Annotated in this window: 59 protein-coding genes and 1 pseudogene (2 of these 60 cut by a window edge); 32 read left to right on the plus strand and 28 right to left on the minus strand. The window is 68.2% G+C overall.

Annotated elements, in window-relative coordinates:
• Positions 1 to 91 carry the 3' end of a hypothetical protein gene (locus ABQE44_RS05180; RefSeq protein WP_448392975.1) on the plus strand. The gene continues 191 nt to the left of window position 1, outside the view, so only the last 91 of its 282 coding nucleotides appear in the window; the start codon falls outside the window, past its left edge; it ends in the stop codon at positions 89 to 91.
• A gap of 45 nt (positions 92 to 136) precedes the next feature.
• On the opposite strand, the gene ABQE44_RS05185 is transcribed toward ABQE44_RS05180, so the two are convergent.
• Complete coding sequence (locus tag ABQE44_RS05185) at positions 137 to 1516, minus strand: aspartate aminotransferase family protein (RefSeq protein WP_448428605.1); 1380 nt, start codon at positions 1514 to 1516, stop codon at positions 137 to 139.
• Entirely contained in the window at positions 1513 to 2001 is a 489-nt protein-coding gene (locus tag ABQE44_RS05190; RefSeq protein ID WP_448428607.1) for an Lrp/AsnC family transcriptional regulator, read from the minus strand. Before ABQE44_RS05190 ends, ABQE44_RS05185 begins: the two co-directional genes overlap by 4 nt.
• 134 nt (positions 2002 to 2135) lie before the next feature.
• Here ABQE44_RS05190 and ABQE44_RS05195 point away from each other — a divergent pair, with 134 nt between their 5' ends.
• Positions 2136 to 3068, plus strand: coding sequence for a sigma-70 family RNA polymerase sigma factor (locus ABQE44_RS05195; RefSeq protein ID WP_448428608.1), 933 nt, complete (start codon positions 2136 to 2138; stop codon positions 3066 to 3068).
• On the opposite strand, the pseudogene ABQE44_RS05200 reads toward ABQE44_RS05195, so the two are convergent.
• The 5 genes and pseudogenes from ABQE44_RS05200 to sdhC all read right to left on the minus strand — a co-directional run.
• A pseudogene (locus ABQE44_RS05200) lies at positions 3010 to 3606 on the minus strand (carboxymuconolactone decarboxylase family protein); the annotation flags it as partial. The gene ABQE44_RS05195 and the pseudogene ABQE44_RS05200 sit on opposite strands and share 59 nt — an antisense overlap.
• A gap of 117 nt (positions 3607 to 3723) precedes the next feature.
• Positions 3724 to 4503, minus strand: coding sequence for a succinate dehydrogenase iron-sulfur subunit (locus ABQE44_RS05205; RefSeq protein ID WP_448392979.1), 780 nt, complete (start codon positions 4501 to 4503; stop codon positions 3724 to 3726).
• Positions 4503 to 6257, minus strand: coding sequence for a succinate dehydrogenase flavoprotein subunit (gene sdhA / locus ABQE44_RS05210; RefSeq protein ID WP_448392980.1), 1755 nt, complete (start codon positions 6255 to 6257; stop codon positions 4503 to 4505). The genes ABQE44_RS05205 and sdhA overlap by 1 nt, the downstream gene beginning before the upstream one ends.
• A 3-nt stretch (positions 6258 to 6260) precedes the next feature.
• Positions 6261 to 6683 (minus strand): succinate dehydrogenase hydrophobic membrane anchor subunit, encoded by a 423-nt coding sequence (locus ABQE44_RS05215; RefSeq protein WP_448393141.1) that lies wholly within the window; start codon positions 6681 to 6683, stop codon positions 6261 to 6263.
• 59 nt (positions 6684 to 6742) lie between these two features.
• Positions 6743 to 7183, minus strand: a complete 441-nt coding sequence (gene sdhC / locus ABQE44_RS05220; protein ID WP_448392981.1) for a succinate dehydrogenase, cytochrome b556 subunit — start codon at positions 7181 to 7183, stop codon at positions 6743 to 6745.
• Between the two features lie 227 nt (positions 7184 to 7410).
• Here sdhC and ABQE44_RS05225 point away from each other — a divergent pair, with 227 nt between their 5' ends.
• From ABQE44_RS05225 to ABQE44_RS05235, 3 genes are all read left to right on the plus strand, one after another.
• Positions 7411 to 7821, plus strand: a complete 411-nt coding sequence (locus ABQE44_RS05225; RefSeq protein WP_448392982.1) for a cytidine deaminase — start codon at positions 7411 to 7413, stop codon at positions 7819 to 7821.
• Between the two features lie 78 nt (positions 7822 to 7899).
• Positions 7900 to 9198 carry a thymidine phosphorylase gene (locus ABQE44_RS05230; RefSeq protein WP_448392983.1) on the plus strand — a complete coding sequence of 433 codons (1299 nt, stop codon included), beginning with the start codon at positions 7900 to 7902 and terminating at the stop codon, positions 9196 to 9198.
• A complete protein-coding gene (locus tag ABQE44_RS05235; RefSeq protein WP_448428610.1) occupies positions 9195 to 10283 on the plus strand; it encodes an adenosine deaminase in 1089 nt (362 codons plus the stop codon). The genes ABQE44_RS05230 and ABQE44_RS05235 overlap by 4 nt, the downstream gene beginning before the upstream one ends.
• Here the strand turns inward: ABQE44_RS05235 and ABQE44_RS05240 are convergent.
• From ABQE44_RS05240 to ABQE44_RS05255, 4 genes are read right to left on the minus strand one after another with little or no spacing between them, the layout of a single operon-like run.
• On the minus strand, positions 10280 to 11236 hold the full coding sequence (locus ABQE44_RS05240) for an NAD(P)H-dependent flavin oxidoreductase (protein ID WP_448428612.1): 957 nt from the start codon (positions 11234 to 11236) through the stop codon (positions 10280 to 10282). The genes ABQE44_RS05235 and ABQE44_RS05240 overlap by 4 nt on opposite strands.
• On the minus strand, positions 11236 to 12525 hold the full coding sequence (gene satS, locus ABQE44_RS05245) for a protein export chaperone SatS (RefSeq protein WP_448428614.1): 1290 nt from the start codon (positions 12523 to 12525) through the stop codon (positions 11236 to 11238). The genes ABQE44_RS05240 and satS overlap by 1 nt, the downstream gene beginning before the upstream one ends.
• A 34-nt stretch (positions 12526 to 12559) precedes the next feature.
• The gene (locus ABQE44_RS05250; RefSeq protein ID WP_448428616.1) at positions 12560 to 13624 is read right to left on the minus strand and encodes a C40 family peptidase; all 1065 of its coding nucleotides are present in this window, start codon (positions 13622 to 13624) and stop codon (positions 12560 to 12562) included.
• 2 nt (positions 13625 to 13626) lie between these two features.
• Positions 13627 to 13911 (minus strand): hypothetical protein, encoded by a 285-nt coding sequence (locus ABQE44_RS05255; RefSeq protein ID WP_448428618.1) that lies wholly within the window; start codon positions 13909 to 13911, stop codon positions 13627 to 13629.
• 49 nt (positions 13912 to 13960) lie between these two features.
• Between ABQE44_RS05255 and upp the strand changes: the two genes are divergently transcribed.
• Positions 13961 to 14584, plus strand: a complete 624-nt coding sequence (upp, locus tag ABQE44_RS05260) for a uracil phosphoribosyltransferase (RefSeq protein WP_448428620.1) — start codon at positions 13961 to 13963, stop codon at positions 14582 to 14584.
• 20 nt (positions 14585 to 14604) lie between these two features.
• Here the strand turns inward: upp and ABQE44_RS05265 are convergent, their stop codons facing one another.
• Positions 14605 to 16242, minus strand: a complete 1638-nt coding sequence (locus ABQE44_RS05265) for a phospho-sugar mutase (RefSeq protein ID WP_448428622.1) — start codon at positions 16240 to 16242, stop codon at positions 14605 to 14607.
• A gap of 45 nt (positions 16243 to 16287) precedes the next feature.
• A complete protein-coding gene (locus ABQE44_RS05270) occupies positions 16288 to 17082 on the minus strand; it encodes a purine-nucleoside phosphorylase (protein ID WP_448428624.1) in 795 nt (264 codons plus the stop codon).
• A gap of 145 nt (positions 17083 to 17227) precedes the next feature.
• Between ABQE44_RS05270 and ABQE44_RS05275 the strand changes: the two genes are divergently transcribed.
• Together ABQE44_RS05275 and ABQE44_RS05280 are read left to right on the plus strand one after the other, a co-directional pair.
• Positions 17228 to 18400, plus strand: a complete 1173-nt coding sequence (locus tag ABQE44_RS05275; protein ID WP_448428626.1) for an amidohydrolase — start codon at positions 17228 to 17230, stop codon at positions 18398 to 18400.
• A gap of 153 nt (positions 18401 to 18553) precedes the next feature.
• On the plus strand, positions 18554 to 19432 hold the full coding sequence (locus ABQE44_RS05280) for a type IV toxin-antitoxin system AbiEi family antitoxin (RefSeq protein WP_448428628.1): 879 nt from the start codon (positions 18554 to 18556) through the stop codon (positions 19430 to 19432).
• Here ABQE44_RS05280 and ABQE44_RS05285 read toward each other — a convergent pair.
• The gene (locus ABQE44_RS05285) at positions 19429 to 19911 is read right to left on the minus strand and encodes a gamma-glutamylcyclotransferase family protein (protein ID WP_448392993.1); all 483 of its coding nucleotides are present in this window, start codon (positions 19909 to 19911) and stop codon (positions 19429 to 19431) included. The genes ABQE44_RS05280 and ABQE44_RS05285 overlap by 4 nt on opposite strands.
• 65 nt (positions 19912 to 19976) lie before the next feature.
• Here ABQE44_RS05285 and ABQE44_RS05290 point away from each other — a divergent pair, with 65 nt between their 5' ends.
• The 3 genes from ABQE44_RS05290 to ABQE44_RS05300 are packed head-to-tail and all read left to right on the plus strand — an operon-like array spanning position 19977 to position 24015.
• Entirely contained in the window at positions 19977 to 21380 is a 1404-nt protein-coding gene (locus tag ABQE44_RS05290) for an NAD(P)H-quinone dehydrogenase (protein WP_448428630.1), read from the plus strand.
• Between the two features lie 20 nt (positions 21381 to 21400).
• The gene (locus ABQE44_RS05295; protein WP_448392995.1) at positions 21401 to 23152 is read left to right on the plus strand and encodes a glycerol-3-phosphate dehydrogenase/oxidase; all 1752 of its coding nucleotides are present in this window, start codon (positions 21401 to 21403) and stop codon (positions 23150 to 23152) included.
• A complete protein-coding gene (locus ABQE44_RS05300; RefSeq protein ID WP_448392996.1) occupies positions 23149 to 24015 on the plus strand; it encodes a pseudouridine synthase in 867 nt (288 codons plus the stop codon). The genes ABQE44_RS05295 and ABQE44_RS05300 overlap by 4 nt, the downstream gene beginning before the upstream one ends.
• 10 nt (positions 24016 to 24025) lie before the next feature.
• On the opposite strand, the gene ABQE44_RS05305 is transcribed toward ABQE44_RS05300, so the two are convergent.
• On the minus strand, positions 24026 to 25993 hold the full coding sequence (locus ABQE44_RS05305) for a glycoside hydrolase family 2 protein (protein ID WP_448428632.1): 1968 nt from the start codon (positions 25991 to 25993) through the stop codon (positions 24026 to 24028).
• A gap of 487 nt (positions 25994 to 26480) precedes the next feature.
• Here ABQE44_RS05305 and ABQE44_RS05310 point away from each other — a divergent pair, with 487 nt between their 5' ends.
• The 3 genes from ABQE44_RS05310 to ABQE44_RS05320 are packed head-to-tail and all read left to right on the plus strand — an operon-like array spanning position 26481 to position 28007.
• Positions 26481 to 26819 (plus strand): RNA-binding protein, encoded by a 339-nt coding sequence (locus ABQE44_RS05310; RefSeq protein ID WP_448392998.1) that lies wholly within the window; start codon positions 26481 to 26483, stop codon positions 26817 to 26819.
• Position 26820: 1 nt separating this feature from the next.
• A complete protein-coding gene (locus ABQE44_RS05315) occupies positions 26821 to 27201 on the plus strand; it encodes a DUF1330 domain-containing protein (protein WP_448392999.1) in 381 nt (126 codons plus the stop codon).
• Positions 27202 to 27236: 35 nt separating this feature from the next.
• Positions 27237 to 28007, plus strand: a complete 771-nt coding sequence (locus ABQE44_RS05320; RefSeq protein ID WP_448393000.1) for an SDR family NAD(P)-dependent oxidoreductase — start codon at positions 27237 to 27239, stop codon at positions 28005 to 28007.
• Here ABQE44_RS05320 and ABQE44_RS05325 read toward each other — a convergent pair.
• Both ABQE44_RS05325 and ABQE44_RS05330 read right to left on the minus strand, forming a co-directional pair.
• Positions 27976 to 28761 carry an enoyl-CoA hydratase/isomerase family protein gene (locus ABQE44_RS05325; RefSeq protein WP_448393001.1) on the minus strand — a complete coding sequence of 262 codons (786 nt, stop codon included), beginning with the start codon at positions 28759 to 28761 and terminating at the stop codon, positions 27976 to 27978. The two genes, ABQE44_RS05320 and ABQE44_RS05325, sit on opposite strands and share 32 nt — an antisense overlap.
• Positions 28762 to 28771: 10 nt before the next feature.
• Positions 28772 to 29452: a TetR family transcriptional regulator gene (locus ABQE44_RS05330; protein WP_448393002.1), complete on the minus strand. Its 681-nt coding sequence runs from the start codon at positions 29450 to 29452 to the stop codon at positions 28772 to 28774.
• A gap of 69 nt (positions 29453 to 29521) precedes the next feature.
• On the opposite strand from ABQE44_RS05330, the gene ABQE44_RS05335 reads away from it, so the two are divergent.
• Together ABQE44_RS05335 and ABQE44_RS05340 are read left to right on the plus strand one after the other, a co-directional pair.
• Complete coding sequence (locus tag ABQE44_RS05335) at positions 29522 to 30610, plus strand: ferredoxin reductase (protein WP_448393004.1); 1089 nt, start codon at positions 29522 to 29524, stop codon at positions 30608 to 30610.
• A gap of 16 nt (positions 30611 to 30626) precedes the next feature.
• Complete coding sequence (locus tag ABQE44_RS05340; protein WP_448428634.1) at positions 30627 to 31733, plus strand: fatty acid desaturase family protein; 1107 nt, start codon at positions 30627 to 30629, stop codon at positions 31731 to 31733.
• On the opposite strand, the gene nei2 is transcribed toward ABQE44_RS05340, so the two are convergent.
• From nei2 to ABQE44_RS05355, 3 genes are all read right to left on the minus strand, one after another.
• Positions 31730 to 32491 (minus strand): endonuclease VIII Nei2, encoded by a 762-nt coding sequence (nei2, locus tag ABQE44_RS05345; protein ID WP_448428635.1) that lies wholly within the window; start codon positions 32489 to 32491, stop codon positions 31730 to 31732. The two genes, ABQE44_RS05340 and nei2, sit on opposite strands and share 4 nt — an antisense overlap.
• Positions 32492 to 32493: 2 nt before the next feature.
• Positions 32494 to 37023: an ATP-dependent helicase gene (locus ABQE44_RS05350; RefSeq protein ID WP_448393007.1), complete on the minus strand. Its 4530-nt coding sequence runs from the start codon at positions 37021 to 37023 to the stop codon at positions 32494 to 32496.
• A gap of 82 nt (positions 37024 to 37105) precedes the next feature.
• Entirely contained in the window at positions 37106 to 37741 is a 636-nt protein-coding gene (locus ABQE44_RS05355; RefSeq protein WP_448393008.1) for a TetR/AcrR family transcriptional regulator, read from the minus strand.
• Between the two features lie 108 nt (positions 37742 to 37849).
• On the opposite strand from ABQE44_RS05355, the gene ABQE44_RS05360 reads away from it, so the two are divergent.
• Complete coding sequence (locus ABQE44_RS05360) at positions 37850 to 38689, plus strand: SDR family oxidoreductase (protein WP_448393009.1); 840 nt, start codon at positions 37850 to 37852, stop codon at positions 38687 to 38689.
• A gap of 46 nt (positions 38690 to 38735) precedes the next feature.
• On the opposite strand, the gene ABQE44_RS05365 is transcribed toward ABQE44_RS05360, so the two are convergent.
• Entirely contained in the window at positions 38736 to 39290 is a 555-nt protein-coding gene (locus ABQE44_RS05365) for a restriction endonuclease (RefSeq protein ID WP_448428637.1), read from the minus strand.
• Positions 39291 to 39404: 114 nt separating this feature from the next.
• Between ABQE44_RS05365 and ABQE44_RS05370 the strand changes: the two genes are divergently transcribed.
• The 4 genes from ABQE44_RS05370 (at position 39405) to usfY (ending at position 41535) form a co-directional block, all read left to right on the plus strand.
• A complete protein-coding gene (locus ABQE44_RS05370) occupies positions 39405 to 40085 on the plus strand; it encodes a PAS and ANTAR domain-containing protein (RefSeq protein ID WP_448428639.1) in 681 nt (226 codons plus the stop codon).
• 84 nt (positions 40086 to 40169) lie between these two features.
• Positions 40170 to 40541 carry a hypothetical protein gene (locus tag ABQE44_RS05375; protein ID WP_448393012.1) on the plus strand — a complete coding sequence of 124 codons (372 nt, stop codon included), beginning with the start codon at positions 40170 to 40172 and terminating at the stop codon, positions 40539 to 40541.
• Positions 40538 to 41170 carry a flavodoxin family protein gene (locus tag ABQE44_RS05380; protein ID WP_448393014.1) on the plus strand — a complete coding sequence of 211 codons (633 nt, stop codon included), beginning with the start codon at positions 40538 to 40540 and terminating at the stop codon, positions 41168 to 41170. The genes ABQE44_RS05375 and ABQE44_RS05380 overlap by 4 nt, the downstream gene beginning before the upstream one ends.
• A gap of 56 nt (positions 41171 to 41226) precedes the next feature.
• Positions 41227 to 41535 carry a protein UsfY gene (gene usfY / locus ABQE44_RS05385; RefSeq protein WP_448393015.1) on the plus strand — a complete coding sequence of 103 codons (309 nt, stop codon included), beginning with the start codon at positions 41227 to 41229 and terminating at the stop codon, positions 41533 to 41535.
• Positions 41536 to 41592: 57 nt separating this feature from the next.
• Here the strand turns inward: usfY and mbp1 are convergent, their stop codons facing one another.
• Entirely contained in the window at positions 41593 to 41835 is a 243-nt protein-coding gene (gene mbp1, locus ABQE44_RS05390; RefSeq protein WP_448393016.1) for a microaggregate-binding protein 1, read from the minus strand.
• Positions 41836 to 42031: 196 nt separating this feature from the next.
• Between mbp1 and ABQE44_RS05395 the strand changes: the two genes are divergently transcribed.
• From ABQE44_RS05395 to ABQE44_RS05435, 9 genes are all read left to right on the plus strand, one after another.
• Positions 42032 to 42520 carry a TspO/MBR family protein gene (locus ABQE44_RS05395; RefSeq protein ID WP_448393017.1) on the plus strand — a complete coding sequence of 163 codons (489 nt, stop codon included), beginning with the start codon at positions 42032 to 42034 and terminating at the stop codon, positions 42518 to 42520.
• Between the two features lie 176 nt (positions 42521 to 42696).
• Complete coding sequence (locus tag ABQE44_RS05400; protein WP_448428641.1) at positions 42697 to 43800, plus strand: polyprenyl synthetase family protein; 1104 nt, start codon at positions 42697 to 42699, stop codon at positions 43798 to 43800.
• Positions 43801 to 43814: 14 nt separating this feature from the next.
• Positions 43815 to 45332, plus strand: coding sequence for a phytoene desaturase family protein (crtI, locus tag ABQE44_RS05405; protein WP_448393143.1), 1518 nt, complete (start codon positions 43815 to 43817; stop codon positions 45330 to 45332).
• Entirely contained in the window at positions 45329 to 46285 is a 957-nt protein-coding gene (locus ABQE44_RS05410) for a phytoene/squalene synthase family protein (RefSeq protein ID WP_448393019.1), read from the plus strand. Before crtI ends, ABQE44_RS05410 begins: the two co-directional genes overlap by 4 nt.
• 2 nt (positions 46286 to 46287) lie before the next feature.
• Positions 46288 to 46623 carry a lycopene cyclase domain-containing protein gene (locus ABQE44_RS05415; protein ID WP_448393020.1) on the plus strand — a complete coding sequence of 112 codons (336 nt, stop codon included), beginning with the start codon at positions 46288 to 46290 and terminating at the stop codon, positions 46621 to 46623.
• A complete protein-coding gene (locus ABQE44_RS05420; RefSeq protein ID WP_448393021.1) occupies positions 46620 to 46949 on the plus strand; it encodes a lycopene cyclase domain-containing protein in 330 nt (109 codons plus the stop codon). Before ABQE44_RS05415 ends, ABQE44_RS05420 begins: the two co-directional genes overlap by 4 nt.
• The gene (locus ABQE44_RS05425; protein ID WP_448393022.1) at positions 46946 to 47653 is read left to right on the plus strand and encodes a class I SAM-dependent methyltransferase; all 708 of its coding nucleotides are present in this window, start codon (positions 46946 to 46948) and stop codon (positions 47651 to 47653) included. Before ABQE44_RS05420 ends, ABQE44_RS05425 begins: the two co-directional genes overlap by 4 nt.
• Positions 47650 to 49182 carry an FAD-dependent oxidoreductase gene (locus tag ABQE44_RS05430; protein ID WP_448393023.1) on the plus strand — a complete coding sequence of 511 codons (1533 nt, stop codon included), beginning with the start codon at positions 47650 to 47652 and terminating at the stop codon, positions 49180 to 49182. The genes ABQE44_RS05425 and ABQE44_RS05430 overlap by 4 nt, the downstream gene beginning before the upstream one ends.
• Positions 49166 to 50200: a DUF5914 domain-containing protein gene (locus ABQE44_RS05435; RefSeq protein ID WP_448393024.1), complete on the plus strand. Its 1035-nt coding sequence runs from the start codon at positions 49166 to 49168 to the stop codon at positions 50198 to 50200. The genes ABQE44_RS05430 and ABQE44_RS05435 overlap by 17 nt, the downstream gene beginning before the upstream one ends.
• On the opposite strand, the gene idi is transcribed toward ABQE44_RS05435, so the two are convergent.
• Positions 50172 to 50723, minus strand: a complete 552-nt coding sequence (idi, locus tag ABQE44_RS05440; protein WP_448393025.1) for an isopentenyl-diphosphate Delta-isomerase — start codon at positions 50721 to 50723, stop codon at positions 50172 to 50174. The two genes, ABQE44_RS05435 and idi, sit on opposite strands and share 29 nt — an antisense overlap.
• 89 nt (positions 50724 to 50812) lie before the next feature.
• Here idi and ABQE44_RS05445 point away from each other — a divergent pair, with 89 nt between their 5' ends.
• Positions 50813 to 51241 carry a hypothetical protein gene (locus ABQE44_RS05445; protein ID WP_448393026.1) on the plus strand — a complete coding sequence of 143 codons (429 nt, stop codon included), beginning with the start codon at positions 50813 to 50815 and terminating at the stop codon, positions 51239 to 51241.
• 17 nt (positions 51242 to 51258) lie between these two features.
• Here the strand turns inward: ABQE44_RS05445 and ABQE44_RS05450 are convergent, their stop codons facing one another.
• From ABQE44_RS05450 to ABQE44_RS05470, 5 genes are read right to left on the minus strand one after another with little or no spacing between them, the layout of a single operon-like run.
• Positions 51259 to 51603 carry a PRC-barrel domain-containing protein gene (locus tag ABQE44_RS05450; RefSeq protein ID WP_448393027.1) on the minus strand — a complete coding sequence of 115 codons (345 nt, stop codon included), beginning with the start codon at positions 51601 to 51603 and terminating at the stop codon, positions 51259 to 51261.
• Positions 51590 to 51994: a PRC-barrel domain-containing protein gene (locus ABQE44_RS05455; protein ID WP_448393028.1), complete on the minus strand. Its 405-nt coding sequence runs from the start codon at positions 51992 to 51994 to the stop codon at positions 51590 to 51592. The genes ABQE44_RS05450 and ABQE44_RS05455 overlap by 14 nt, the downstream gene beginning before the upstream one ends.
• Positions 51991 to 53220: an Nramp family divalent metal transporter gene (locus ABQE44_RS05460; RefSeq protein ID WP_448393029.1), complete on the minus strand. Its 1230-nt coding sequence runs from the start codon at positions 53218 to 53220 to the stop codon at positions 51991 to 51993. The genes ABQE44_RS05455 and ABQE44_RS05460 overlap by 4 nt, the downstream gene beginning before the upstream one ends.
• Positions 53220 to 53684 (minus strand): hypothetical protein, encoded by a 465-nt coding sequence (locus ABQE44_RS05465; RefSeq protein WP_448428643.1) that lies wholly within the window; start codon positions 53682 to 53684, stop codon positions 53220 to 53222. The genes ABQE44_RS05460 and ABQE44_RS05465 overlap by 1 nt, the downstream gene beginning before the upstream one ends.
• Before the next feature lie 36 nt (positions 53685 to 53720).
• Positions 53721 to 53915, minus strand: coding sequence for a hypothetical protein (locus tag ABQE44_RS05470; protein WP_448393031.1), 195 nt, complete (start codon positions 53913 to 53915; stop codon positions 53721 to 53723).
• 140 nt (positions 53916 to 54055) lie between these two features.
• On the opposite strand from ABQE44_RS05470, the gene ABQE44_RS05475 reads away from it, so the two are divergent.
• Positions 54056 to 54971 carry the 5' portion of a glycosyltransferase gene (locus ABQE44_RS05475; RefSeq protein WP_448428645.1) on the plus strand. The gene runs 65 nt beyond the window's last position, so 916 of the gene's 981 nt are visible here — the first part of the coding sequence; it begins with the start codon at positions 54056 to 54058; its stop codon lies off the right edge, out of view.

Genomic DNA, 54971 nt, shown 5'->3' on the forward strand with positions numbered 1-54971 from the left:
CGGTGAGCTGACTGTAATGGCGGCCCTGATGATCGCGATTGCCGGTGCCGTTTCACTGGCGCTGCTCGAATATGTCATCGGGCCATGGTGAGACAGCACCCACGCGTCGGCCAACGCATTCGAATCGGTTGTCGCCCTAAAGCTGTCGACTGGCCTCGCTCAGTACGCCGTGCAGGATGTCGTAGATCGCGTCGAACTCCTTCTGGCCGCTGATCAGCGGCGGTGCGAGTTGCACGACCGGATCGCCGCGGTCATCGGCGCGGCAGTACAGCCCGGCCTCGAACAGCGCGGGCGTCAGAAATCCCCGCAGCAGGCGCTCGGACTCCTCGTCGGAAAGGGTGGCCTTACTTGCTTTATCTTTGACCAACTCGATGCCGTAGAAGAAGCCTTCGCCGCGGACATCGCCGACGATCGGCAGGTCGTAGAGCTTCTCGAGCGTGGCGCGCAAGGCGGGCGCGTGTTGCTTGACGTGGTCGTTGATGTTCTCGCGTTCGAAGATGTCGAGGTTGGCCAGCGCCACCGCCGATGAAACAGGATGTCCGCCGAAGGTGTAGCCGTGCGCGAACACCGTCTTGCCGTCGTCGAACGGTTCGAACAACCGGTCGCTGGCGATCATCGCGCCGATCGGTGAGTAGCCCGATGTCAAACCCTTTGCGCAGGTGATGATGTCGGGCACATAGCCGAAGTCGTCACAGGCGAACATCGAGCCGATCCGGCCGTAAGCACAGATCACTTCGTCGGACACCAGCAGCACGTCGTAGCTGTCGCAGATCTCGCGGACCCGCTCGAAGTAGCCGGGCGGCGGCGGGAAACAGCCGCCGGCGTTCTGCACCGGTTCCAGGAAAACGGCCGCGACGGTGTCGGGCCCTTCGAACTCGATGGCCTCGGCGATGCGGTCGGCGCAGTACTGTCCGAAAGCTTTTTCGTCGTCTTGATACGGCGCGGGCGCGCGGTAGAAGTTGGTGTTCGGGACGCGGAAGCCGCCGGGGGTCAGCGGCTCGAACGGCGCCTTGAACTCGGGCAGGCCGGTGATGGCCAGTGCGCCCTGTGGTGTGCCGTGATAGGCGATCGCGCGCGAAACCACCTTGTGCTTACCGGGTTTGCCGGTCAGCTTGAAGTAGTTCTTGGCCAGTTTCCACGCCGACTCGACCGCCTCGCCGCCGCCGGTGGTGAAAAACACCCGGTTCAGGTCGCCGGGTGCATAGTTGGCGACTCGTTCGGCCAGCTCGATCGCGGTCGGTGTGGCATAGGACCACAGCGGGAAGAACGCCAGCTGCTCGGCCTGCTTGGCCGCGGCCTCGGCCAATTCGGCGCGTCCGTACCCCACCTGCACGACGAAAAGCCCCGACAGGCCGTCGATGTAGCTCTTCCCGTTGCTGTCCCAGATCGTGACGCCTTCACCACGGGTGATGATCGGCGGCGTGATGCCCGCGCCGTGGCGGGCGAAGTGACCCCACAGGTGCCTGTCGGCCTTGGTGGCCAGGTCGGACGCGATCTGGCGGTCGGCGATTGTCATCTGGCGCCCCAATTGTATTGCTGCTTGATGAGTTTGAGGTAGACGAGCGTCTCGGTGGAGGTGACTTCGGGTAGCGCGCGGATCTGTGTGTTGAGGAGGTCGAGCAGGCCGTCGTCATCGGCGCACACCACCTCGACGATCACGTCGAACGAACCCGCCGTCAGCACCACGTAGTCGACCGAATCGATGCCGGCCAGTTTCTCGGCCACCTTGGTGCTGTCGCCTCTGCAGCGGATGCCGATCATCGCCTGGCGCGCGAACCCCAACTGCATCGGATCGGTGACCGCGACGATCTGCATGACGCCCGCATCCACCATGCGCTGCACGCGTTGGCGTACCGCGGCCTCCGAAAGCCCGACCGCCTTGCCGATGCCCGCATACGACCGCCGTCCGTCCTCCTGCAGCTTCTCGATGATCTGCTTGGACAGTTCGTCGAGCTGGAACGACACCGGCCCGACACCGTGCATCGGACCCGGGCCAGCCATGCCCAAGATTGTGCACGGAATCCGTCGTAGCAGGCAACCGTGGCTATGAAATCACGCGTGCGGAGCGGCTTCCGCATATGGAATGCGTCGGTTGGCGTTGTACCTTGCAAATCGCCGGCAGCTAGACTCGGCTCATGACCGCCAGCACGCGGGTCGACGAGTTCGAAGAGCTACGGCCGCACCTGCTGGCCGTGGCGTACCGGCTCACCGGAACCGTCGCCGACGCCGAGGATGTCGTCCAAGACGCGTGGCTGCGCTGGAACCGGGCCGGCGACGACGTCGACGATCTGCGGGCCTGGCTGACCACGGTGGTCAGCCGCCTCAGCCTGGACCGGCTGCGCTCAGCCGCGCATCGGCGCGAGACGTACTTCGGTGAGTGGCTGCCCGAGCCGGTCGTGACGCCGTTGGACGGATCGGATCCGCTGTCGGCCGTCGTCGCGGGCGAAGAGGCCCGGTTCGCAGCGATGGTGGTGCTGGAGCGTCTCACCCCCGACCAGCGCGTGGCGTTCGTGCTGCACGACGGCTTCGACGTGCCGTTCGCCGAGATCGCCGACGTGCTCGGCGTCAGCGCGGCGTCAGCCCGCCAACTGGCGTCTCGGGCCCGGCGCGCCGTCGCGGCCGCGCCGCCGCCCGTGTCCGACGACACCCACAACGAGGCGGCCGCGGCGCTGATGGCAGCGCTGACCAGCGGCGACATGGAAGCCGTTGTGCGACTTCTCCATCCAGACGTCACCTTCACCGGCGACTCCAACCGCAGGGCGCCGACGGCTCCGCGCGTCATCCACGGCCCCGACAAGGTGGCGCGGTTCCTGTTCGGGCTGGCCCGCCGCTACGGGCCGGGCTGGCTGTCGTCCAACGAGCTGGCGTTGGTCAACGGTCAGCTGGGCAGCTACACGCCAGGCCTGCCCGCCGCCGAGGGCTATCCCGAGTTGACGCCGCGCGTGACCGCGATGACCGTGCGCGACGGAAAGGTCTGCGCCATATGGGATATCGCCAACCCCGACAAGTTCACGGGTTCACCGTTGCGTCGGTCGCCCACGGCACCCGGCACGCATCACCGGAGTTGAAGCCCTGCTCGGTGATGCCCAGCGCGGAGTACATCCGCGCACGCATGTTCTCCACGCCGATTTGATACGTCAGCTCGATCACGCCGGCGTCGCCGAACCGGCGCTTGAGGTCGTCGACCTGGTCGTCGGTGATGGTGTGCGGGTCGGTCGTCATGGCATCGGCGTAGCCGATCGCGGCCCGCTCGTCCTCGCTGAACAGCGGTGAGGTGGCGTAGTCGTCGATGTGCCTGAGCCGGTCGACGTCGAGGCCGTCGAGGCGTTGCAGCATTGAGCCGAAATCTACGCACCACGAGCAGCCGACGGTACGCGCGGTCCAGAACACCGCGAGCTCTCGCACGCTGGCGGGCAGCTTCTTGGAGCCCGACTGCAGCATGCCTTCGTGGACGACGTTGGCCAGCATCAGTCGCGGATGATGCGCGGCGACGGCGAACGGCTCGGGCACCTCGCCGAACCGCCGCTTGGCGACCCGGTAGAGGATTCTGGTCAGCAGCGAGGCCTGCTGCGGGGTGACGGGTGCGATACGGGTCTTCGGTGTTTTCTCGGTCATACCCATAGGACGAGACGGCCGGCTGATATGTGACGCGTTTTCGTTCGCCGAAGCGGTTTCGGTGCGCAAACATGCGATGTGCGCTGGTTTGCACACCGAAATCACCACTTAGCGGGCGAACATCAACGCGCGCTTGACCTCCTGGATGGCCTGGGTGACCTGGATGCCGCGCGGGCAGGACTCAGTGCAGTTGAACGTGGTGCGGCACCGCCACACCCCGTCGACCTCGTTGAGGATGTCGAGACGTTCGGCGGCGCCCTCGTCGCGGCTGTCGAAGATGAACCGGTGCGCGTTGACGATGGCGGCCGGGCCGAAGTAGGAGCCCTCGACCCAGTACACCGGGCAGCTCGTCGTGCAGCACGCGCACAGGATGCACTTGGTGGTGTCGTCGTAGCGGGCGCGGTCGGTCTGGCTCTGAATGCGTTCGCGCGTCGGGGGATTGCCGCTGGTCATCAGGTAGGGCTTGATGGCGCGGTAGGCGTCGAAGAACGGCTCCATGTCCACCACGAGGTCCTTCTCCACGGGCAGGCCGCGGATCGGCTCGATCGTGATGGTCAGCTGCTTCTTCGGGTTCTTGGGCAGCATGTCGCGCATCAGCACCTTGCAGGCCAGCCGGTTGACGCCGTTGATACGCATGGCATCCGAACCGCACACCCCGTGCGCGCACGACCGCCGGAACGTCAGCGTGCCGTCGAGGTACCACTTGACGTAGTGCAGCAGGTTCAGCAGTCGGTCGGTGGGCAGACACGGCACCCGGAAACTCTGCCAGCCGGCCGCGTCGGGGTCCTCCGGGTTGAACCGGGCGATCTTCAGCGTCACCATCACCGCGCCCTCCGGGACGGGCGGCAGTGGCGCGTCGGTCTTGTCGACGTCGGATGTGACGGTCATCAGTACTTCCGTTCCATCGGCTCGTATCGCGTCTGCACCACCGGCTTGTAGTCCAGTCGAATGTCGCTGAGCAGATCCGTGCCCTGTTTGTAGGCCATCGTGTGGCGCATGTAGTTGGTGTCGTCGCGGTTGGGGTAGTCCTCGCGCGCATGGCCGCCCCGCGACTCCTTGCGGTTGAGCGCACCGACGACGGTGACCTCGGCCAGCTCCAGCAGGAAGCCCAGCTCGATCGCCTCGAGCAGGTCGCTGTTATAGCGTTTTCCTTTGTCGTGCACTGTGATTCGGCTGTAGCGCTCCTTGAGCGCGTGGATGTCGGTCAGCGCCTGCTTGAGGGTTTCCTCGGTGCGGAACACCGCGGCGTTGTTGTCCATCGACTGCTGCAGCGCCCCGCGGATGTCGGCGACGCGTTCGTTGCCGTGTTCGGAGAGCACGTGCCCGACCCAGCCGACGACCATGCCGGCCGGGTCCGGCGGCAGGTCGACGTGGTCGTGGCCCAGCGCGTAGTTGGCCGCGGCGATGCCCGCGCGGCGGCCGAACACGTTGATGTCCAGCAGCGAGTTGGTGCCCAGCCGGTTGGCGCCGTGCACCGACACGCACGCGCATTCCCCCGCGGCGTAGAGGCCGGGCACGACGGTGGTGTTGTCGGCGAGCACCTGCCCGTTGACGGTGGTCGGGATGCCGCCCATCACGTAGTGACAGGTCGGATAGACCGGCACCAGTTCGTTGACCGGGTCCACACCCAAGTAGGTGCGGGCGAACTCGGTGATGTCGGGCAGCTTGGCCTCGAGCACGTCGGCGCCCAGATGGCGCACGTCGATATAGACATAGTCCTTGTTCGGCCCGGCGCCGCGGCCCTCGAGCACCTCGAGCACCATCGAGCGCGCGACGATGTCGCGCGGTGCCAGGTCGACGATCGTCGGCGCGTAGCGCTCCATGAACCGCTCACCGTCACCGTTGAGCAGCCGCCCGCCCTCACCGCGCACGGCCTCGGAGATCAGGATGCCCAACCCGGCAAGGCCGGTCGGGTGGAACTGGTGAAATTCCATGTCCTCCAACGGAAGTCCCTTACGGAACACGATGCCCAGCCCGTCGCCGGTCAGGGTGTGCGCGTTGGAGGTGGTCTTGTACATCCGGCCCGAGCCGCCGGTGGCGAACACGACCGCCTTGGCGTGGAAGATGTGGATGTCGCCGGTGGCCAGCTCGTAGGCGATGACGCCGGTGGCCACCGGACCCGACGGTGTCTCGGTGATCGCGATGTCGAGCGCGTAGAACTCGTTGAAGAACTCGACGTCGTGCTTGACGCAGTTTTGGTACAGGGTCTGCAGGATCATGTGGCCGGTGCGATCAGCGGCGTAGCAGGCGCGGCGCACCGGCGCCTTGCCGTGATCACGGGTGTGCCCGCCGAAGCGGCGCTGGTCGATCCGGCCCTCAGGGGTGCGGTTGAACGGCATCCCCATCTTCTCCAGATCGAGCACCGCGTCGATGGCTTCCTTGGCCATGATCTCGACGGCGTCCTGGTCGGCGAGGTAGTCGCCGCCCTTGACGGTGTCGAAGGTGTGCCACTCCCAGTTGTCCTCTTCGACGTTGGCCAGCGCGGCGCACATCCCGCCCTGCGCCGCGCCGGTGTGGCTGCGGGTCGGGTACAGCTTGGTCAGCACCGCGGTGCGGGCGCGTGGCCCGGCCTCCACCGCGGCGCGCATACCCGCTCCGCCTGCGCCGACGATGACGACGTCGTAGCGATGTTCAAGAATCATTCATCAAACTCCGATGTTGGCGTCGAAGGTGACCAGGACGTATGTTCCCAGCACCAACGTGAAACCCGTGGCCAGCAACAACAGCGAATTCAGATAGAACTTGGTGACGTTCTTGCGCGAATAGTCGCCGATGATCGTGCGCATGCCGTTGGCGCCGTGCAGCATCGCCAGCCACAGCAGCGCCATGTCCCAGATCTGCCAGAACGGCGACGCCCAACGTTCGGCGACGTAGTTGAAGTCGATGCGGTACACACCGTCCTGCCACATCAGCATCACGAACAGGTGGCCGAGCGCCAGAAACACCAACGCCACACCGGAAAAGCGCATGAACAGCCAGGCGTACTTTTCGAAGTAGGGGATCCCCCTGGCGCGCCGCGGCGAGCGGGGATGGTCCAGCCCGGCCGGCCGGTCGTATTCCTTCTGCATCACCGGCGCGGCGCGGCCCTCACGGTGATGCGGCGTCCACTTCTGTCCGGTCGGCGCGCTCACAGGAACCGCTCCGCCATGTGCATGCCGATCACGCCGACCGCCGGGATGAAGACGGCGAGGAACACGCCGACGACGATCCACAGCAGCTGGCGCTGATAGCGCGGCCCGTGTTGCCAGAAGTCGATGAGGATGACCCGGACCCCGTTGAGCGCGTGGTAGAGCACCGCCACCACGAGCCCGATCTCCATCAGGCCGACGATCGGTGTCTTGTAGGTGTCGATGACCGCGTTGTAGGCCTGCGGGCTGACCCGCACCAGCGCGGTGTCGAGGACGTGCACGAACAGGAAGAAGAAGATCGTCGCGCCGGTGATGCGGTGCAGTACCCACGACCACATGCCGGGATCGCCCCGGTACAGGGTGCGTCTGGGCGACGGTTTCGGTCGCGCAACCGCCTCCGAAGTGCCGCCGGACGTCACCCCGGAAGTCTGAGTACTCATCTGGCCTCCAACGTCTTCGGTGAACGCGTGGGCGTGGGTGATCGTTCGGCCGGTTTGCACTGCACACCCAACCCTCGGGGCGACTCTAAACCCAGTCGCACTACTAAACGAACTACGGTTTAGGTGTCCGTGCACCAAAAACGCCAAATTAGGGTTATCAATTTCACAGTCGCTACGGCGACGTCAAACAGTGGAACGCATCGGAGAATCGGGCCAGCGGAGGTGGCATGCCAGCCGATATCGACTGGAAAACATTGCGGTACAAGGCAACCGAGGTCAGCGCCCACGCCTATGCGCCGTATTCCGGGTTCGCGGTGGGTGCGGCGGCCCTGGTTGACGACGGCCGGATCGTGGTCGGCGCCAATGTGGAGAATGTCTCATATGGTCTTGGCCTCTGCGCCGAGTGCGCAGTGGTCTGTGACCTGCATTCCAGCGGCGGTGGACGCCTGATTGCGCTGTCGTGCGTGAACGCAGCGGGTGAGCTGTTGATGCCGTGCGGGCGGTGCAGGCAGGTGCTGCTCGAGCACGGCGGCCCCGAAATGCTGATCGACCATCCGCGCGGGCCTCGAGCGCTCGGTGAACTGCTGCCCGATGCGTTCGGCCCGCAGGATCTGGCCGGGCGCAAGGAAACCCGGTGACCACGGCCGCGAACGTGGGTTACCCGCACGCGTCGGGCGAAAAAGCGTGTCACGACCCCACACTCGGCGGCAAAGACAATGTCGCGGTCCTTTGACGCTCCGACGGTCATCCGGACCAAGCGCGACGGCGGCGTGCTCTCCAATGCGGCCATCGACTGGGTGATTGACGCCTACACGCACGGCACCGTGCCCGACGAACAGATGTCGGCGCTGTTGATGGCCATCTTCCTGCGCGGGATGACCGGCGCCGAGATCGCGCGCTGGACGTCGGCCATGGTGGCCTCGGGGGACCGGCTGGACTTCTCCGACCTGCGCCGCGGCGGTAAACCGCTGGCGCTGGTCGACAAACACTCCACCGGCGGGGTGGGCGACAAGATCACCATCGCGCTGGTGCCGGTGGTGATGGCCTGCGGCGGTGCGGTACCGCAGGCCGCCGGGCGGGGGCTCGGCCACACCGGCGGCACCCTCGACAAGCTGGAGTCCATCGAAGGGTTTTCCGCCGAGATGCCCACAGCCCAGATCCGCCAACAACTTTGCGATCTGGGTGCGGCGATCTTCGCCGCCGGCGAGCTGGCTCCCGCCGACCGCAAGATCTACGCCCTGCGCGACGTGACCGCCACCACCGAATCGCTGCCGCTGATCGCCAGCTCGGTGATGAGCAAGAAGATCGCCGAGGGCACCCGGGCGCTGGTGCTGGACACCAAGGTGGGCTCCGGTGCGTTCCTGAAGACCGAAAGCGAGTCCCGGCAGCTGGCCCAAACCATGGTCGAACTCGGCGCCGCCGCGGGGTTGGTGACCCGCGCGCTGCTGACCGACATGTCGACCCCGCTGGGCCGCACCGTCGGCAACGCGGTCGAGGTGTCCGAATCGCTGGAGGTGCTGGCCGGCGGCGGTCCGGCCGACGTCGTGGAGCTGACGCTGACGCTGGCCGCCGAGATGCTCGACGCCGCCGGGATCGACGGGGTCGATCCTGCCGAGACGCTGCGCGACGGTTCGGCGATGGACCGGTTTCGCGCCCTGGTCGCTGCCCAGGGCGGGGATGCGACGCAGAAACTGCCGGTCGGCGCGCACACCGAGACCGTGACCGCACCCCGAAATGGCACGATGGGAAGCATCGACGCGATGGCAGTGGGACTGGCGGTGTGGCGGCTCGGTGCGGGCCGCGTGGTCCCGGGCGAGCGGGTTCAGCCCGGCGCCGGGTTGCGCATCCACCGACGTCCCGGCGAGCCCGTCGCCGCCGGTGAGACACTGTTCACGCTCTACACCGAAACGCCGGAGCGGTTCGTCGGCGCGGTCGCCGAACTCGACGGCGGCTGGTCCGTCGCCGACGCCGCGCCCCCGTCGCGTCCGTTGATCATCGACCGGATCACGCCATGACCACACCGCTGACCTTGGAGAACATCCGCCGCGCCCCCAAGGCGCTGCTGCACGACCACCTCGACGGCGGGCTGCGCGCGGCCACCATCGTCGAGTTGGCCGATGCCACCGGCTACACCGGGCTGCCCGCCACCGACGCCGACGAGCTGGCGACCATCGTGCGCACTGCCGCGCACAGCGGGTCGCTGGAGCGCTACCTCGAACCGTTCGCCTACACCGTCGGCGTGATGCAGACCCCGGAAGCGCTGCACCGGGTGGCCTACGAGTGCGTCGAGGACCTCGCCGCCGACAACGTGGTCTACGCCGAGATCCGGTTCGCCCCCGAACTGCACATCGACGGCGGGCTGTCGATGGACGCGGTCGTCGACGCGGTACTGGCCGGCTTCGTCGACGGGGAAAAGGCCGCCGCCGCCGAGGGCCGCCCCATCACGGTGCGCTGCCTGGTCACCGCGATGCGCCATGCCGCGCGGTCGCTGGAGATCGCCAAACTCGCGATCCGCTTCCGCGACAAGGGCGTCGTCGGCTTCGACATCGCCGGCGCCGAAGCCGGACATCCACCGACCCGGCACCTCGACGCCTTCGAGTACATGCGAAGCAACAACGCGCGCTTCACCATTCACGCCGGCGAGGCATTCGGCCTGCCGTCAATCCACGAGGCGATCGCCTATTGCGGCGCCGACCGGTTGGGCCACGGGGTGCGCATCGTCGACGACATCTTCGAGGAGCCCGGCCGCCCGGTCCGATTGGGCAGGCTGGCATCGCTGCTGCGCGACAAGCGGATTCCGTTCGAGATGTGTCCGAGCAGCAATGTGCAGACCGGTGCGGTAGCCAGCATCGCCGAGCATCCGTTCGATCTGCTGGCCCGGCAACGCTTCCGCGTCACCGTCAACACCGACAACCGGCTGATGAGCGACACCTCGATGAGCCAGGAGATGCTGCGGTTGGTCGAGGCGTTCGGCTACGGCTGGACGGATCTGCAGCGGTTCACCATCAACGCGATGAAATCGGCGTTCATCTCTTTCGACGAACGGCTCGCGCTCATCGACGACGTGATCAAGCCGCGCTACGCCGTGCTGATCGGCTAGCGCTTCTCGGCCCACCGCCCGAGCAGCCGGGCCGCGTCGGTGCACAGCCGCTCGATGACATCCGCGGCGGATTCGACGGTGTCCAACACCCCGACACCCTGCCCGGCGTTGATCGGCGCCGACCGGAGGTCTTCGGCGGCGACGGCCGCGGCCAGCGCGTCGCGCTCGGCGTCGCCGAGTTCGGCTTCCCTGCCGATCCACTTGTCGGCGAATGCGTTGCGCAGCACCCGTTCTGGAAGTGTGTCGGGCCACGGGTAGCCCTGTGCGACGTCGAACACCCGGGTGGTCACCGTGTCGGTGTCGCGGGCATCGAGCAGCGCCTGGCGCACGGCGGGGGAGACCGACGCTTCCAGGCAGGCGCTGAACGCGGTGCCCACCCACGCCGCCGATGCGCCCGCCGCCAGCACGGCGGCCACCCCGCGGCCCGACGAGATCCCGCCGGCGGCCAGCACCGGTAGCCGGTGGCGGTCGAGCACCGAGGTGAGCAGCGGCAGGGTGCCCACCCGCGGCGCGCCGTGTCCGCCGCCTTCGGCGCCGCGCGCGATCAGCACGTCGACGCCGGCGTCGACCGCGCGCTGCGCCGCCGCGAGGTCACCGACCTGCGTCGCGGTGATGACGCCTGCGTCGCGGGCGGGCGCCACCCAGAAGAAGTCGTCACCGAAACCGACCGACAGCAACGCGGGACGCGCGGCCAGCGCCGCGTCGAGCAGCCCCGGTTCGGCGGCGGCGACCCAGTCCACCAGCCCGATGCCGAACGGTGCCGCCAGCTCGGCCAGGTCAGGTAACTCGACAGTCAGCTTCGTCGCCGACGCGGAGCTGCCCATCCCGAGCATGCCCAGGCCTCCGGCCCGCGACACCGCGGCGGCGAGCGCGGCCCCTGCCACTCCGCCCATCGGCGCGTTGACGATCGGGACGCGAAGACCCATCCGGGCCGACCAGTCGGTCGCCAGCATCAGCCGTAGGCTTGCTCCGGGCGCAGCCGCGACTCCACGAACGCCTCGAGTTCCTCCCACTGCGAAACGGCCTTAGCGTACGGCGGTTCGGGGCGGTTCACGCTCTTGGGATCCAGCACGTGGGCGATCAGCCGACCCAGCGGCTGGTTCACGTTCAGGGTCTGCTGCACCGTGGGGTCTTCGGCGTAATCGCCGACGTCCCTGAGCAGTTCGACCGCGAGCTCGAGCTGGTCGCGGTCCAGCGCGTCGGGCCCCTCGGCGACGTCGTCGACCAGACCGGTCAGCACGTAGACGTTCTCGTCGATGATCTCGATCTGCAGCGACCCGTCGGTGGCCGCGGTGCGGATGTCGTCGTAGGTGGCCAGGTCCGACAGGTCGTGGTCGTGTTCGTCGGCCAGGTAGCGCGCGAGCGCGCGTTCGGAGCCGAACACGCTGACCCGCCCGTTGCGGCCCAGAAAGACCGGCCGGTCGTCGAGGTAGCAGCGCAGCGTGTAGTAGGTGCCTGCGCTGGCCATGATCTGGACCGGGTCGATGCCCACCTTGGCCCAGAAGTCCTCGTCGCTGCCCAGCACCAGGTTGGTGGCCTGGCCGGCGAACGCTTCGGATTCCGCGTCTTCCTCGGTGTCACCGGACGCGGCTTCGGCGATGATCTCGTCGACGGGTTGCTCGTCGAAGTCGGGTTCGGGGGCGGGTTCGGCCAGCTCGGCCGCGGCCTTCTCGGAGGCCGCCGCGTCGACGTCGGGGATGGTGATCACCTCGTCGAGCGCATCGATGACGCTGTCCCAGCCGCGGTGGATCACCGTCGATATCTCGCCCCAGCGCTTACGGCCGGCGCGTCCGCTGAACGCCTCGATGCCGCCGCCGATGGTGCCCAGCACCGGGTTGCCGTTGAAGAACTTGGTGATCGGCGGAAGCTCGCACACCGAGCCGATGGCCGAGACCACCGCCAGCGTGCGGTGCACCTTGGTGACCGCCTCCTCGCTCGGCTTTTTCTCGGCGAGCAGTTCGGCCACGCCGATGACGTCGAACTGGCGGTCTTCGGGGGGATCGAGCCGGTGCGCGTTGGCCTCGGTCAGCTTCTCCCACGCCGGATGGTCGTCGAGGTCGTTGTCGTTGTTGCCCCGCACGAACGCAACCATGTCGGCCACGGATTCGAACGCGTACAGGTCCTCGTCCTTGCCGAGGAAGGCCTCCCACTCGTCGCCGGCATCGCGCCAGCGTGGAGCCCACAACGTGTACAGGTCACCCTTGGTCAGCCCGAGCCGGATCGGCACGATGTCAGCAGCCATGGCGCACAGCCTAACCACCTGGGCTGGGCACGCCTCACGCCGTCGGGCGCCAGAAGCCCTGGAACCCCTGTCCCGCGTTGTCGGTGCGGATCGCGGACAGCTTGACCGGATCGCCCGCCTCGATCATCGTCCCGTTGCCCACGATCATCGCGACGTGCCCGTCCCACACCGCGAGGTCGCCGGGCCGCAGTGAACCCGCGTCGACGGCGGCGCCGACGTCCTGTTCCTGCGCCAGCCGCGGAATGCCCAGCCCCGCTTCGCCGTAGGCCCACTGAGTCAGGCCGCTGCAGTCCAGGCCGACGCCCGGGGTGGTGCCGCCCCATTCGTAGGGCACGCCCAGCTGCGTCAACGCGTGGCGCACCGCGCTGGCGGCCACCGCGTTGGGCGCCAACGCGACGCTGCCGTCGGGTAGCCGGATGGCCACGCCGTCGCCGAACGTCGCCGCGTCGGGGGTGGTTGACAACGACTCGGGTTTGACCCACTCGCCGAGGTCGGCCAGCCCCGAACCCGCCGGGCCCATCGGCGCGCCGCCCAACCCGGACGGTACGGACGGCATGGCCATTCCGGCGGGCGTTGTGGTGGCCGACGGGGCCGGGCCCGCCTGGGGTGCTGGGGCCGGCAGCGCCGCGGCATGGCCGTCCAGTTCGGCTTCCAACTGCGCGACGGCGGCGACCGCCTCGTCCAGCGCGCGTCGCGCCGCGGCCAGCAGCTTCTCCGTCGCGCCGGGGGAGTCGAGATAGGGCTCCAGCGCGGCGGCGCGGGCCTCGAAGTCGTCGACGATCTCCGCCAACCGGCGGTGCGCCTGGGCGACGGCCTCTGCCGCGGTGCGTGCCGCCGCGCCCAACCGGTCGACGTGGTCGGCGAGGTCGTCGATGGCCGCCGCCGTCGAGGCGAGGTAGACGTCGGCCCCGTCGGCGCCCGCACCGGACCACGACGCGTGTGCGTCGCGCCACGCCACCCGAACCGACGCCGCCACGTCGCCGAGCGCGTCGCGCACGGTGCCGAGCACGACGGCCGAGTCTTCGGCCCAGCCGGGCCCGACCAGGTGCTGTAACTCGCGTATCGGCGCCGACAGCGCCGCCACCAACGCAGTGGGCACCGTCAGACGCCGGCGATGCGGGCGCGCGCACCGTCGTCGGCGGCGTCGTACGCGGCGGCGGCGGAATAGGCGGTCTGCCCTGACGACGCGAGCCGTTCGCTCAGCGCCGCGAGCGCCTGCGCCCCGACGGTGGCCGCCTGCTCGAGCGCGGTCGAAAAGCGGGCCCCGACGGGCCCGAGGTTCGGGGGCGGCAACGACGCCAACACGGCGGCGACGTCGGCGAGTTCGGCGGCATGGGTGGCGGTGGCAGACCCCAGGTGGCGGATCGCATCGGTATCGGCGCGCATGTGGTTATGACGCACGGGAGCGGCGCTCGGTTCCATTAGTGTTCGGCGCATGGATGTGCGCGTCGTCGATCACCCATTGGCCGCCGCGCGGCTGAGCACCCTGCGCGACGAGTCGACGGGCAACGCGGGCTTCCGCGCGGCGCTGCGCGATCTGACGCTGATGCTGGTGTACGAGGCCACCCGTGACCTGCCCGTCGAGCCGGTAACGGTACGCACCCCGATCGCGGAGACCACCGGGTGCCGACTGGCCAACCCGCCGCTTCTGGTGCCCGTGCTGCGCGCGGGGCTGGGCATGGTCGACCAGGCCCACGCGCTGATCCCCGAAGCGTTGGTCGGCTTCGTCGGTGTGGCCCGCAACGAGGAAACCCTGCTGCCCACACCGTATTTGGAGTCGCTACCCGACGACTTGAGCAGCACGCCCGTGATGGTGCTTGATCCGATGCTCGCGACGGGCGGGTCGATGTGCCACACCATCGAGCTGTTGGTCTCGCGCCACGCCGCCGACATCACCGCGATCTGCGTGGTGGCCGCGCCGGAAGGCCTTGCGGCGGTGGAGAAGGTGGCCCCGGATCTGCGGCTGTTCACCGCGACCGTCGACGAGGGCCTCAACGACATCGCCTACATCGTGCCGGGCCTCGGCGACGCCGGCGACCGCCAGTTCGGCCCGCGCTGACCGCGGGGCAAAGGGGGCAATCAGAAGCGCTGGGCGACCGCGGTGAGCTCGTCCTGCAGGGCTTGCGCGCGGCTGCGCGCCGCTCCGAGGTCGCCGCTGTCGCTGCACCGGACTTCGATGTAGGACTTGACCTTTGGCTCGGTGCCCGACGGCCGCACCACCAGGCGCAGCGAGATGTGCTCGTCGCCGCCGGTCAGGATCAACGCGTCGGTGCGCAGCGGGCCGTCGTCGTCGCGCAGGTCGGTGACGGTGACGTCGTAGCCGGCCAGCTCCTCGGGCGGGGTGCGGCGCAGCCGGTCCATCACGGCCGCTGCCTCGTGCGCGTCGTCCACCTGCCGCGACACCGCGGTGGTGGTGTGCACACCGTGGCGGCGGGCCAGGTCGTCGAGCGCGTCGAGCAGCGTGTGCCCGCGGTGCTTCATCGCGGTGACCAGATCGCACGCCAGCACGGCCGCGCTGATGCCGTCCTTGTCGCGAACCGCGGCCGGGTCGACGCAATGGCCGATGGCCTCCTCGTAGGCGTACACCAGCGTGCAGCCGGGCAGGTCGTTGTCGGCGCGGGAGAGCCACTTGAACCCGGTGAGCGTTTCGACGTGACGCGCGCCGTGCTCGGCGGCCAGCGCGGCCAGCATCCGCGACGACACCACCGTGCTGGCCACCACCGTGGACTCGGTGACCGGACCCGGCTCGATCTGCGACAGAATGTAATCGCCCAGCAGCCAACCTGTTTCGTCGCCGGTCAGCATCCGCCAGCCGTCGGGTGTGGGCACGCCGATCGCGCACCGGTCGGCGTCGGGGTCCAGCGCCACGGCGATGTCGGCGTCGACATCGGCGGCCAGCTCCAGCAGTGCCTCGGTTGCGGCGGGATCTTCGGGATTCGGCGACGACACGGTGGGGAAGTCCGGGTCGGGCGCGAACTGCTCCTCAACCACATGCACATCGGAGAACCCCGCACGCACCAGCGCATCCATCACGAATTCCCCGCCGACGCCGTGCAAAGGCGTCAGCGCCACCCGCACCGAACCGTGAGTGTGCCGCACCTGCGCCGCACGCTCCACGAACGCCTGCACCTCGTCGACACCGGCCGGTTCCACAGCGGCGCGCTCGATTTCGTCGGCGTGGGGAGCATCGGCCATCGCCTGCTCGATCTCGCGGTCGGTGGGCGCCACGATCGGGCAGCCGTCCTCGAAGTACACCTTGTACCCGTTGTCGGTCGGCGGGTTGTGCGATGCAGTGATCATGATCCCGGCGACTGCCGACTGGCGGCGCACCGCGAACGGAACTACCGGCGTCGGCACCGCCGTGAACATCAGCGTGACGGTAAAACCCTGGGCGGCAAGCACTTCAGCGGCAGCCAACGCGAAATCGTCCGAGCTGTGCCGCGCGTCGCGCCCGACGACGACATTTTGGCCCGACAGCCCGCGGTCATGCAGCACCTTGGCCACCGCCCACGTCGCGCGCAGCACGACGGCCAGGTTCATTCCGTTGGGTCCGGCGCGCAGCGGCCCGCGCAACCCCGCCGTCCCGAACGTCAGCGGGTTGGCGAACCGCTCGGCTAGCTCTTCCTCGCTGCACTCCTTGAGCTCGGCGGCGGTTCGGTGATCGGGGTCGTGGGCAATCCACTCCTGCGCGGTGGTCGATGTCCGCGACAAAGTCATGCGGCTAGTGTGCCCACTTTCTTGTCGGCATAAGCCGGGTTGTCGTCAGATCCGCGCGATGACGTCTGCGAGCAGTGCGCCCATCCGCGTCGCGGACTGCCGGCCCGCCGCCAGCACCTCCTCGTGGTTCAGCGGTGCGCCGGTCATCCCGGCCGCCAGGTTCGTCACCAGCGACACGGCCAGCACCTCGGCCCCGGCGGCGCGGGCCGCGATCGTCTCGTGCACGGTCGACATGCCGACGAGGTCGGCGCCCAGCGTGCGCAACATGCGGATCTCGGCGGGCGTCTCGTAGTGCGGCCCGACGAGCCCCGCGTAGACACCTTCTGTGAGCGCGGGCTCGATCTCGCGCGCGACGCCACGCAACCGCGGCGAGTAGGCGTCGACCAGGTCGACGAACTGTGCGCCGACCAACGGTGAGCGCCCGGTCAGGTTGAGGTGATCGCTGATCAGCACCGGCTGGCCCACCACGAAGTCGTCGCGCAACCCTCCGGCGGCGTTGGTCAGCACCACGGTGTGCACCCCGCTGGCGCACGCGGCCCGCACGGGATGCACCACATGGCGCAGCTCGTGGCCCTCGTAGGCGTGGATCCTGCCGACGAACACCAACACCTGCCGCTCGCCGATGCGCGTCGACAGCAGCCGGCCGCCGTGCCCTTGTGCGGTCGGCGGGGTGAACCCGGGCAGTTCGGCCACCGCGACGTCGGCCGCGGCCGCGCCGAGTTGGTCGACGGCCGGAGCCCAGCCCGAGCCGAGGATGACGGCCACGTCGTGGCGGTCGACGCCGGTGCGGTCGCCGATGACGCTCGCTGCTTCGCGGGCCACCGCGTCCGGGGTCGTCACGCTGGGCAGCTTAACCGTGAAATCGGCCGCTATCGAAGCAGTGAGATACTGCCAGAATGTCCGCTTCCACCGCGTCGGGTCGCGTCGAAGACGCCGTCACCCGACGCCGTGGCGATCTGGTCGAGCTGCAGGCAAGGCGGGCGGCATGACCGTCCTGAGGCACGCCGCCGCGCGTTGGCTGTCGTCGCACTCTGCCGACCTGGTGAGTTGGCGCAGGCACATCCACGCCCATCCGGAGTTAGGTCGTCAGGAGTTCGGCACCACCCAGTTCGTCGCCTCGCATCTGGCCGACGCCGGCCTCAACCCCAAGGTGCTGCCCGGGGGTACCGGACTGACATGTGACTTCGGACCCGAACACGGCCCGCGGATCGCGTTGCGCGCCGACATGGACGCGCTGCCGATGGCCGACCGCACCGGCACGCCGTTCGCGTCGGTGGTGCCCAACATCGCGCACGCCTGTGGTCACGACGCCCACACCGCGATGTTGTTGGGGGCGGCGCTGGCGCTGGCGTCGGTGCCCGAGCTGCCGGTGGGGGTACGGCTGATCTTTCAGGCCGCCGAGGAGTTGATGCCGGGCGGTGCGATCGACGCGATCGCCGCCGGTGCGTTGACCGGGGTGTCGCGGATCTTCGCGCTGCACTGCGACCCGCGGCTGGCGGTCGGGCGGGTCGCGGTGCGGGCCGGCCCGATCACCTCGGCGGCCGACCAGCTGGAGGTCACGCTGGACTCGGCCGGCGGGCACACGTCGCGACCGCACCTGACCGGCGACCTGGTGTACGGGCTGGGCACATTGATTACCGGGGTGCCCGGGGTGCTGTCGCGCCGCATCGACCCACGCAACAGCACCGTGATGGTGTGGGGTGCGGTCAACGCGGGCGTCGCGGCCAACGCGATCCCGCAGACCGGCACGTTGGCCGGCACCATCCGCACCGCCAGCCGCGACACCTGGGAGGCGCTGGAAGCGATTGTGCGCGAAGCGGTTTCGTCGCTGTTGGCGCCGCTGGGTCTCGAGCACAGCCTGCAGTACCGGCGGGGGGTACCGCCGGTGGTGAACGAGGAGATCTCCACGCGCATCCTGACCCATGCGATCGAGGTGATCGGCCCCGACGTGCTGGCCGACACCCGCCAGTCCGGCGGCGGCGAGGACTTCTCCTGGTATCTCGAGGAGGTACCCGGCGCGATGGCGCGGCTGGGCGTGTGGTCGGGACGCGGTCCGCAGCTGGACCTGCACCAGCCGACGTTCGACATCGACGAGCGGGCGCTGGCGGTGGGGGTGCGGGTGCTGGTCAACATCGTGGAGCAGGCGGCGCGGTACTAGGACTCGGCGCGCGCCGGTACCACCTGTCGAAATCAGTGCTAGCGGCGAGATTGCAGTCAGGGCTGTGGTGCCGGGTGCAGCTTGTTCGGTATTGCGAATCGCAGGCTATGGGCGAGATTGCGGCCAGGGTCGTGATCGGGTGTCCACAGCCGTGTGCGCAGTCTCGGTCGTAGCGCGAAATTTGTCAGTGGGTCCGGTCAGCATCGCGGCATGGACGACGTCTTCATCGGCAGCGAAGCTCTGGCTGACGGCGTGCTCACCCGCGGGCAGCTGCGGTGGAATTACCGGGCCCTCTACCCCGACGTCTACATCCCTGCAGGGCCCACCCCGTCGCTGTTGCAGCGCGCCGTTGGCGCCTGGTTGTGGTCGGGGCGTCGAGCAGTGGTCGCGGGCCTGGCCGCTGCTGCCCTGCACGGCGCGCGATGGATCGACGAGTCCATCGATGTCGAGCTGATCTGGCGTAACGCCCGCCCACCTGACGGAATCGTCGTGCGAAACAGCCAAATTCAAACCGACGAAATCGTGCAGATCGCCGGGTTGCCCATCACCACAGCGGAGCGCACGGCCTTCGACCTAGCCCGCCACTGCCCACGCAACGCCGCGGTCCCCCGCTTGGATGCGCTTGCCTCGAAAACGGGCATCAACGCGCTCGACGTGCAGCCGCTCGTAGACCGCTATCGGGGAACGCGACACTGGTGGCGGGCCGTGGATGCGCTGGGTCTGATGGACGGCGGGTCGCAGTCGCCAGTGGAATCCGTGGTTCGTCTCGCTCTGATCGGCGCCGGCTTTCCCGCGCCGAGGACGCATTTCACCGTGACGGACGGCCAGCGCACCGCGGTCATCGCGATGGGATACGAAGCGCCTATGGTGGCCGTCGAATTCGGTGCCGTAACACCGGACTTTGTTGTGAGAAGGGGGTGGAGGATGATCCGGGCGGCCGATTCGGGAAATCTGAAGACCATCGTGGGCCTGGTGCGGATGGCAGTGATCGAGCGCGGCTACCCGCTGTGGAAGCTGCGCCGCGTCGGCTAGGACCCCGGCGACCCCGGCCCGATGTTCCGCGCCGGCCGGGTCCGCAGATCGTGCACGTACTCCGATGGCGCGCCCGCGATCTCGGCCGCATCGGCCATGACGCCGAGATAGCGCGCCGACGGTAGGCCGCCCTCCCAGGCGTCGACGACATAGAGCCAGGCCAGCACCGGATCCGTGGTGGTGTCTGAGGACAACCGGTCCACCCGGCACCGGATCTTCTTGTGAAAGCCCAGCTCAGAGCCTTCCCAGCGGTCCAGGTTGGCCTCGTCGTCCTTGGTCATGTCGTAGAGCACGACGAACACCTTCGAGGACGGATCCTCGACCAGGGTGGCCAGCGCGCCTTCCCAGCCGATGTCCTCGCCGGCGAACGTCAGCCGCCACCCATGCAGCCACCCCGTACCTGCCATCGGCGAATGAGGGGCCCGCTGCAACATCTGCTCCGGATGCATGTTGGATCCGTACGCGGCATAGAGCGGCACGGACAAAGACTAAGCGTTGGTGCGTCGGCAGGGCGATCAACCTCCCGCTTCGTTAGGTTGGGGGCGTGCCAACCCGCATCGTGATCATCGGCGGAGGGCCCGCCGGCTATGAAGCCGCACTGGTGGCCGCCGCCCGCGCGGAGGTCACCGTCGTCGACGCCGACGGCATCGGCGGCGCGTGCGTGCTGTTCGACTGTGTGCCGTCCAAGACGTTCATCGCCTCGACGGGTGTGCGCACCGAACTACGCCGAGCCCCCGACCTCGGATACGACTTCGAGTTCAGCGACGCCAGTATCTCGCTGCCGCAGATCAACAAGCGGGTCAAGGCGCTGGCCGCCGCGCAGTCCGCCGACATCGCCGCACGGCTGCGCAACGAGGGCGTCACGCTGATCGCGGGCCGCGGCGAGCTGATCGACGCCGTCCCCGGCATGGCCACGCACACCGTCAAGGTCACCGGTCACGACGGCTCCGTGGACACGCTGACCGCCGACGTCGTGCTGATCGCCACCGGCGCCAGCCCCCGCGTGCTGCCCGGCGCGCAACCCGACGGTGAGCGCATCCTGAACTGGCGCCAGCTCTACGACCTCGACACGCTGCCCGAACATCTCGTCGTCGTCGGATCCGGCGTCACCGGCGCCGAGTTCGTCAACGCCTACACCGAGCTCGGCGTGAAGGTCACCGTGGTGGCCAGCCGCGACCAGATCCTGCCGCACGAGGACTCCGACGCTGCCGCGGTGCTGGAGGAAGTGCTGGCGTCCCGCGGTGCGACGCTGGTCAAGAACGCCCGCGCCGACTCGGTCAGCCGCGCCGGGGCCGGGGTGCTGGTGACCATGACTGACGGCCGCGCCGTCGAGGCCAGCCACGCGCTGATGACCGTCGGCTCGGTGCCCAACACCAGCGGCCTCGGGCTCGAACGCGTCGGCATCGAAGTCGACGACGGCGACTACCTCAAGGTCGACCGGGTGTCGCGCACCTCGGTGCCGGGGATCTACGCCGCGGGGGATTGCACGGGGCTGATGCTGCTGGCCTCGGTGGCCGCCATGCAGGGCCGCATCGCGATGTACCACGCGCTGGGCGAGGCGCTCGAACCGATTCGGCTGCGTACCGTGGCTGCTGCGGTGTTCACCCGCCCGGAGATCGCGGCGGTCGGGGTGCCGCAGTCACGCATCGACGACGGTTCGGTGCCGGCCCGCACGGTCATGCTGCCGTTGAACACCAACGCCAGGGCCAAGATGAGCAGCCTGCGCCGCGGCTTCGTCAAGATCTTCTGCCGGCCCGCCACCGGGGTGGTGATCGGCGGCGTGGTGGTGGCCCCGATCGCCTCCGAGCTGATCCTGCCCATCGCGTTGGCGGTGCAGAACGGCAACGACGTCAAGGATCTGGCGCACACGTTCTCGGTGTATCCGTCGCTGTCGGGGTCGGTCACCGAGGCCGGCCGACAGCTGATGGCGCACGACGATCTGGATTGACCGCACGTAACGTGGAACAAGTGAGTGACCCCACCCCGGCCAACCCGCAGACCCTTCTGGGACCCGAGCAGCGGGCCTCGGCTTGGCAACGTCTGGGCAGCGAGCAGTTCGATGTCGTGGTGATCGGCGGGGGAGTCGTGGGCGCGGGAGCGGCGTTGGACGCGGCGACGCGCGGGCTCAAGGTCGCGCTCGTCGAGGCGCGCGATTACGCGTCGGGCACCTCGAGCCGGTCCTCGAAGATGTTCCACGGCGGGCTGCGCTACCTCGAACAACTCGAGTTCGGGTTGGTCCGCGAGGCGCTGTACGAGCGGGAGCTGGCGTTGACGACGCTGGCCCCGCACCTCGTCAAACCGCTGCCGTTCCTGTTCCCGCTGACCAAGCGGTGGTGGGAACGGCCCTACGTCGCGGCGGGCATCTTCCTCTACGACCAACTCGGCGGTGCCAAATCGGTGCCCGCCCAGAAACATCTGACCCGCGCCGGTGCGCTTCGGCTGTCGCCGGGGCTCAAGCGGACGTCGTTGATCGGCGGAATCCGCTACTACGACACCGTCGTCGACGACGCCCGGCACACCTTGACGGTGGCCCGCACGGCCGCCCACTACGGCGCCGTGGTGCGGTCCTCGACGCAGGTGGTGGCGTTGCTGCGGGAGGGTGACCGGGTCATCGGCGTGCAGGTGCGCGATTCGGAGGACGGCGCGGTCACCGATGTGCGCGGGCACGTCGTCGTCAACGCCACCGGGGTGTGGACCGACGAAATCCAGGCGTTGTCCAAACAGCGCGGCCGGTTCCGGGTCCGGGCGTCCAAAGGTGTGCACGTGGTGGTCCCGCGCGACCGGATCGTCAGCGAGGTGGCCATCATCCTGCGCACCGAGAAGTCGGTGCTGTTCGTGATCCCCTGGGGCACGCACTGGATCATCGGCACCACCGACACCGACTGGAACCTGGACCTGGCCCACCCCGCCGCCACCAAGGCCGACATCGACTACATCCTCGGCGAGGTGAACAAGGCCCTGGCCACACCGCTGACCCACGACGACATCGACGGCGTCTACGCGGGCCTGCGTCCGCTGCTGGCGGGGGAGAGCGAAGAGACCTCCAAGCTGTCGCGTGAGCACGCCGTCGCGGTGCCCGCACCCGGGCTGGTGGCCATCGCCGGCGGCAAGTACACCACCTACCGGGTGATGGGCCAAGACGCGATCGACGCGGCCGCGGAGTTCATCCCGGCCCGGGTCGCGACGTCGATCACCGAGAAGGTGCCGCTGATGGGCGCCGACGGCTACTTCGCGTTGATTAACCAGACCCAGAGCGTCGGCGCGCACTACGACCTGCACCCCTACCGAGTTCGGCATCTGCTGGACCGGTACGGCTCGACCATCGGCGAAGTGCTGCAGATGGCCAGCCAAGAAGGGGCAGCGCGGCCCGACCTCCTGGATCCGATCACCGAGGCGCCCGTGTATCTGAAGGTGGAGGCGTACTACGCCGCGGCCGCCGAGGGGGCGCTGCACCTGGAAGACATCCTGGCGCGGCGCATGCGGATCTCGATCGAATACCCGCACCGCGGGGTGGACTGCGCCCGGGAGGTGGCCGAAATCGTCGCGCCCGTACTGGGCTGGACGCCCCAGGACGTGGACCGCGAGGTGGCCACCTACTGTGCGCGCGTCGACGCCGAGGTGCGCTCCCAGCAGCAGCCCGACGACGAATCCGCTGATGCGCTGCGGGCGGCCGCTCCGGAGGCGCGTGCCGAGATCCTCGAACCCGTTCCGTTGAGTTGAGCCGCGCCGCGCCGCTTCCGGTGCCGCCGGGTTTCGAGGGGATCGGGCCCGCGCGCGTGCGGCTGTTCGGCGGACCGGTGCTGGCCGAGTTGGAGTCGCGGTTCGGAACCGGCGCCCGCGCCAAGGTGCTCGCCGGTGAGGTGGTCGACGCCGACGGCGCCGTCGTCACCGATTCCACGGTGCTGCCGCCCGGTGCGCACGTGTACCTGTACCGCGAGCTGCGCGACGAGGTGCCGGTGCCGTTCGACGTGGGACTGCTGCACCGCGACGACGACATCGTCGTGGTGGACAAACCGCACTTCCTGGCGACGATGCCGCGCGGGCGCCACGTCGCGCAGACCGCGCTGGTGCGGCTGCGCCGCGAACTCGACCTGCCGGAGCTGGCCCCGGCGCACCGGCTGGACCGGCTGACCGCCGGAGTCCTGCTGTTCACGGCACGCCGCGAGGTTCGCGGCGCGTATCAGTCGCTGTTCGCCGCCGGGGCGGTGCGCAAGACGTACCGGGCCCGCGCGAAGGTAGCCACGAACCTTGAGTTTCCGCTCGTGGTCCGCAGCCGGATCGTCAAGCGTCGCGGGCAACTGCAGGCGGTCGAGGAGCCCGGCGCACCGAACGCCGTCACGCGGATCGAGCACCTCGGCGGCGGGCTGTACCGGCTGACCCCGACAACCGGGCGCACCCACCAGCTGCGGGTACACATGGCCGCGCTCGGGCTGCCGATCATCGGGGACCCGCTGTATCCGCACCCGCTTCACGTCGCGCCCGACGACTTCACGCAGCCCCTGCGATTGCTGGCGCAACGCCTGGCGTTCGACGACCCGATCACCGGGCAGCCTCGCGAATTCGCCAGCACCCGCGCGCTATGACCGTCGGACCTCAGCGCGTCACGTCGGGCGGATCCCCCGGGTTCGAGCCGGCGGCGATGACCGCGCGGTTGCGTTCGGCGACCGTTCGCAACACCATCTTGACCAGCCACCGGTCGTAGCTGAGGTAACCGTTGACCTCGTTCTCCACATCGGTGGTCTGGGTGTAGATTGCCCCCGACAGCCCGCCCCGTCGCACGATCTGCTCGAGGTCGCGGCTCACCTCGACGTAGCGCTCGGTCAGCCGGGCCTGGCTGTCGGTCATCTCGTAGGCCTCGGGCCGGCCCGGCCACCGGTTCCTGGCCAGCACCAGCCCCAGGCCGCCGTACTCACCGTCGACCACGACCCGGTGCTCGGGCGCGGGTGGCGGATCGTCGAGTCTGCGGGCGCGTTCGTCGCGCCGGTCGGGCCAGACGGGCCTGCCGGGCCCGACGTAGGTGTGGTCGTCGTAGATGTCGCCGGCACGGCTGTCGGGCCGGGACTTACAACAGTTCACGCCGCTGTTGGCGTTGACCATGCGCGTCGGGTCCTGCGCCTTGACCTGCTCGGCGATCCTGGCGGTGTCGAACTCGCCCCAACCCTCGTTGAACGGCACCCAGCCGATGATCGACGTGACGCTACGCAGCTGATCGACCATCTCGGCGAGCTCACGTTCGAAGTGCGCCTTGGCCTGCGGGCTGGGGTCGGGCGCCGGCCCCGTCGGCGGGTCGAGCGAGACGTCCAGCGACGGCATGTCCTGCCACACCAGCAAGCCCAGCTTGTCGGCCCAGTAGTACCACCGCGCCGGCTCCACCTTGGCGTGCTTGCGCACGAAGTTCAGGCCCAACGCCTTGGTGCGTTCGAGGTCGAACTTCAACGCGTCGTCGGTGGGTGCCGTGTAGATCCCGTCGGGCCAGTAGCCCTGGTCGAGCGGTCCGTGCAGGAACGTGATCTTGTCGTTCAACGCGATCCGCGGCCGGCCCCGCGCGTCGGGCACGACGCCGACGGTGCGTAGGCCGGCGTAGCTGCGCACGTCGTCAGCCACCTTCCCGGACGCGGCGACGAGCCGCACCCGAAGGTCATACAGGTATGGGTCCTGCGGGCTCCACAGCCGCGGTTCTGGCACCCGGACGCGCAGCGGCTCGCCGACCTCCCCGGACACGCGCGCCACCTCCGCGCCGTCGGGTTCGGAGACGACGACCTCGGCGATGCCGTCGGTGCCGTCGGAAACATGGGGCGTGACGGTCAAACCGGTCAGGTCGGAGGTGATGTCGAGCTTCTCGATGTGCGCGGCGCGCACCGGCTCCATCCACACCGTCTGCCAGATGCCCGACGCCCCCGTGTAGAACAGCCCGCCGGGCCGGCTGCGCTGCTTGCCCACCGGAAACGGGTTGTCCTCGTTGCGGTCCTCGACGCGCACCGTCAACTCCTGGCTGCCCGACCACCGCAGCGCTTTGGTGATGTCGGCGCTGAACGCGGTGTATCCGCCTTCGTGGTGGGCGACCTGCTGGTCGTTGACCCAGACGGTGGCGATCTGGTCGGCGGCGCCGAAATGCAGCAGCACGCGTTGGCCGCGCCAGGTGCCCGGCACCTCGAAGGTCCTGCGATACCACATCTGATCGTCGTGGCGTTCGATACCGGACAGCGCCGACTCGGTGGGGTAGGGCACCAGGATCTTCTCGTCGTACGCGGCGGCCGACGGCGGGCTGGAGAACGCCTCGGCGGCCGAGCGGCCGGTGTAACCCCACAGCCCGTTGAGGTTGTGCCACCGTTTCCGGACCATCTGCGGGCGTGGATATTCCGGAAGCGCGTTGTTCGGTCCGACCAGGTGCGTCCACGGCGTCGACAGCGGCGGCCTCTTGCGTTGCCACGCTTCGGCGGCGTGCGCGGGGGTAGCGACCGTGGCGGCGACGGTCAGCAGCGCCGAACCGACGACCAGGAAACGCAGCAGGCGCAGGCGGACGGGTTGCGCCCAGCGTTGCGAGGGCAGGTTGGCAGACATCAAACTTCCCCACGTTGGGATCCGGCGAAGAACCGACGTGGCGGCGCCAACCCCGAAGGTCCCCCGACCGCCGCGGACGTCGCAGCAAACATACCGGTAAGTCGGGGACAAAGCTACCGGCTTCGCACGCCAAGGTTTTCGCTAAATGGCTAGACAACGGCGCAGTGCGGGCGAACGAACTGACACCGCAACGATCAAGTTTGTGCCCATAACGGAAGTTGTTTTTTCCCAACGGTTGCTGGCCGATTTCAGCGATGACGCGTTCACCTGCGACCATGCGCGACGCCGTGCGCATATCCGGACCGTCGAGGGGCGCCGACCCGGTTGCCAGCATGTGCATTGTCGGCGAAGTGGCGTACAGACGTAGCGCGAGCAAATATCATCCAGACGTCAATTTTGGGGGTGTCGTTCGACCACGTTCCGGCGTGGCGGCTGCCACAATTGACGCGAAGTGGGTCTCGGTGAGGCCAACTGGTGAGGAGGAAGTGTGCGCAAGGTGTTCCTTTTGGCGGCAGCCGCGCTGTTCGCCGGCGGCCTGACGGTGCCGGTCGTGCCCTCCGCTGACGCGACGGTGTGCGGATCCGTCGGCGGTCGGGTCGTCGACATCACCGGCTGTGCCGACCCGCTGTCGTATCTCAACGAAGCGCTGCCGCCGCCCCCGCCGCCACCACCACCGCCGCCGCCACCGCCTCCGCCGGGTGAAGAGGCGCCGCCCCCACCGCCGCCGCCACCGCCGCCGCCGGTGTACGTGCCGCCGCCGCCGTCGCCGAACGTGAGCGTGTGCGCGAGCGTGGGCCGGCGCGTCAGCGTCACCGGATGCACCTGAGGTGGGCTCGCCGTCAGAGCCCACCGCACAGCAGATCGAAGCGTTGGCGGCCAGGCCGGCCGACGAGCCGGTCGTGATGGTCAACCTGCTGCAGTTCAACGACGGCGGCAGGGACAGCTACCGGCGCTACGCGCATGAGGTCGTCCCGCATCTGCAGCGCGTCGGCGGCACGGTCCGCTACGCAGGCACCGCGCCCGCGCAGGTCATCGGCGACGCCGCCGAACCGTGGTGGGACGCGATCCTCGTCGTCGAATACCCCTCGCCCGCAGCGTTTCTCGACATGGTGACCAACGAGGACTACCGCCGGATTCACGAGTACCGGGCCGCCGCGCTGCAACGCGGGGACTTGATCGCCACGTCGACCTGGGCGATGACCGACTGACTGCCTCGATAACGGGGTCTGCTTGACTGAACGCCGTGGACCGCCCTTCGTTTGACCGTCTGTTCGACATGACCGACCGCACCGTGATCGTCACCGGTGGCACCCGGGGCATCGGCCTCGCGCTGGCCGAGGGCTTCGTGCTCGCAGGCGCGCGCGTCGCGGTGGCCAGCCGCAAGGCCGACGCCTGCGAGTCGGCCGCGCAGCGCCTGCGCGACCTCGGCGGCCAGGCCATCGGGGTACCCACGCACCTCGGCGAGCTCGACGACCTCGAAGCACTGGTGCAGCGCACCGCCGACGAGTTCGGCGGCGTCGACGTCGTGGTCAACAACGCCGCCAACGCGCTGGCCCAACCCCTCGGCGAGATCACGGCCGATGCGCTGGCCAAATCCCACGAGGTCAACCTGCGCGGGCCGGTGTTCCTCGTGCAGGCGGCGCTGCCGCATCTGAAGGCCAGCGCGCACGCCGCGGTGATCAACATGGTGTCGGTCGGCGCGTTCAACTTCGCACCCGCGCTGTCTATCTACGCCGCGGCCAAGGCCGCGCTGATGTCGTTCACCCGGTCGATGGCCGCGGAGTTCGTGGCCTCCGGCATTCGGGTCAACGCGATCGCGCCGGGGCCGGTGGACACCGACATGATGCGCAAGAACCCGCAGCAGGCCATCGACTACATGGTCGGCGGCACCTTGATGAAGCGGCTAGCCACCCCGGATGAAATGGTCGGGGCCGCACTGCTGTTGGCCTCCGACGCCGGCAGCTACATCACCGGTCAGGTGATCATTGTCGACGGCGGCGGAACTCCGCGGTAGCTTCGCGCAGGTCGCCGCTGGTCGACGACAGGATCTGACTGCGGTTCTCCAGGTGCAGCGCCGCCTCCAGGCTGGTGGCTTCGAGGTTGGCCCACAGCACCTGCTTGGTGGATTCCACGCCGAACTTGCCGTAGCCGCATAGCGTCTCGGCGATGGACATCGAGGTGTCGAGCACCTCGCCGTCGGGCACGACCCGCGAGACCATGCCCATGCGCAGCGCCTCGTCGGCCTCGACGGCCCGTGCCGTGAGGATCAGGTCGAACGCGGGACCCGCCCCGACGATCCGCGGCAGCGTGTAGCTCACCCCGATGTCGCAACCGCCGAGCCCCAGCTTGATGAACTGGGTGCAGAACCGCGCGGACTGTGCGGCGATCCGGATGTCGCAGGCCAGCGCGATACCCATACCGCCGCCGTAGGCGACGCCGTTGACCGCGGCGATCACCGGTTGCCGCAGCCGATGCACGCGGGCGGTCAGGTCGGCGATGCGTTCCTGCCAGCGCATGCCCGAGCGGGGGAACTCGGTGCCGCCGCCCGCCTCCTCGGGGCTCGGATCGGTCAGGTCCAGCCCGGAGCAGAAGCCGCGTCCGGCACCGGTGAGCACGACGACGCGACATTCGTTGTTGGCGTTGATCTCGGCGAGCGTGGCGTGCAGGTCCTCGACGAGCGCGTAGTTCAAGGCGTTGAGCTTGTCCGGCCGGTTCAGCGTCAGCACCGCGACGTCAGGACGCGGATAGGTCAGTTCCAGATGCGGCATGCGCCACACGCTAACCCGCGCTGCGCCACCCGGTGACGCCGACCACGATCAGCCGCAACTGCTTGACCGCGATGCGCCGGATCTCGTCCTGCGCGCGCGGGTCGGGCGCGTCCTCGATGGCCTCGGCGATCGAGATCATCGAGTTGACGAACAATGTCGCGAGGATGTTGAGGTCCTCGGAGCTCCAGGTGTTGAGCCCGGGAAACCGGGCCAGGTCGATCGCCAGCTCGGAGGTGATCAACCGGATCTCGGTGCGGATCGCGTAGCGCAGCACGGTGAGCCCGCTGGAGCGCTCACGTCCGATGAAGCGCCAGTGTTCGCGTCGTTCGTTCACACCGTCGATGAGGATGTCGACGGAGGACTCGATGACCCGGTTGGGATCGAGCTTGCCCGAGCGCGCGCCGCGCAGCATCTCGCGCAGCGCGCGGAACGACTCGTCGATGAGGACCAGGCCCAGCGCCTCCATCGACTCGAAGTGCCGGTAGAACGCCGCGGGCACGATGCCGGCTTCACGGGTGACCTCGCGCAGGCTGAGCGCGGCGAAGCTGCGTTCTTCGAGCAGCCGCAGCGCGGCCGTGACGATCGCCCGGCGGGTGGCTTCTTTGCGCTCTTCCCGGGACAGGGTGTCCCGCGACCGCGACCTGCTCTTACCCGAACGGCTTGTTCGTGAACTAGGCGTACGACTGTTCACTCTGTGAAACGTACCACAAGCAGCGACATTCTCTTGACCTCCGCCCGTCCAGCCACGCACGGTATACATATGTTCACTCAAACTTTGACGCGGGGGCTGCGCGATCGGGTGCTGGGTTCACCGCTGGTGGACCTGCTCACCGGACCGCACGGTGTGGACCGATACACCGAGCTTGTCGCCCCGACCTGGACGTCGGGGGAGGCTCGGGCGAAGGTGATCGGCGTGCGGCGACAGACCGCGCGCAGCGTCACCCTCACGCTCGAGCCGAATCAGGCGTTCACCGGATTTCGCGCCGGCCAGCACATCAACCTGACGGTCGAGATCGACGGCCGTCGGCGCACCCGGCCGTATTCACCGGCCAGCGCCGCCGGAGCGCGCTACATCGAGCTGACGATCGGCCGCCACGACGGCGGCCTGGTGTCGACGTACCTCAACGAGCACGCACACCCGGGCATGGTGGTGGGCCTCGACAGCGTCGGCGGCGACTTCACCCTGCCGAGCGGTCCGCCCGCCACCTGGCCGCAGCGCATCCTGCTGGTGTCGGGCGGCAGCGGCATCACGCCGGTGATGTCGATGCTGCGCACGCTGCGGGCGCAGGGCTATTGCGGCGAGGTCGCCTTCGTGCACTACGCGCGCGGCGCCGACGACGTCTGCTACCGCGCCGAGCTCGACGCCCTGGCGGACACGGCCGGCGTCAAGGTGCGCTACGGCTACACCCGCTCGACGGCGGGTGCGGACCTGCAGGGCCGGTTCGGCCCGGAGCACTTGGCCGCCGCGATGCCCGACGCCGACGCGGTTTACGTCTGTGGCCCGCCGGGGCTGGCCGATGCGGTGCGCGAGCTGCGTCCCGACGCGCACTGCGAAAGCTTCGTGCCGCCGGTCTTCGACGCCTTGACCGAAACCTCCGGTGGCACAGTCAGTTTCGCCGACAGCGGGTTGAGCGTCACCGACGACGGCCGGCCGCTGCTCGAACAGGCCGAGGCCGCCGGGTTGACCCCCGAAAGCGGATGCCGGATGGGTATCTGCCACAGCTGCACCCGCCGCAAGACCCGCGGCGCGGTGAAAAACCTGATCACCGGCGCGACGTCGGGCGTCGACGAGGAGGACGTGCAGATCTGCGTGTCCGTCCCCGTCGGTGACGTCGACCTTGCGCTCTAGATCCGAAGGAGTCGAAATGACCGTCACCACCACAGCACCCAAGACCATGGAGAAGGTTGTCGCCGGCAAGACGATCAGCCTGACCCCCGAGCAGACCGAAGCGTTCGGCCGTGAACTCGACGCGATCAGGGAACGCGTGATCGCCGACCTCGGCGAGCGCGACGCCGACTACATCCGCCGGGTCATCAAGGCGCAGCGCACATTGGAGGTCACCGGGCGCACGCTGTTGTTCGGCGGAATCCTGCCGCCGCTGTGGCTGGCCGGCACGGCGATGCTGAGCTTGTCGAAGATCCTCGACAACATGGAGATCGGCCACAACGTCATGCACGGCCAGTACGACTGGATGGGCGATCCGGCGATCTCCAGCCGCGGATTCGAGTGGGACACCGCATGTCCGGCCGACCAGTGGCGGCACTCGCACAACTACATGCACCACACCTACACCAACATCGTCGGCATGGACCGCGACGTCGGCTACGGCATCCTGCGGATGAGCTCCGAGCAGAAGTGGCGGCCCTACTTCCTGGGCAACCCGGTGTATGCATTTCTGCTGATGGTGCTGTTTCAGTACGGCGTCGCGCTGCACGAACTGGAGACCGAACGCATCCGCGCCGGCGAGATCTCACTGTCCGACAAACGCGAGATCCTGCAGGGTATCTGGCACAAGACCAAGCGCCAGACGCTGAAGGACTACGTCGCGTTCCCGCTGTTGGCCGGCCCGTTCGCGCCGTGGGTGTTCGCCGGCAACATGACGGCCAACCTGGTGCGCAACGTGTGGGCGTACATGATCATCTTCTGCGGCCACTTCCCCGACGACGTCCAGGAGTTCTCCATCGAGGAGACCAAGGCCGAGACCCGCGGGCAGTGGTACTTCCGCCAGGTCCTCGGCTCGGCGAACCTGACCGGCGGCAAGCTGTTTCACCTGCTGTCGGGCAACCTGTCGTTTCAGATCGAGCACCATCTGTTCCCCGACATTCCGGCGCACCGGCACGCCGAGATCTCCGCGCAGGTTCGCGACATCTGCCAGCGTTACGGCATCCCGTACAACGCGGGTTCGCTGCCGCGCCAGTTCGCCACGGTCGTGCGCAAGATCGCCAAGCTTGCGCTGCCGTCGGGGGGCTAGGTCTGACAGACCGGACACCAGTACGTGACCCGCTCGCCACCCTGATCGAACTCGATCGGGGTGGCGCAGCGCCGGCACGGCTCGCCTGCGCGGCCGTACACCCACAACTGGTTGCCGCGCCGGGTGTCTCCGGTGGTGGTGCGGTTCCACCGAGACCGGTTCAGCCACAACATGTCTCGGGCCCGCTGCACCATCCGCAGCGGATCGCGCACGCTTTTGACCGGTGTGGTCGGTAGATAGCCGGTGACGTAACACAACTCGTTGCAGTACACGTTGCCGACACCGGCCATCACCCGCTGATCCAGCAGCGCCTCCGAGAGCCGACGGTCCGGATCGGCGGTCAGGTTCTGCATGGCCAGCCGCGGATCCCAGTCGTCACCCAGCAGATCCGGGCCGAGATGGGCGACCAGGTCGGTGTCGTGCTCACGGTCGCACACCTCCAGCACACCGAGGTCGATGCCGACCGCCTGCACATCGCGGGTCTCCAGGATGATTCGGATCCGATGGCCGACCCTGCTGGGTTTGTTTCGCGGGTGCACCTTCCAGCTGCCCTCCATCTTCAGGTGCGAGTGAATGCTCGCATCGCCGGCCCGGATGAACAGGTGCTTGCCGCGGCTGACGACCTCGTCGACGACCCGGCCGGTGAGGTCGACGGTGGCGTAGCGGGGCACCCGCACATCACAGCGCGTCAGCGTCTGACCCTCGAGGGCGTCGCGCAGGATGACGGCGGTGTGCCAGACGGTGTCACCTTCGGGCATCGCTACCGCAGCCTCAAACCGCGCGGGGTGCGGGAGAACCCGGCGCCCGTCAACGCCTCGTGCACCGCTGCGCGCTGGCCCTCGGCGCCCGGTTCCAGCACGGAACTGCCGTTGACCTTCTCCACGAGCAGCGACGAGACGCGGCCGCTGCCGACCATGTCGGCCAGGGCCGCGGCGGCCGCGGCGTGGGCTTCGGGATCGTCACTGAAGCTCAGCAGCGTGCGGCCACCCCGCTCGAGGAACCACACCAGCTCCCCGTCGACGATCGTGACCAGCGCACCGGCTTTGCGGCCCGGCCCCTGTCCGGGCCACGGCAGCGCCGCGCCGTAGGGGTTGGCCGGGTCGGCGGCGGCCAGCACGACCGCCGAATACTCGCGGCGATCGGGATCCACCCCGTCGAGGTAAGTGCGCAGCCGGTCCACCGTCGAAGCCACCGCGAACTGGGCCCCGCCCAACGATTCCACGAAGTAGCCGCGCTGACACCGGCCCGCCTCCTCGAACGCCGTCAGCACCTTGTAGAGCATCGCGAAGCCGCCGGGCACCTGCTCGGCGGCCACCGCGCCCTTGGTCAGCACACCGTGGCGGCTGAGCAGCTGCTCGGCGTGAAAGTGTGCGCGCACAGTGGATTCCGGCTCAGCGGCGGGCAATGCCGACCAGCGTCCCGCCACCGTCGGATCGGCACTGCGGGTCTGCGCGTGCGCGACGCTGTAGCGGCTCAGCCGGGGAGGCCGCTGCCGCTGCCGATGCGCCGGGGCGCCGCGCCGACCTGAGGGGCTCCTGGACCCGGTCAACACCGCCCGTACCGGGGCGAACGTGTCGCCGGTGACCCAGCCGGCCCAAACCAGCTCCCACAGCGCCTGTTTGAGCTCGTCTGTCGGGTTGTTGTCGGCGAGCTGACGGAAGAAGGTGTCAGCGAGCTGACGGAAGAAATAGGCGCCGCCGCCCTCCAGCGTCTGCAGGATCGCCCGGTGGGCGTCGGTGAACTCGATCTCCGCCGGCACGCCCAGCGTCATCGGCGCGGACTCGGCGAGGTGGAACGCCACCCATCCGTCACCGGAACCGATCTGACCGGCGCCCGACCAGATGACCTCGCCGGAGGCCAGCAGTTCGTCGAGCATCGCCGGTTGGTAGTCGCGCACCCGTTGACCGAACACCAGCGGTTCGACCGCCGAAGCCGGAAGCGGCACTCCGGCGAGTTGTTCCACGACCGCGGCCAGCCCGTCGATGCCCGCATTGTGCGAGCCGACCTGATGCCACGACGGCAGGAACCGGCCGTACGCGGCGGTGCTGACCGGCTCGACCTGAGCCCGCAGCGCCGCCAGCGACCTACGCCGCAGGATCTTGAGAACGTCGGCGTCACACCACTGTTCGCCCTCCGTTTCGGAGGTGGTGAACTCGCCGCGGATCACCTTGCCGTCGACCGCCATCCTGCTCAGCACGTCGGCGGTGACCCGCAACCCCAGTCCGAACCGGCTCGCCGCGTCATGCGTGCTGAACGGCCCGTGCGTGCGCGCGTAGCGGCCGAGCAGTTCACCGAGCGGGTCGGCGACCGACTCGGTGAAGGCCGCCGGCACGCCAACCGGCACCGCCACCCCGACACCGTCGCGCAGCAGCCCGAAGTCCTCGACGGCCACCCACCATGTCTGGTCGGCGAACGTGACCGTCAACGCGCGCTTGGCTGCGCGCAGCCCGTCCAGCCAGGGTCCCACCTCCTCCGTCGTCGCGCGTTCGGCGATCTCACGTTCGGTCAGCGGGCCCAGCAGCCGCAGCAGGTCGGCGACCGCCTCGGCGTCGCGCGCCAGACGGTCCTCGGCCAGGTGCTGCAGCTGGCGCGTCGTGAGCGCGATGACCTGAGGGTCGAGCAGCTCGCGCAGCTCCACCCGGCCCAGCAGTTCGGCCAGCAGCACGCTGTCCAGTGACAGCGCGGCCGCGCGCCGCTCGGCCAGCGGGCTGTCGCCTTCGTACATGAACGCACCGACGTACCCGAACAGCAGCGACGCCGCGAACGGCGACGGGGTGACGGTCTGGACCTCGACGATGCGCAGCCGGCGCTGCGCCACCCGGTGCATCAGCTCGGTCAGCGCGGGCACGTCGTAGACGTCCTGCAGGCATTCGCGCACCGCCTCCAACACGATCGGGAAGTCCGGATACTTGTGTGCGACATCAAGCAGCTGCGCGGCGCGTTGCCGCTGATGCCACAGCGGGGAGCGTTTACCGGGATGGCGGCGCGGCAAAAGCAGTGCGCGGGCGGCGCATTCGCGGAACCGGGACGCGAACAGCGCCGAACCGCCCACCTCGGCGGTGACGATGGGCTCGATCTCGTCGGCGTCGAACACGAACAGGTCGGCGCCGGGGGCGGCCTCGTCGGTGTCGGGCAGCCGCACGATGATGCCGTCGTCGGAGGCGGTCGGCTTCTCCTCGATGCCGTAGCGTTCCCGCAGCCGGCGCGTGACCGCCAACGCCAGCGGGCCGTGCACCCGGAGACCGTAGGGGGAGTGCAGGATCACCCGCCAGTCGCCGAGCTCATCGCGGAACCGCTCGACCACCAACGTCGCATCGGAGGGCACGACACCCGTCGCCTGGCGCTGATCGTCGAGCAGCCGCCACAGGTTGTCCGTGGCGAAATCATCGAGACCCATTGAGCGGCAATGGGCGTCGAATTCATCGCGGCCCAGCTGGGACAGCTCGCGGGTGAACTGGCCAACCGCGGCGCCGAGTTCGGCGGGCCTGCCGACCGCGTCACCGCGCCAGAACGGAAGCCGGGCCGGCTGCCCGGGCGCGGGAATCACCAGCACCCGGTCGTGGGTGATCTCGGTGATGCGCCAACTGGTCGCACCCAACGAGATGACGTCACCGGGCCGGGACTCGTAGACCATCTCCTCGTCGAGTTCGCCTACCCGCGATGGCTTTTCGGAGTCGGTGGCCAGGTAGACGGTGAACAGGCCGCGGTCGGGGATCGCGCCGCCGGAGGTGACCGCGAGCCGCTGCGCACCCGGCCGGGCCGTCAACGTGCCGGTGTCGCGGTCGTAGACCAGGCGGGGTCGCAACTCGGCGAACTCGGTGGACGGGTACTTGCCGGACAGCAGGTCCAACGTGGCCTCGAACGCGCTGCGCGGCAATGTCGTGAACGGGGCGCTGCGCCGCACCGTATTGAACCAACCGTCGGCGTCGAGCGGTTCCAACGCGCACGCGGCCACCGTGTGCTGTGCCAGCACGTCGAGCGGGTTGGTTGGCACCCGCATGCTCTCGATCTCCCCGGAGCGCATCCGGTTGACCGTCACCGCGCAGCCGATCAGGTCCGTCCGGTGTTTGGGGAACAGCACGCCCTGTGAGATCTCACCGACCTGGTGGCCGGCGCGGCCGATGCGCTGAAGGCCGCTGGCCACCGACGGCGGCGACTCGACCTGGACCACCAGATCGACCGCGCCCATGTCGATGCCCAACTCCAGGCTGGAGGTCGCGACGACCGCCTTGAGCCGGCCGCTTTTGAGGTCATCCTCGACCTGCGCGCGCTGCTCCTTGCTGACCGACCCGTGGTGGGCGCGGGCCAGCAGCGTCGGAGCGCCGTAGGACGCGCCGCTGGCCATCAGCTGGGCCGGAGCGCCGCCGCCGACCTGCCGGTTGTGCTCGTCGGGCACGTCGACGCCAAGGCGTTCGGCGTGGATCTCGTTGAGCCGCGAGGTCAGCCGCTCGGCGAGGCGGCGCGAGTTGGCAAACACGATCGAGCTGTTGTGCGCCTCGATCAGGTCGACGATGCGGTGCTCGACGTCGGGCCAAATAGATTGGTTGTTCGGCGCGGCCATATCGGGCACGGGCACCTGGACCGACAGGTCGAACGTTTTGGCCGCTGCCGGCGCGACGATCGTCGTGCGCTGCTGACCGGACAGGAAGCGCGCCACCTCCTCGGGTGGGCGCACGGTGGCGGACAACCCGATGCGTTGGGCGGGCTTGTCGTTGAGTTGATCGAGCCGCTCCAGCGACAGCGCCAGATGCGCGCCGCGTTTGGTGCCCGCGACGGCGTGCACCTCGTCGACGATCACCGTCTGGACGTCGGCCAGCGTTTCGCGCGCCGACGACGTCAGCATCAGGAACAGTGACTCGGGCGTGGTGATCAGGATGTCCGGCGGTCGAAGGATCAGCTCACGACGTTGTTTGGGCGGGGTGTCGCCGGAACGCACCCCGACGGTGACGCCGGGCGCGGGCATACCGCGCCGTTCGGCCACCCGGCCGATGCCGGTCAGCGGGGTGCGCAGGTTGCGTTCGACGTCGACGGCCAGCGCCTTGAGCGGGGATACGTAGAGCACTTTGGTGCCTGCTCCGGCGCTCGGCGGTTCGGAGACCGCCAGCTGGTCGATGGCCCACATGAACGCCGCGAGCGTCTTACCCGACCCGGTCGGCGCGATGACCAGCGTGTTGTCGCCGTCGGCGATGGCAGTCCAGGCCTGGGCCTGCGCGGGCGTCGGCTCGGCGAACGTGCCCGCGAACCACTCCCTGGTCAACTCGCTGAACCGGGACAGCGCGGTGGAGCTCATCTACCCATCGTGCCCATAGGGTCCGACATTTCTGCGAATTCGGTGCGCAAACACTCGGCGATCGATCGTATGCGCACCGAAATCACGAAGCGTCGTGCAGAGATGCGGGGATGCCGGGCACCCGCTGGATCGCGTCGAGCAGGGCGTGCGCGCAGGCCTCGGCCACCTGGTCGACGTCGACCGAGGGTTCCAGCACGTGCTGACGACACATCTCGAAGGTGAACGCCAACCAGCCGTAGACCCGGATGCGCAGGTCGCGTTCGACCTTGGAGTCCAGCTCGACACCGCAGGCGTCGCGGATCCGCGCGAGGATCCGGTTGGCCTGTCGTTCATTGTCGACGTCCTCGATGCCCCGCAGCACGGGATCGTGGCGGCCCATGCCGACGTACGTCGCCCATGCGCCGTACGGGTTCTCGTCGTCGTAGCGCAGGTAGGCCAACACACCCTCGCGCAGCTGGTCGAAAAGGCTCTGGCCGGGTTTCGGCGGGGTGTTGGTGGCCTCGAAGAGCCGTTCGCCCTCCGCGCGCACGACGGCGGCGAAGAACGCCCGCTTATCGGGGAAATAGTGGTACATCAGGGCGCGGGAAACCCCTGCGCGTTCGGCGATCTCGTCGATGCGGACCTCGTCGTAGGGCCGTTGTCCGAACACCTCGGCGCCGAGCGCCAGCAGTTCGTTTCGTCGGTCGTCGGGGGAGAGCCGGCGCCTGGGTTCGGACATGCCGCCAGCTTAATTGACACATGTGCAACAAGCGCAGCGGTTTGCCGGGCCCGGTGCGGGTACTCGGTGTGTCGGCTCACCCAACACTACGGAGGAGGGCGATCGCAAGTGGGCTTTCCTGAGCAACAACAGCCACCACCCGGTGTCCAAGCCAAGATGGACCCCGTACCGGATTGCGGCGAGACGAGCTACCGCGGTTCGGGTCGGCTCGAGGGTAAACGCGCAATCATCACCGGCGGGGACAGCGGAATCGGTCGCGCGGTCGCGATCGCCTACGCCCGCGAGGGCGCCGACGTGCTGATCGCTTACCTCAACGAGGACGAGGACGCCAAGGACGTCGAGCGTTATGTGCGCGATGCGGGCCGCAAGTGCGTCCTGATGCCCGGCGACCTGTCCGATCCGGCGCACTGCCGCGCGGTGGTCGACAAGGCAGTGCAGGAGTTCGGCGGCATCGATGTGCTGGTCAACAACGCTGCCTACCAGATGACACACGACACTCTCGACGAAATTAGCGACGAGGAGTGGGATTACACGTTCCGGCTCAACATCGGCGCCTACTTCTACCTCGTGAAGGCGGCGCTGCCGCACATGGGCGCCGGCGCTTCGGTGATCGGCAGCTCCTCGGTGAACTCGGATATGCCCAATCCAAAGCTGGCGCCGTACGCGGCGACGAAGGCCGCGATCGCGAACTTCTCGGCCAGCCTCGCCGAGATGCTCGGCGAGAAGGGTATCCGCGCCAACAGCGTTGCGCCGGGCCCGATCTGGACCCCGCTGATCCCTTCGACGATGCCGCCGGAGAAGGTCAAGCAGTTCGGTGAGAACACCCCGCTGGGCCGCGCCGGCCAACCGGTCGAGCTGGCGCCGGTCTACGTGATGCTGGCCTCCGACGAGGGCAGCTATGTGACCGGCGCGCGGATCGCGGTCACGGGCGGACGGCCGATGCTCTAGTCGACCCCATGTTCGCGCGTCGTGCTGCCGTAGCCGCGCGACGTGCTCAGCTGACCTCCGTCGGCGCCGCAGGCTGCGTGAGCCGCCGTATCGTCGCGGGCAGTCGGCGTAGCTCTGCGCCGCTGACCAATTCGCAACCGTGCAACTCCGCGAGTTTGCGTGCCGCAGGGGTGAAGTCGTTGTTGGTGACCACCAGGGTCTCGGCGCAGTCCTGCATCGGCGCGCCGGCCACCACCTCCTGAACCGCGGCCGTGCCGACGGGGCGTGACTGGCGCTTGCATTGGATGGCCAGCCGGTTCGGCCGTCTGCCGACGATGATGTCGACGCCCCAGTCGCCGGTCAGCGACGTCATGATGACCGGCTGCCCGCAGGATCGAGCTATCCGCGCCACGTGGTCTTCGAACTCGGTGCCCGACATGGCATCCGCCGGATCCGGCGCGGTCCGAAGCCCGACGAAGGTGCCTGCGAGAAACGACGGCGCGGCCGCCAGCAGCACCGGCGCAAACACACCGATCACGATGCTCCAGGTGACATCGAAACCTAGCAAATAGGCAGCGCTAGCTGAAACGATGCCCGTGAGCAGGTACACCTTGATCCGCACAGCCGCATGGTAGGCCGGGGTACGGACAATTCCGCCCCGCTGGGCGACGTCCACATTGCGAATTGTTGAACAGGTCCAATGTTTACCCGTCTGAACAGGGTTAATCTAGCTGGCATGTCTGATGAGCTGGTCGAGTTCGAAGGGCAGACGTCCGCCGAGCACGCCCTCGCAGGCGGGGACCCGCAGCGCGTCGGGTGGTTCCGCTTCTACTTCGCCGATGAGCGGTGGGAATGGTCACCGCAAGTGCAACGGATGCACGGATACGAGCCGGGAACCGTCGAGCCCACCACGGATCTTGTGCTGTCGCACAAACATCCCGAGGACTACCGCCAGGTCGCCGCCACGCTGGAGGAGATCAGGCGCACGGCTGGCGCCTTCTCCACGCGCCACCGCATCATCGACACCGACGGCGAGACGCACCACGTCGTCGTGGTCGGCGACCAGATCGTCGATGACGCCGGTGAAGTGATCGGGACCCAGGGCTTCTACGTCGACGTCACACCCGCGATGACCGAGCATCAGAACAAGATGGTCACCGCAGCGGTCGCCGAGATCGCCGAGGCGCGCAGCGTCATCGAACAGGCCAAAGGCATGTTGATGGTCGTTTACCGAATTCACGCCGAATCCGCGTTCGAACTGCTCAAGTGGCGTTCGCAGGAGACCAACACCAAGCTGCGGCTCCTCGCCGAGCAAATCGCCAAAGACTTCTTGGAGCTCAACTACGACGAAGAGCTGCCGCCCCGGTCCAGCTATGACCGACTGCTGTTGACCGCGCATATCCGCGTCGAAGCCTGAGGTTTATTCGGCCGAGGCACCGGGAATGTTTTCCCCGCCGTGGTAGGACGGCGCTGCGACCAGCGAACCGGGGAGATACAGGCAGTGCACCAGCATCCAGGCGAATTGCGCCACGTCGATTCGGCAACGCGCGACGCGGTCCGCTTCACGGTGCTCGTCGGGGTGGCCGGTATCGCTTATCTGGTCACCGCCGCGGTATGGCTGAGCACCTGCTCAGGAGCGACTTACGACACGTTGGCCTGCGGCGCACCCCAGCGCGCCCTGCTGACGCTCGGTGCACCCGCCATCCTGCTGCTCGGCGCGCTGCGCGCGTTCGTCCGCACCTACCAGGCATGGCGAAGGCGCGAGTCGTTCTGGGCGTGGCATGGCGCGGGCTGGGTCCTGCTCACCCTGACGTTGCTCGTCGTGACCATGAGCATGCCCTCGGTGACGGCGCCCGCGGTGTTCGGCCTATGAGCACACCGACCGGGACCCAACAGCCGCTGACCGCCGTGGCGGTGGTGTGCAGCCTCAAGCCCAGCCCCGCGCCGTCGAGCAGCGAACTGATGGCCCAGCACATCTGCGAGCAACTTCGCGGCGCGGGCGTGCAAACCGAGATCCTGCGGGCTGTGGACTACGCGATATCGCCCGGCGTGGCGGCTGATATGGGCGACGGTGACCAATGGCCGCAGATCCGGCACAAGCTGATCGACGCCGACATCATGGTGCTCACCACCCCGGTGTGGGTCGGGCATCCATCCAGCATCGCGCAGCGCATACTGGAGCGCCTCGACGCCGAGCTGTCCACCACCGACGACGCCGGACGACCGGCGATGGTCGGCAAGGTGGCAGTGGTTGGGGTCGTCGGCAACGAGGATGGCGCGCACAAGATCATCGCGGACATGTTCCAGGGGCTCAACGACATCGGGTTCTCCATCCCGGCGCAGGGCGGCACCTACTGGACCGGCGAGGCGATGCAGTCCACGGACTACCAGGATCTGGACGAGGTGCCCGAGCCGGTGGCCAAGACCACCGCGGGCCTTGGGCGCAACGCCGCTCACCTTGCCAACCTGCTGCGCAATGACCAATATCCGCCGTACCAGTGACGTCGGCGTTTCTTTCCCAGCGTGGTCGGGTAGTTCTAGCCGGGAGAGGAGTAGCCATGAAAAGCCCGAACGATCCTGTCGATCATTCCCGGACCACGCGTCCGCACGCCGGCGAGACCATGAAAGACACCAAGAACATGCCGGCGCTCGTGGTGCTCGGCCTGGCGCTGGTCGCCTTCGTCGCTGCCTTGGCCGCGCACGCGACCACCCACCACACCGTAGGCGTGACGCTGGGCTGCATTTCCGCCGTCCTGTTCATCGTGTCTTTCGGCTGGTTCGCGATTGAACACCTCCGGGTGCGAAAGATCGAAGACCGTTGGCACGCAGAGCATCCAGAATCACAACGGCAACGACCCAGCAGTTGACCCGACAGAAAAGAGGCCCAGCCGATTTGGCCGGCTGGGCCTCTTTCTGTTGTCTGCCTACGGACGCTGTTCAGACTCCTGGCGCTCCTCAGCAGCCTTGGCGCCACCCCGAGCCGATTCGGCCTCGGCTTCCTTCTTGGCGGCGTCCTGCTGGGCGTCGGCCTTGTCTTGCTGGGCCTTACCCTCACGGACCATGTCGTCGCGGCCGGTCACCGTGCCAGCCGCTTCCTTTGCCTTACCCTTGACGTCCTCGACGGCACCCTTGATGCCTTCTTTGGGACCGGTGTTCTCTTCTGCCATTGGTCGCCTTTCCCCTATGTGCAGTGCATCGGTCTTGCCCGTTTCCAGGCCGAACGGGGGGATTTCCCCACGCTACGACCGGGTTCCCTGGTCGACGACGGGCTAAACGCAGTGGTGAGTCGAAGGCGCACGGCCTGGGTACTCAGGACGTAGCGCGGCAATGAGTGCTGACCAGGACCTATAGAACGGAGTCACCTTGCGTATCAAGACACTTGGGGCGGTCGCAGCCGCTGTCACCGCCACCGCCCTCGTCGGCGGCGCGGCGACGGGACCCAACGCAGAGTCATCTTGGTTCAAGAAGCTGCGCAAGCCGCCGTACCAGCCGCCGAGCACCGTGTTTCCGATCGTGTGGCCGCTGCTGTACACCGACATCGCCCTGGTCTCGGCGCGGGCCCTCGATGACAGCCGGAGCGTCGGAGACGACAACCGGCGGAAGACGTTTGCTGCGGCGTTGTCGATCAACCTACTGCTCAACGCCAGTTGGTCCTGGGTGTTCTTCAGCCAGCGTCGCCTGGGCCTGGCCGCGATCACCGCGGGTGCCCTGACGGCAAGCAGCGCCGATCTCACGCGTAGGGCCGCGGCAGCCAGCGGCAAGAGTGCGTTATCGCTGACGCCCTACCCGGCCTGGTGTGCGTTCGCGACCGCGCTGTCCACCCACATCTGGTTGCTCAATCGACGCCGGTGATGCGATAACTGTTGGCGCACAGCAGTATCCGTTCCGCGGGTAGCGTCGCTCCCTCGGGCGACCGGGGCGCATCCACCGGCGTTCGGTGAGAAAACACCGGCAGGAACCGGTTCGGCGGTTCATTTCTCGTCGAAGTGGGTAGTGAAGTCAACGCCGGACGAAAAAAGGACCGAACGTTGAGTGTAGGTGACGCAGGGATATGCGCCCTTGCCTCGGCGCCGGTGTCCGCTGCCTCGTGGCGTGCCAGCGTGCGCAACGCCGTCTCGGAGGCGGTGACGAGCTTTGTCACCGACCACGGTGCCGATCAGCTCGGTAAGACCGGCGTCGAGATCACCGGCGACGTCTTGCGGGGCTTTCTCACCGGCGGCAAGTGTCTGCGTTCGACGTTTATGTACCTGGGCTGGTTGTGCGGCCAGGACGAGGACCCCGCGGCGCTGCGCGCAGCGGCCAGTTTGGAGTTGCTGCACGCGTTCGCGTTGCTACAGGACGACGTCATGGACAGTGCCACGCTGCGGCGGGGCCGTCCGGCCGCCCACGTGGCCTTCGCGGGCTGGCACCGCGAGCGGGGGCTGACCGGATCGTCGGACCGTTTCGGGGAGTCGGCCGCCGTGCTGCTCGGCGACCTGTGCCTGGTGTGGGCCGAACAGATGTTGCGGGAAAGCGGCGTGGCAACCGCGGCGCTGACGCGGGCCTGGCCCCGATACGACGCGATGCGCAGCGAACTCGCGGTCGGCCAGTTCGCCGACCTGGTCAACGACGCGGCAGGTTTTCCCACCTTGGATCAGGTGCTCGACGTGTCACGACGCAAATCGGGCAACTACACGGTGCGCAGACCGCTTGAGATCGGTGCTGCGCTCGCCGGATGCTGTCCTGCCGCGCTGGCCGCGCTCGGCGTTTATGGTGAGGCGATCGGCGAAGCGTTCCAGATGCGCGACGACCTGCTCGGGGTCTTCGGGTCGGAGTCGGTAACCGGAAAACCGGCCGGCGTCGATCTGTTCGAGCACAAAGCCACCAGCGTCGTGGTATCGGCCTACCACCTCGCCGACGCCCCGCTGCGCCGCGAGTTGGCCACGTTGATGCGCGCAACACACGTCGACGGGACCGATATCGAGCGCTGGCGCCACCTGATCGCTGCCACCGGAGCCGTTCGGTGGATCGAGCAGATGATCGACCAGCGAGTGTGCCGTGCGCTGGACGGCATCCGAACACCCGAGATCAGCGGACAGGTTCAAAAAGCGTTGGTCGACATGGCCGCAACGTGTACGACGCGAGCAGCATGAGGGTGGTGAAACGCATGCGGACCGTCGGCGGTAGCTGCGATCACGTCGTCGTGGTGGGTGCCGGGCTGGCCGGGCTGTCGGCGGCTCTACAGCTCGCTGGCCGGGGCCGCGCGGTCACCGTCGTCGAACGCGGTGTGCACCCCGGCGGCCGGGTCGGCCGGATGGATCTCGACGGGTACCGGCTCGACACCGGTCCGACCGTGCTGACAATGCCCGACATCATCGAAGACGCCTTCGCGGCCGTGGGCGAATCGATGGCTGACTGGCTCGAGTTGATGCCGGTGCGCCCCGCCTACCACGCGTCGTTCGCCGACGGCAGCGGTATCGACGTGCACAGCGACGCCGCTGCGATGGCCGCCGAGGTGGAGCGGTTCGCGGGTCCGGCGCAAGCCGAAGGCTATGTGCGGCTGCGGAACTGGCTCGCCCGGCTATACCGCGTCGAGTTCGACGGGTTCATCGCGGCCAACTTCGACTCACCGCTGGCGCTGCTGACGCCGCAGTTGGCGCGGCTGGCCGCCATCGGCGGCTTCCGGCGCTGGGACCGCATGGTGCGGCGGTTCATCTCCGACGAGCGGCTGCGCCGGGTATTCACCTTCCAGGCGCTCTACGCCGGCGTCCCACCGCAGCGGGCACTGGCCGTCTACGCCGTCATCGCCTACATGGACACCATCTCCGGCGTCTACTTTCCGCGCGGAGGTATACGGGCGCTGCCCGACGCGCTGGCCGCCGCGGCATCCGATGCCGGCGTCGAATTCCGGTACGGCGCCGTGGTTTCGAGCTTGGCGCACCGCGGTGACCGGGTGACTGCGGTACACACCGACACCGGCGATGCCATCGCGGCCGACGCGGTAGTGCTGACGACCGAACTCCCCGACACCTACCGGTTGCTCGGGCGCACGCCCCGGCGGTTGCTGCGGTTGCAGCCCGCCCCGTCCGCAGTCGTCGCGCATGTCGGTTGCGCGGCAGCGCGAACCGGTGCGGCGGGCTCCGGTCACCACACCATTGTCTTCGGGGACTCGTGGGATCAGACCTTCCGCGACATCATCGACGACGGGCAACTGATGGCCGATCCGTCACTGCTGGTGACGCGGCCGACCGCCAGCGATCCGAGCCTGGCGCCTGCCGGACGCGACCTGCTCTACATCCTCGCACCCGCGCCGAACACCGCTGTGGGAAAGGTGGACTGGGCCGAGGTCGGCAACGCATACGTCGACGAGATACTTGACCGGACCGTCGAGCGGCTGCCGCACCTGGGCGGCGACGCCGAGCTCCTGCACGCGGTGGACCCCGCGGGCTGGGAGCGCCAAGGAATGGCCGCAGGCACGCCGTTCGCACTCTCGCACACCTTCGCTCAGACCGGGCCGTTTCGGCCAGCCAACATCGTCCGCGGCGTCGACAACGTCGTGCTCGCCGGATCGTCGACAGTGCCGGGTGTCGGGGTGCCGACAGCCCTGCTGTCCGGTCGGTTGGCCGCCGACCGGATCACCGGGGTACCGACCCGGCCGAGGAGTTCACAGGTGGTGCAGTCATGATCAGTTCCGAACTGGACGCTGCCGGCGTCCGAGACCCGGCACTTCGCGACGCCTATCGATGCTGTCGCCGACTCAACGCCGAACACGGCCGGACATTCTTTCTGGCCACCCGCCTCCTCGCTCCCGAACAACGCCCCGCCGTGCATGCGTTGTACGGCTTCGCCCGACGCGCCGACGACATCCTCGACGATTTCGATCCGGCATTGACGACCGCCGAGCGCGCAGAGCGGTTGCAATGCTTGGCAACCCAGCTGTTTTCGCGTATGGCTTCCGGTAGCCCCCCGACAGAAGACGACGACGATCCCGCGCTGACCGCGGTGGTGGACAGCGCACGCAAGTACAACATTCCATGGGAGTTGTTCGACGACTTCCTGAACTCGATGCGGATGGACCTGACCGTCACCGACTACGCGAACCGCGCCGCGCTGGAGCGCTACATGCACGGCTCGGCCGAGGTGATCGGGCTGCAGCTGCTGCCCGTCCTCGGTACGGTCAGCTCCCGCGAGGAAGCCGAGCCGTACGCCGCCGCGCTTGGAAAAGCCTTCCAGCTCACCAACTTTCTGCGCGATGTCGACGAAGACCTGCAGCGCGGACGGGTATATCTGCCGGCCGACGAGTTGGCCGCCCACCGCGTCGACCGGGATGTGCTGTCGTGGTGCCACGATCATCGCCGAACCGATGCGCGGGTACGTCGTGCGCTGGTCGAACAACACGCCACCACCCAGCGCACCTACGAGTATGCGCAGCAAGGCATTGCGCTGCTTTCGCCGCGTTCTCGACCCTGCATATCGGCGGCGCTGACGCTGTACTCACAGATACTCGACCGTATCGAGGACATCGACTTCGCGATCTTCAGCCAACGCGCTGCGGTCGGCAATGGCCGACGCATCCGCGTCGCCGCGGCCGGGCTGGTCAAGGCATGGCGAACCCGGTTACGAGAGAACAGGGTCTAGACGTGGACCGCTGGCATTACTTGCTCGTGCTCGCCGGATGCCTGGCGATCACCGCACCGCTCGAGTTCTTCGGCGCCGGCGTCTACCGCCGCGCGTGGCGGGCGGCGGCGGCGATCCTGCCGGTGGCGGCCGTGTTCGTACTGTGGGATGTGGTGGCCATTCTCGCGCAGGTGTGGACCTTCAACCCGCTGTACGTGACCGGTGTCGAACTTGTCGGCATCATGCCGCTGGAGGAACTACTGTTCTTCTTTGTGATACCGCTGTGCGGGTTGCTCACCTACAATGCCGTCGACACGATCCTGCAACGTGCAAAGCGTAAGTCGGTGCACTCGTCATGACGGGTCTGGGCTACACGCTTCCTGCGGTGCTGGCGGTGATCGCGGTGTGCCTGTGGGAAATCAAGTTCTTACGCACCGGGTTGTTCCGCCGGCCGGCGTACTGGCTGTCCATGGCGATCGTGCTGGGCTTCCAGATCCCCGTCGACGGCTGGCTGACCAAACTGAGCGCACCGATCGTCATATACGACGAGCAGCACACCAGCGGTCTGCGGTTTCCGTTCGACATCCCGGTGGAGGACTTCCTGTTCGGATGGGCGTTGGTCACCGCCGTGCTGCTGTTGTGGGAGCGGCAGCGGTTGCGTGACCGTGAGGAGGACACGGTATGAGCATCCGGGGTGATGTGCCCGCGGCATTCGACGCGGCGGCCGGCACCTACGACAAGTTGGTCGACGCCAATCCCGGATACCACAGCCATCTGCGGTTGTCGGCGCAACGAATGAAGTTGGCGGACAACGGCCGTGGGTTACGGCTGCTCGATGCCGGTTGCGGCACCGGGGCTTCCACCGCGGCGCTGCTGCATGTCGCACCACAGGCCGAGATTGTCGCTGTGGACGGCTCGGCGGGCATGCTGGCCCAAGCCCGCGCCAAGCGGTGGCCGCCGTCGGTGCGGTTCGTGCACAGCCGCATCGAGACGCTCACCGATGCCGGCGTCGAGGGCCCGTTCGACGGCATTTTCGCGGCATACCTGCTGCGCAACCTCGCCGACCCGGATGCCCAGTTGCAGGACTTCCTGGCGCTGCTGGCACCAGGCGGCACGCTGGCCGCCCATGAGTACTCCGTGCGCGACTCGCGGTTCGCCACCGCCCTGTGGAATGCGGTGTGCGTGACGATCATCATCCCCAGCGGCAAGATCCGCAACGGTGACGCATCGTTGTACACCTACCTGCGGCGTAGCGTGAACGTCTTCGACGGCGCCGGGAAGTTGCGGGACCGGTTGCGCACCAACGGGTTCACCGATGTGAGCAGCCACACCATGCCCGGTTGGCAGCGCAATATCGTGCACACGTTCCTCGCGAAGGCCCCGGCATGACCGATCCGCGGCGCGTCACGCACACCGCAGCGGCGGGTGCGGAAAGCGCTGCGATGCTGGGCACCACACCGCACGTGGTGGTGGTGGGCGGCGGCATCGCGGGGCTGGCGGCGGCCACCGGACTGGCCGAACGCGGCGTGCGCGTCGACGTCGTCGAACGCGAGCCGTATCTGGGCGGCCGGGTCGGCGGCTGGACCGATACGTTCGACGACGGCACACCGGTCGCGATGAACCGCGGCTTCCACGCATTCTTCCGCCAGTACTACAACCTGCGAAAGCTGCTGCGCCGCATTGACCCAACCCTGTCGATGTTAACGCCCGTGGCGGACTACCCGCTGGTCGACGCGCGCGGTCGCCAAGACACCTTCCGCGGTCTGCCGCGGACCCCGCCGTGGAACGCGCTGGCGTTCGCGATGCGCAGCCCCACCTTCCGGTTGCGGAACCTGATCCGCCTCAACGCGCGCGCCGCTGCGCCCCTGGCCGCGGTGTCGGTGCCCGACACCTATCACCGCCTCGACCACGTCGACGCCGAAACCTTCCTGCAGGCGATCAACTTCCCGGAGGCGGCACGGCACTTGGCTTTCGAGGTGTTCTCGCGCAGCTTCTTCGCCAAACCCGCAGAGCTGTCGGCCGCCGAACTGGCCACCATGTTTCACATCTATTTCCTGGGCTCCAGCGAGGGGCTGGTCTTCGACGTCGCGAACGCGAACTTCGATGTCGCGCTGTGGAACCCGCTGCGCGCTTATCTGGAGTCGCGCGGTGTGCAATTCCACACCGGTGTGACGGTGACCGAGGTACGATCCGGCGGCAGGTTCGAGATCCGTTGCGACTCAGGTGCCGTGCTCCATGTCGACGGCGTGGTGCTGGCCACCGAGGTCGGCGCGCTGCAACGTATCGTCGCCAACTCACCCGATCTGGGCACCGAGGTGTGGCGCAACCAAATCGCCGCGCTGGGCGCCGCGGCGCCCTTCGTGGTGCAACGGCTGTGGCTGGACGGTTCGGTCCGGCCCGAGCGGGCAGCGTTTCTGGGCACCGGCGGGCTCTCGCCGCTGGACAACGTGAGCGTGCTCGAGCGCTACGAGCGCGAGGCAGCCGACTGGCACACCCGCACAGGTGGTTCGGTGGTCGAACTGCACGCCTACGCCGCCGCCGGACCGGAGGTCGAAGAGCAGCTCCTCAAGCGGCTTCACGAGCTGTATCCGGAGACCAGCGACATGCGCGTGATCGGCGAACGGGTCCTGCGCCGCGCCGACTGCCCGCGTTTTGCCCCAGGCGATTTTGCCGCCCGTCCGGGTGTGACGACGCCATATGACACGCTGGCGCTGGCCGGTGACGGTGTTCGCATCGATCTGCCGGTCGCGCTGATGGAGCGCGCCGCGACCACCGGGTGGACCGCGGCCAACCAGCTGTTGGCGCGCTTCGGCATCACCGGACACACCCTGCACACCGTCCCGACGCAGGGCCGCTCGGCGGTGCTGCGCCGCCTTGCCACCAGTGAAAGGCGCACCAGCGATGAGCGTGCTGGCTGAGATGCGTTCGAAACTCTCGAAAACCTGGCCGTTTCAGCTGCTTCCGCCGTCACGGTGGTCGGCGCAGCCGCCCACCCACCGCGACGCGTCACCGGCCGTCATTGCTTCTGCACTGCGGCGCTCGCAGGCGCGCCGCAGCGGAAACTGGTACGCGTTCGCCGCCAGTGACAGCATTGGGCGCCGCCCGCTGGGCACCGTCGTCGCGGGCCGCGAACTGGTCGCATGGCGCGGCACCGGCAACGCCTTGCGTGTGGGCCCGGGCGCCTGTCCTCACCTGGGTGCGGACCTGTCGACGGGAAAGGTCGACGACGGCGCGCTGATCTGCGCCTGGCACGGGCTGCGGCTGTCGGGTGGTTGCCAATCCGGTTGGACCCCTTATTCCGCGTACGACGACGGCGTGTTGGCCTGGGTGCGGCTGGATACCGTCGGCGGGGAGACACCGACGGAGCGACCGGTGCTGCCGAAACGTCCGGACGGCGCCCGGATACACGCCGTCACCCGCCTGGTCGGCACCTGCGAACCGCGCGACGTCATCGCGAACCGGATGGACCCGTGGCACGGGGCATGGTTTCATCCGTATTCGTTCACCAAACTGGAAGTGCTTTCCTCGCCGCCGGTGGGCCACGACGTCTGCGACACATCAGACCGCTTTCTGGTCGCGGTGACCTTCCGGATCGGGCGGTTCGGCGTTCCCGTCGTTGCCGAGTTCACCAGCCCCGAACCGCGGACCATCGTGATGCGGATCCTCGACGGCGAGGGTGCGGGAAGCACCGTGGAAACACACGCCACCCCCCTCGGGAACGGACCCGACGGGCTACCGCGCACGGCGGTCATCGAGGCCGTCGTCGCCCACTCCGACCGCCCGGGTTTCACGCACGCGCTGCGGGCCGCGCCGCTGATCACACCGTTGATGCGGCAGGCCGCGACGCGGCTGTGGAAAGACGACCTCGCCTACGCGGAGCGGTTGTTCGCGCTGCGGCGCGCGCACCTCATCCGCGATCACGATCCGGGCAGTTAGCCGCATCCAACAGCGGCACCTGCTCGGCCGCCCACGGGCTGATCAGCCAAGGCAGCGCCGCCGCGGACCGAAGATCCGACCACGGCACCCACCGCCACTCCATGACCTCGTCGGGATCGGCCTGCACGGGCTCGTCGGTGCGTGCGTAGAACACCGGGCAAATTTCGTTCTCCACGGTGCCGTCGGCGGCCACCGCCCGGTAGCGAAACTCCGGCAGCACGCATCGCAACGCCGCGAGCGACAGGCCGAGTTCTTGGCGTGCGCGACGGCGCACCGCCTCGGCGACGGGCTCGGAAGGGCCCGGATGCCCGCAGAACGAGTTGGACCACACCCCGGGCCAGGTGAGTTTGCCGAGCGCACGCCTGGTCAGCAGGACACGGCCGGCGGCGTCGAAAACATAGCAGGAAAAGCCCAGATGAAGCGGCGTCGCGCGGTGATGTATGACCGACTTCGCCGCGGTGCCCACTTGCCGTCCGGCTTCGTCGACCAACACCACCAGGTCTTCGCCGGTGGTCACCGTCATTTCCGTCACCACCTACTTCTACCCGTCGGAGCGAAAACGATGCGGTTTGCTCCGATGCAATCCGACCCGCAATGGGTATCACACCTTTCATGAACGAGCTGCAAGCAAAGAAGGGCCGGCGCCCGGAGGGTCTCGACGATGCGACCGTCGAGGCCGTCGGCGCAGTGTCGGAGGCCCTGGAATGTGTTGAACGCGCCCGCGGTGACCTGTACTCGTTTCACCAGTTGATCGGGCATGCCGACCTGTTGCTGGGCGAGGCCTGCGACAAGCTGCGGTCGGCGGGCCACGACGCGGTCGCGGATCGGCTGGAGGTCGAAGTCGTTGGCCGAAACGTCCTCCACGGCCGCTGGACCTTTCAGATCGTCGAGGACTTCGACGACAACTACTGGTCGGTCTTTCGTCAACACGAGCGGCAAGTGCGTGACGAACTACAGGGCGGTAAGCGCCACGTCTTCGAGGAGGAGATGAAGGAACGCCGCCGCACCGACGGACGTCGCGGCCACGAACGCCGGCCGTGACCGCCCGGTAGCGTGCGTCAGTCGCCGTCAGGAGGCAGCGCCGCCGAGTACCGGGTGTAGCGCGGCCGCAGGGTGACGTGGTCGGCGCCCACGCGGGCGATATCCTCCCACGCCGCCAAGAACGTTCCGCGGTGTCCCCAACGCAGCAGCGCGGCAATCAGTCTCGGTCCGTTGATGTCGACACGTTCGTAGCCGAGGAACGATCCCTTGCTGTGCGGGCTGACGACCAACCCGAGCATCCGCGGTGTCGGCGGGTCGTTGGCGGGGTCCCCCGCGACGGTCAGTCGCACGTCGACGACGGTGCCCACCGGATGAGAGCCCGCATCAATCACCCGCAGCCCCAACAGACTACTCAGCAGCATGCCGGCCCCCCGGAATGTGCTTGACGATGCGGTCACGCAGCCATCGCTCCATCCACCGGCCCTCGAACCGTATGTCGTTGGGTTTGAGCTTCACGGTGATGCCGACCGATTGGACAAGGCGCCACGAGATGTCTTGCAGATGCGAGCGCGGCGGTGTGCCGCCGAAGATGCGGGTGGCCACCACCTTTCCGGACAGCAGCGCGGTGACGTGGGGCGCATCGGAGCCGGGCGGGATGTCGCGGTCGACGTCGATACCGGTCAACTCCAGATCGTCGACGATGCCGATCGGGTTGTCGTCGTCGTCGACGAGTTGGCGGTCCAACAGTTGCAGACGCGCGTCGAGCGCGCGGCCGTGGTGCCCTTTGATGACAGGGTCGGTGCGGTCGGTCATTGTCCGGCTCCTGTGACGATCATCAGCGGAATTGCCATCAACGATGCGGCAAGGATGATGACGAGGTATACCGAGGCGAGCGCGTTGAGCACTCTGCCGTTGGTTCGTTCGCCCATGTAGGCGGGATCGTTGGCGACGACCAGGATCGGCAGATACGTCAGCGGCAGCGCGATCGCGGAGAACACCACCGAGTACTCGGTGACAAGAATCGGGTCCACCCCGGTGAATAGCACCGCCACGGCGGCCACGATTGACACGAACATCAGAACGTGAAACTGCGCCGCCTGTGCTGGCCGGCGGAACTTACCCCATGGCCAGCCGAGATACTGCGCGACGGTATATCCCGCGGACAGCGCCGTCTCCAGCGAGGCGCCGAAAGTGGCGGCCACGATACCGGCAATGGCGAAGGCCAGCGCCAACTTTCCGCCTGCCGCCACGACCGGCATGACGACATGCGATAGCGAGGTCACCTCGATCTGGTTGGGCAACAGGACAATTGCGGCTCCAGCCGCGATGGCGATCGAGAGCAGCCCGCCGAAGGGAAAACCGACCATGACGTTGAAGCGAGCCACTCCCAGGTCCTTGGGGGTCCAACGTTCTTCGACCGCACCCGAGGAGAAGAAGAACACCTCGTACGGCGTCATCGCGGCCCCGAACAGCGCGATCGCGAAATACCAATAGGTCGCCGCCGATTCCGCCTCCGGGATCGCCGGTGAGGTGGCCTGCTGGGCCAGGTTCGACCAGTCCGGGCTCAGCATGAATACTGCGACGGCGAAGACGATCAAACACAGCCCCATCAGGCCGGTCACGTTCTCCATGATCTTGAACTTGACGCGCCAGATCACCACCCAGACCGCGAACGCCGCGACCGGAATCCACATCATCGGTCCGACATCGGTGGCCAGCTGCAGCGCCAGCGCAACACCGCCGATTTCGGCCGTCAGCGTCATCAGGTTGATGAAGAACGATGCGCTCAGGTTCGCCGCGGCCGTCCGCGGTCCCAACCGCTCCCGAATGATCTCGAAGGTCGCCCTACCGCTCACGGCGGCCACCCGGCCGGCCATTTCGGCGAACAGGCAGATCCCGATTACCCCGACCACCACCACCCAGGCCAGCGACAAACCGAACCGGGAGCCGACGACCGCGTTCATCACCAGGTCGCCGATGTCGAGGAAGCCGCCGATCGCGGTCAGGATGCCCAGCGCAACCGCAAAAATCTTGGCCATCAGCGGTAGCCGGACTCAAGGTCGTGCGATGACCTCATCAGGTCGGCGCGCACGGCCGCGACGGTGGGCTGCGTGCTGACGTCGCGCAGCACGGCCGAAGCGGCATTGAGTTGGGCGATGATTTCCGTCATCGACTCGGTCAGCATCCGCTGACGCCGTACATCGACCGGATCTTCGGCCCGCAGCTCGGCAATACCCTTGTACGCCTTGGTGACATCGTTGCGGGAATCAGTGATCTGCACGCTGGCCAGCTGTGTCGTCGAGCGGCCCTGGGCCCACAGGTCCAACGCCAGCGCACCGCTGCGCGCCGCCGATGTGGTCTCTTCCATCGCTCGAGCGAGCTGGCCGGGCATGCCGTCGCGATTGGCTGGGCAACGCGTCAACAGCAGGGCCAGCCCGATGATCACCACGGTGAGCAGGGCTACCCGGGAGATACGCCGTAGGCGCTGATCCGGTGGTGCCATCGCGGCCTCCGCGAGCCCGGTCTGCTCTTCGTGGTCCTACCCCTCGATTTCGGGGTCCAAATCGACGCTGAGCTGCTGCTCGTGCCAGTCGGAAGCATTGGATTCCAACGGCACGCTTTGACCCTGGTCCTCGGGGGCGTCGTCATCGTCGGGCGTCGGATCGGCGGGACGCTGCTGCTCCACCGCGTCGGCCTCGGGCACGTCGTCGGGAATCTCTTCGCTGTCCGGCATACCGGCCAGATTACCCGCACGTGAGTACCGAAAATCCGGTCGCGTCGGCGCCGGTACATGATGCGAAAGATCTTCAGTACAGATAGCGAAGAGTCCTGAAGAACCGTTTTCCCAGCGAAGTACTCGGGTAAGCGGCGGTCATGTTCGATCTCACGACTGCGCGCTCCGTGTTGGTGTGGCACGTGCACGGGTCGTGGACGGAGGCGTTCGTCGCGGGTCGACACCGCTATCTGATTCCCTACACGCAGAACCGCGACGCAGCCGGTCGCGGGTTGTGCGGCCGGGATTGGCCTCGTGCCCATGAGATTTCGGATTCAGCGTTGGCCGATGAAGACGTCGACCTCGTGGTGTTGCAGCGCCCCGAGGAACTGGAGTTGGCCGCGCGCTGGCTGGGCCGCAGGCCCGGGATCGATATCCCCGCCGTCTACGTGGAGCACAACACGCCGCGGCCGGACGCCGTCGACAGCGTTCACCCGCTTGCCGAACGCGACGATATCCCCGTGGTGCATGTCACCGACTTCAACCGGTTGATGTGGGACAACGGCATCGCACCGACCCGCGTGATCGCCCACGGGATCGCCGACCCGGGTCCTTGCTACACCGGCGAGATTCCGGCCGCCGCGACCATGATCAACGAACCTGTCCGGCGGGGCCGCACGGTGGGCACCGATCTGCTGATGTCACTGGGCGCGCGCGTTCCGATCGACGTCTGGGGCATGGGCACCGACATGCTCGACGACGGCGGCGGACACGTGCGCGGTAGGGGTGACGTCCCGACCGCGACGCTGCTGCCCGAGGTGGCCCGGCGCCGCGTGTTCCTGCACACCGCGCGATGGACGTCGCTGGGCCTGTCGCTGGTGGAGGCCATGTACCTCGGCATGCCGGTGGTCGCGGTGGCCTCGACGATGGCCCCCCTGACGGTGCCCGCCGAGGCGGGCGTGGTCAGCGCTGACGTCGACACCCTGGCGCACGCGCTCGAGCAGTTCATCGCCGATCGGTCGGCAGCGGCCGCCGCCGGTAAGGCGGCTCGCGACTACGCGATGGCGCAGTTTTCGC

It is taken from the genome of Mycolicibacterium sp. XJ2546, from assembly GCF_053483195.1.

Excerpts from the sequence above, each read along its gene's own strand:
- sdhA (WP_448392980.1), bottom strand. The coding sequence starts at position 6,257 with ATGATTCTTGAACATCGCTACGACGTCGTCATCGTCGGCGCAGGCGGA.
- ABQE44_RS05380 (WP_448393014.1), top strand. The coding sequence starts at position 40,538 with ATGAGCACACCGACCGGGACCCAACAGCCGCTGACCGCCGTGGCGGTG.
- idi (WP_448393025.1), bottom strand. The coding sequence starts at position 50,723 with ATGACGGTGACCACCGGCGAAGACCTGGTGGTGTTGGTCGACGAAGCC.
- ABQE44_RS05455 (WP_448393028.1), bottom strand. The coding sequence starts at position 51,994 with ATGACCGACCGCACCGACCCTGTCATCAAAGGGCACCACGGCCGCGCG.
- ABQE44_RS05305 (WP_448428632.1), bottom strand. The coding sequence starts at position 25,993 with ATGTCTGCCAACCTGCCCTCGCAACGCTGGGCGCAACCCGTCCGCCTG.
- ABQE44_RS05450 (WP_448393027.1), bottom strand. The coding sequence starts at position 51,603 with ATGCTGCTGAGTAGTCTGTTGGGGCTGCGGGTGATTGATGCGGGCTCT.
- ABQE44_RS05420 (WP_448393021.1), top strand. The coding sequence starts at position 46,620 with ATGACGGGTCTGGGCTACACGCTTCCTGCGGTGCTGGCGGTGATCGCG.
- upp (WP_448428620.1), top strand. The coding sequence starts at position 13,961 with ATGGATGTGCGCGTCGTCGATCACCCATTGGCCGCCGCGCGGCTGAGC.
- ABQE44_RS05445 (WP_448393026.1), top strand. The coding sequence starts at position 50,813 with ATGAACGAGCTGCAAGCAAAGAAGGGCCGGCGCCCGGAGGGTCTCGAC.
- nei2 (WP_448428635.1), bottom strand. The coding sequence starts at position 32,491 with ATGCCCGAAGGTGACACCGTCTGGCACACCGCCGTCATCCTGCGCGAC.
- ABQE44_RS05430 (WP_448393023.1), top strand. The coding sequence starts at position 47,650 with ATGACCGATCCGCGGCGCGTCACGCACACCGCAGCGGCGGGTGCGGAA.
- satS (WP_448428614.1), bottom strand. The coding sequence starts at position 12,525 with ATGGCTGCTGACATCGTGCCGATCCGGCTCGGGCTGACCAAGGGTGAC.
- ABQE44_RS05255 (WP_448428618.1), bottom strand. The coding sequence starts at position 13,911 with ATGCGCGCCGATACCGATGCGATCCGCCACCTGGGGTCTGCCACCGCC.
- sdhC (WP_448392981.1), bottom strand. The coding sequence starts at position 7,183 with ATGAGTACTCAGACTTCCGGGGTGACGTCCGGCGGCACTTCGGAGGCG.
- ABQE44_RS05215 (WP_448393141.1), bottom strand. The coding sequence starts at position 6,683 with ATGCAGAAGGAATACGACCGGCCGGCCGGGCTGGACCATCCCCGCTCG.
- ABQE44_RS05235 (WP_448428610.1), top strand. The coding sequence starts at position 9,195 with ATGACCACACCGCTGACCTTGGAGAACATCCGCCGCGCCCCCAAGGCG.
- ABQE44_RS05205 (WP_448392979.1), bottom strand. The coding sequence starts at position 4,503 with ATGACCGTCACATCCGACGTCGACAAGACCGACGCGCCACTGCCGCCC.
- ABQE44_RS05275 (WP_448428626.1), top strand. The coding sequence starts at position 17,228 with ATGACCGTCCTGAGGCACGCCGCCGCGCGTTGGCTGTCGTCGCACTCT.
- mbp1 (WP_448393016.1), bottom strand. The coding sequence starts at position 41,835 with ATGGCAGAAGAGAACACCGGTCCCAAAGAAGGCATCAAGGGTGCCGTC.
- ABQE44_RS05470 (WP_448393031.1), bottom strand. The coding sequence starts at position 53,915 with ATGCCGGACAGCGAAGAGATTCCCGACGACGTGCCCGAGGCCGACGCG.
- ABQE44_RS05335 (WP_448393004.1), top strand. The coding sequence starts at position 29,522 with ATGTTCACTCAAACTTTGACGCGGGGGCTGCGCGATCGGGTGCTGGGT.
- ABQE44_RS05350 (WP_448393007.1), bottom strand. The coding sequence starts at position 37,023 with ATGAGCTCCACCGCGCTGTCCCGGTTCAGCGAGTTGACCAGGGAGTGG.
- ABQE44_RS05195 (WP_448428608.1), top strand. The coding sequence starts at position 2,136 with ATGACCGCCAGCACGCGGGTCGACGAGTTCGAAGAGCTACGGCCGCAC.
- ABQE44_RS05240 (WP_448428612.1), bottom strand. The coding sequence starts at position 11,236 with ATGCTGGCGACCGACTGGTCGGCCCGGATGGGTCTTCGCGTCCCGATC.
- ABQE44_RS05265 (WP_448428622.1), bottom strand. The coding sequence starts at position 16,242 with ATGACTTTGTCGCGGACATCGACCACCGCGCAGGAGTGGATTGCCCAC.
- ABQE44_RS05340 (WP_448428634.1), top strand. The coding sequence starts at position 30,627 with ATGACCGTCACCACCACAGCACCCAAGACCATGGAGAAGGTTGTCGCC.
- ABQE44_RS05190 (WP_448428607.1), bottom strand. The coding sequence starts at position 2,001 with ATGGCTGGCCCGGGTCCGATGCACGGTGTCGGGCCGGTGTCGTTCCAG.
- ABQE44_RS05225 (WP_448392982.1), top strand. The coding sequence starts at position 7,411 with ATGCCAGCCGATATCGACTGGAAAACATTGCGGTACAAGGCAACCGAG.
- ABQE44_RS05230 (WP_448392983.1), top strand. The coding sequence starts at position 7,900 with ATGTCGCGGTCCTTTGACGCTCCGACGGTCATCCGGACCAAGCGCGAC.
- ABQE44_RS05460 (WP_448393029.1), bottom strand. The coding sequence starts at position 53,220 with ATGGCCAAGATTTTTGCGGTTGCGCTGGGCATCCTGACCGCGATCGGC.
- ABQE44_RS05325 (WP_448393001.1), bottom strand. The coding sequence starts at position 28,761 with ATGCCGCATCTGGAACTGACCTATCCGCGTCCTGACGTCGCGGTGCTG.
- ABQE44_RS05355 (WP_448393008.1), bottom strand. The coding sequence starts at position 37,741 with ATGTCCGAACCCAGGCGCCGGCTCTCCCCCGACGACCGACGAAACGAA.
- ABQE44_RS05370 (WP_448428639.1), top strand. The coding sequence starts at position 39,405 with ATGTCTGATGAGCTGGTCGAGTTCGAAGGGCAGACGTCCGCCGAGCAC.
- ABQE44_RS05465 (WP_448428643.1), bottom strand. The coding sequence starts at position 53,684 with ATGGCACCACCGGATCAGCGCCTACGGCGTATCTCCCGGGTAGCCCTG.
- ABQE44_RS05425 (WP_448393022.1), top strand. The coding sequence starts at position 46,946 with ATGAGCATCCGGGGTGATGTGCCCGCGGCATTCGACGCGGCGGCCGGC.
- crtI (WP_448393143.1), top strand. The coding sequence starts at position 43,815 with ATGCGGACCGTCGGCGGTAGCTGCGATCACGTCGTCGTGGTGGGTGCC.
- ABQE44_RS05410 (WP_448393019.1), top strand. The coding sequence starts at position 45,329 with ATGATCAGTTCCGAACTGGACGCTGCCGGCGTCCGAGACCCGGCACTT.
- usfY (WP_448393015.1), top strand. The coding sequence starts at position 41,227 with ATGAAAAGCCCGAACGATCCTGTCGATCATTCCCGGACCACGCGTCCG.
- ABQE44_RS05185 (WP_448428605.1), bottom strand. The coding sequence starts at position 1,516 with ATGACAATCGCCGACCGCCAGATCGCGTCCGACCTGGCCACCAAGGCC.
- ABQE44_RS05435 (WP_448393024.1), top strand. The coding sequence starts at position 49,166 with ATGAGCGTGCTGGCTGAGATGCGTTCGAAACTCTCGAAAACCTGGCCG.